The organism is Rugamonas sp. GW822-FHT03B10, from assembly GCF_058801745.1.
This window is the reverse complement of sequence record NZ_JBXANP010000022.1, coordinates 1-57418: the sequence shown is the minus strand read 5'-3', so window position 1 is coordinate 57418 and position 57418 is coordinate 1. Positions and strand designations below refer to the sequence as shown.

The 57418-nt window shown below is 66.4% G+C and carries 48 protein-coding genes (1 of these 48 cut by a window edge); 15 read left to right on the top strand and 33 right to left on the bottom strand.

Annotated elements, in window-relative coordinates; translation table 11 throughout:
• From ureC to AC1RQG_RS24515, 5 genes are all read right to left on the bottom strand, one after another.
• A protein-coding gene (ureC, locus tag AC1RQG_RS24535) for an urease subunit alpha (protein WP_493135482.1) crosses the window boundary here: on the bottom strand, positions 1-562 show its 5' portion. Its footprint begins 1139 nt before the window's first position; only the first 562 of its 1701 coding nucleotides appear in the window; the start codon lies at positions 560-562; the stop codon falls past the left edge of the window.
• 1 nt (position 563) lies between these two features.
• Positions 564-890, bottom strand: a complete 327-nt coding sequence (locus tag AC1RQG_RS24530; RefSeq protein WP_493135480.1) for an urease subunit beta — start codon at positions 888-890, stop codon at positions 564-566.
• Between the two features lie 90 nt (positions 891-980).
• Complete coding sequence (locus tag AC1RQG_RS24525; protein WP_493135478.1) at positions 981-1283, bottom strand: urease subunit gamma; 303 nt, start codon at positions 1281-1283, stop codon at positions 981-983.
• A gap of 12 nt (positions 1284-1295) precedes the next feature.
• Entirely contained in the window at positions 1296-2147 is an 852-nt protein-coding gene (locus AC1RQG_RS24520; protein ID WP_493135476.1) for an urease accessory protein UreD, read from the bottom strand.
• Between the two features lie 150 nt (positions 2148-2297).
• Positions 2298-3944: a methyl-accepting chemotaxis protein gene (locus AC1RQG_RS24515; protein WP_493135474.1), complete on the bottom strand. Its 1647-nt coding sequence runs from the start codon at positions 3942-3944 to the stop codon at positions 2298-2300.
• A 237-nt stretch (positions 3945-4181) separates the two neighbouring features.
• Between AC1RQG_RS24515 and hpaR the strand changes: the two genes are divergently transcribed.
• Positions 4182-4661, top strand: coding sequence for a homoprotocatechuate degradation operon regulator HpaR (gene hpaR, locus AC1RQG_RS24510; RefSeq protein WP_493135472.1), 480 nt, complete (start codon positions 4182-4184; stop codon positions 4659-4661).
• 130 nt (positions 4662-4791) lie between these two features.
• Here the strand turns inward: hpaR and AC1RQG_RS24505 are convergent, their stop codons facing one another.
• The 7 genes from AC1RQG_RS24505 to cyoA are packed head-to-tail and all read right to left on the bottom strand — an operon-like array spanning position 4792 to position 11486.
• Entirely contained in the window at positions 4792-5328 is a 537-nt protein-coding gene (locus AC1RQG_RS24505; RefSeq protein ID WP_493135470.1) for a response regulator transcription factor, read from the bottom strand.
• The gene (locus tag AC1RQG_RS24500) at positions 5318-6667 is read right to left on the bottom strand and encodes an ATP-binding protein (RefSeq protein WP_493135468.1); all 1350 of its coding nucleotides are present in this window, start codon (positions 6665-6667) and stop codon (positions 5318-5320) included. Before AC1RQG_RS24500 ends, AC1RQG_RS24505 begins: the two co-directional genes overlap by 11 nt.
• Positions 6651-7448 (bottom strand): SURF1 family protein, encoded by a 798-nt coding sequence (locus AC1RQG_RS24495; protein WP_493135466.1) that lies wholly within the window; start codon positions 7446-7448, stop codon positions 6651-6653. The genes AC1RQG_RS24500 and AC1RQG_RS24495 overlap by 17 nt, the downstream gene beginning before the upstream one ends.
• Complete coding sequence (cyoD, locus tag AC1RQG_RS24490; protein WP_493135464.1) at positions 7445-7864, bottom strand: cytochrome o ubiquinol oxidase subunit IV; 420 nt, start codon at positions 7862-7864, stop codon at positions 7445-7447. Before cyoD ends, AC1RQG_RS24495 begins: the two co-directional genes overlap by 4 nt.
• Complete coding sequence (gene cyoC / locus AC1RQG_RS24485; RefSeq protein ID WP_493135462.1) at positions 7861-8490, bottom strand: cytochrome o ubiquinol oxidase subunit III; 630 nt, start codon at positions 8488-8490, stop codon at positions 7861-7863. The genes cyoD and cyoC overlap by 4 nt, the downstream gene beginning before the upstream one ends.
• Position 8491: 1 nt before the next feature.
• Entirely contained in the window at positions 8492-10495 is a 2004-nt protein-coding gene (gene cyoB, locus AC1RQG_RS24480; RefSeq protein WP_493135460.1) for a cytochrome o ubiquinol oxidase subunit I, read from the bottom strand.
• Entirely contained in the window at positions 10479-11486 is a 1008-nt protein-coding gene (cyoA, locus tag AC1RQG_RS24475; RefSeq protein ID WP_493135458.1) for a ubiquinol oxidase subunit II, read from the bottom strand. Before cyoA ends, cyoB begins: the two co-directional genes overlap by 17 nt.
• A gap of 129 nt (positions 11487-11615) precedes the next feature.
• On the opposite strand from cyoA, the gene AC1RQG_RS24470 reads away from it, so the two are divergent.
• Positions 11616-12965: an MFS transporter gene (locus AC1RQG_RS24470; protein WP_493135456.1), complete on the top strand. Its 1350-nt coding sequence runs from the start codon at positions 11616-11618 to the stop codon at positions 12963-12965.
• Between the two features lie 298 nt (positions 12966-13263).
• Complete coding sequence (locus AC1RQG_RS24465) at positions 13264-14871, top strand: diguanylate cyclase (RefSeq protein ID WP_493135454.1); 1608 nt, start codon at positions 13264-13266, stop codon at positions 14869-14871.
• 30 nt (positions 14872-14901) lie between these two features.
• On the opposite strand, the gene AC1RQG_RS24460 is transcribed toward AC1RQG_RS24465, so the two are convergent.
• Positions 14902-16545 (bottom strand): diguanylate cyclase domain-containing protein, encoded by a 1644-nt coding sequence (locus AC1RQG_RS24460; protein ID WP_493135452.1) that lies wholly within the window; start codon positions 16543-16545, stop codon positions 14902-14904.
• A gap of 422 nt (positions 16546-16967) precedes the next feature.
• Here AC1RQG_RS24460 and AC1RQG_RS24455 point away from each other — a divergent pair, with 422 nt between their 5' ends.
• The gene (locus tag AC1RQG_RS24455; protein ID WP_493135450.1) at positions 16968-18497 is read left to right on the top strand and encodes a S10 family peptidase; all 1530 of its coding nucleotides are present in this window, start codon (positions 16968-16970) and stop codon (positions 18495-18497) included.
• Between the two features lie 8 nt (positions 18498-18505).
• Here the strand turns inward: AC1RQG_RS24455 and AC1RQG_RS24450 are convergent, their stop codons facing one another.
• The 3 genes from AC1RQG_RS24450 to AC1RQG_RS24440 all read right to left on the bottom strand — a co-directional run bounded on the left by AC1RQG_RS24450 (position 18506) and on the right by AC1RQG_RS24440 (position 21827).
• Positions 18506-19471 (bottom strand): cation diffusion facilitator family transporter, encoded by a 966-nt coding sequence (locus tag AC1RQG_RS24450; protein WP_493135448.1) that lies wholly within the window; start codon positions 19469-19471, stop codon positions 18506-18508.
• A 75-nt stretch (positions 19472-19546) separates the two neighbouring features.
• On the bottom strand, positions 19547-20536 hold the full coding sequence (locus AC1RQG_RS24445; protein WP_493135446.1) for a L,D-transpeptidase family protein: 990 nt from the start codon (positions 20534-20536) through the stop codon (positions 19547-19549).
• A 313-nt stretch (positions 20537-20849) separates the two neighbouring features.
• Positions 20850-21827: a CE1 family esterase gene (locus AC1RQG_RS24440; RefSeq protein ID WP_493135444.1), complete on the bottom strand. Its 978-nt coding sequence runs from the start codon at positions 21825-21827 to the stop codon at positions 20850-20852.
• 217 nt (positions 21828-22044) lie between these two features.
• On the opposite strand from AC1RQG_RS24440, the gene AC1RQG_RS24435 reads away from it, so the two are divergent.
• From AC1RQG_RS24435 to AC1RQG_RS24415, 5 genes are all read left to right on the top strand, one after another.
• Positions 22045-22434 (top strand): DUF2946 domain-containing protein, encoded by a 390-nt coding sequence (locus tag AC1RQG_RS24435; RefSeq protein WP_493135442.1) that lies wholly within the window; start codon positions 22045-22047, stop codon positions 22432-22434.
• Positions 22435-22598: 164 nt separating this feature from the next.
• Positions 22599-24953, top strand: coding sequence for a TonB-dependent receptor (locus AC1RQG_RS24430; protein WP_493135440.1), 2355 nt, complete (start codon positions 22599-22601; stop codon positions 24951-24953).
• A 100-nt stretch (positions 24954-25053) separates the two neighbouring features.
• Positions 25054-26301 (top strand): sialidase family protein, encoded by a 1248-nt coding sequence (locus AC1RQG_RS24425; protein ID WP_493135438.1) that lies wholly within the window; start codon positions 25054-25056, stop codon positions 26299-26301.
• A gap of 8 nt (positions 26302-26309) precedes the next feature.
• Entirely contained in the window at positions 26310-26807 is a 498-nt protein-coding gene (locus AC1RQG_RS24420) for a TlpA family protein disulfide reductase (RefSeq protein WP_493135436.1), read from the top strand.
• A 146-nt stretch (positions 26808-26953) separates the two neighbouring features.
• Positions 26954-27568, top strand: a complete 615-nt coding sequence (locus tag AC1RQG_RS24415) for a hypothetical protein (RefSeq protein WP_493135434.1) — start codon at positions 26954-26956, stop codon at positions 27566-27568.
• A gap of 99 nt (positions 27569-27667) precedes the next feature.
• Here AC1RQG_RS24415 and AC1RQG_RS24410 read toward each other — a convergent pair whose 3' ends face one another.
• From AC1RQG_RS24410 to AC1RQG_RS24390, 5 genes are all read right to left on the bottom strand, one after another.
• Positions 27668-29479, bottom strand: coding sequence for a DUF885 domain-containing protein (locus AC1RQG_RS24410; protein ID WP_493135432.1), 1812 nt, complete (start codon positions 29477-29479; stop codon positions 27668-27670).
• A gap of 80 nt (positions 29480-29559) precedes the next feature.
• Entirely contained in the window at positions 29560-31752 is a 2193-nt protein-coding gene (locus tag AC1RQG_RS24405) for a GGDEF/EAL domain-containing response regulator (protein WP_493135430.1), read from the bottom strand.
• 102 nt (positions 31753-31854) lie between these two features.
• Entirely contained in the window at positions 31855-34398 is a 2544-nt protein-coding gene (locus AC1RQG_RS24400) for an ATP-binding response regulator (RefSeq protein ID WP_493135428.1), read from the bottom strand.
• A gap of 137 nt (positions 34399-34535) precedes the next feature.
• Positions 34536-36014: a GGDEF domain-containing protein gene (locus AC1RQG_RS24395; protein WP_493135426.1), complete on the bottom strand. Its 1479-nt coding sequence runs from the start codon at positions 36012-36014 to the stop codon at positions 34536-34538.
• 123 nt (positions 36015-36137) lie between these two features.
• Positions 36138-37244, bottom strand: coding sequence for a diguanylate cyclase domain-containing protein (locus AC1RQG_RS24390; protein ID WP_493135424.1), 1107 nt, complete (start codon positions 37242-37244; stop codon positions 36138-36140).
• A 185-nt stretch (positions 37245-37429) separates the two neighbouring features.
• Between AC1RQG_RS24390 and ku the strand changes: the two genes are divergently transcribed.
• Complete coding sequence (gene ku / locus AC1RQG_RS24385; RefSeq protein ID WP_493135422.1) at positions 37430-38398, top strand: non-homologous end joining protein Ku; 969 nt, start codon at positions 37430-37432, stop codon at positions 38396-38398.
• Here ku and ligD read toward each other — a convergent pair.
• Entirely contained in the window at positions 38395-41001 is a 2607-nt protein-coding gene (gene ligD, locus AC1RQG_RS24380) for a DNA ligase D (RefSeq protein WP_493135420.1), read from the bottom strand. The two genes, ku and ligD, sit on opposite strands and share 4 nt — an antisense overlap.
• A gap of 187 nt (positions 41002-41188) precedes the next feature.
• On the opposite strand from ligD, the gene AC1RQG_RS24375 reads away from it, so the two are divergent.
• Entirely contained in the window at positions 41189-41467 is a 279-nt protein-coding gene (locus tag AC1RQG_RS24375; protein ID WP_493135418.1) for a hypothetical protein, read from the top strand.
• An 85-nt stretch (positions 41468-41552) separates the two neighbouring features.
• Here the strand turns inward: AC1RQG_RS24375 and AC1RQG_RS24370 are convergent, their stop codons facing one another.
• The 5 genes from AC1RQG_RS24370 to AC1RQG_RS24350 all read right to left on the bottom strand — a co-directional run bounded on the left by AC1RQG_RS24370 (position 41553) and on the right by AC1RQG_RS24350 (position 48667).
• Positions 41553-43049: an efflux transporter outer membrane subunit gene (locus AC1RQG_RS24370; RefSeq protein WP_493135416.1), complete on the bottom strand. Its 1497-nt coding sequence runs from the start codon at positions 43047-43049 to the stop codon at positions 41553-41555.
• A gap of 1 nt (position 43050) precedes the next feature.
• Positions 43051-46233: an efflux RND transporter permease subunit gene (locus AC1RQG_RS24365; RefSeq protein ID WP_493135414.1), complete on the bottom strand. Its 3183-nt coding sequence runs from the start codon at positions 46231-46233 to the stop codon at positions 43051-43053.
• Between the two features lie 6 nt (positions 46234-46239).
• On the bottom strand, positions 46240-47496 hold the full coding sequence (locus AC1RQG_RS24360) for an efflux RND transporter periplasmic adaptor subunit (protein WP_493135412.1): 1257 nt from the start codon (positions 47494-47496) through the stop codon (positions 46240-46242).
• Between the two features lie 146 nt (positions 47497-47642).
• Entirely contained in the window at positions 47643-48491 is an 849-nt protein-coding gene (locus AC1RQG_RS24355) for an alpha/beta hydrolase (protein WP_493135410.1), read from the bottom strand.
• A complete protein-coding gene (locus AC1RQG_RS24350; RefSeq protein WP_493135408.1) occupies positions 48488-48667 on the bottom strand; it encodes a hypothetical protein in 180 nt (59 codons plus the stop codon). The genes AC1RQG_RS24355 and AC1RQG_RS24350 overlap by 4 nt, the downstream gene beginning before the upstream one ends.
• 168 nt (positions 48668-48835) lie before the next feature.
• Between AC1RQG_RS24350 and AC1RQG_RS24345 the strand changes: the two genes are divergently transcribed.
• From AC1RQG_RS24345 to AC1RQG_RS24330, 4 genes are all read left to right on the top strand, one after another.
• Positions 48836-49789, top strand: a complete 954-nt coding sequence (locus AC1RQG_RS24345; protein ID WP_493135406.1) for a LysR family transcriptional regulator — start codon at positions 48836-48838, stop codon at positions 49787-49789.
• Complete coding sequence (locus tag AC1RQG_RS24340; RefSeq protein WP_493135404.1) at positions 49786-50745, top strand: D-2-hydroxyacid dehydrogenase; 960 nt, start codon at positions 49786-49788, stop codon at positions 50743-50745. Before AC1RQG_RS24345 ends, AC1RQG_RS24340 begins: the two co-directional genes overlap by 4 nt.
• A 95-nt stretch (positions 50746-50840) precedes the next feature.
• Positions 50841-51473 (top strand): DUF1326 domain-containing protein, encoded by a 633-nt coding sequence (locus tag AC1RQG_RS24335; protein WP_493135402.1) that lies wholly within the window; start codon positions 50841-50843, stop codon positions 51471-51473.
• A gap of 13 nt (positions 51474-51486) precedes the next feature.
• A complete protein-coding gene (locus tag AC1RQG_RS24330) occupies positions 51487-52290 on the top strand; it encodes a DUF2182 domain-containing protein (protein WP_493135400.1) in 804 nt (267 codons plus the stop codon).
• On the opposite strand, the gene AC1RQG_RS24325 is transcribed toward AC1RQG_RS24330, so the two are convergent.
• The 6 genes from AC1RQG_RS24325 to AC1RQG_RS24300 form a co-directional block, all read right to left on the bottom strand.
• The gene (locus AC1RQG_RS24325; RefSeq protein ID WP_493135399.1) at positions 52266-52889 is read right to left on the bottom strand and encodes a glutathione S-transferase family protein; all 624 of its coding nucleotides are present in this window, start codon (positions 52887-52889) and stop codon (positions 52266-52268) included. The genes AC1RQG_RS24330 and AC1RQG_RS24325 overlap by 25 nt on opposite strands.
• Before the next feature lie 223 nt (positions 52890-53112).
• A complete protein-coding gene (locus AC1RQG_RS24320) occupies positions 53113-53679 on the bottom strand; it encodes a dihydrofolate reductase family protein (RefSeq protein ID WP_493135396.1) in 567 nt (188 codons plus the stop codon).
• Positions 53680-53782: 103 nt separating this feature from the next.
• Positions 53783-54271 (bottom strand): hypothetical protein, encoded by a 489-nt coding sequence (locus tag AC1RQG_RS24315; RefSeq protein ID WP_493135394.1) that lies wholly within the window; start codon positions 54269-54271, stop codon positions 53783-53785.
• A gap of 371 nt (positions 54272-54642) precedes the next feature.
• Complete coding sequence (locus tag AC1RQG_RS24310; RefSeq protein WP_493135392.1) at positions 54643-54894, bottom strand: hypothetical protein; 252 nt, start codon at positions 54892-54894, stop codon at positions 54643-54645.
• 83 nt (positions 54895-54977) lie between these two features.
• Positions 54978-56555 carry a phage tail sheath family protein gene (locus AC1RQG_RS24305; RefSeq protein WP_493135390.1) on the bottom strand — a complete coding sequence of 526 codons (1578 nt, stop codon included), beginning with the start codon at positions 56553-56555 and terminating at the stop codon, positions 54978-54980.
• Positions 56556-57080: 525 nt separating this feature from the next.
• Positions 57081-57418, bottom strand: a 338-nt coding sequence (locus tag AC1RQG_RS24300; protein WP_493135388.1) for a hypothetical protein, incomplete at its 5' end; no start/stop codon positions are given.

Genomic DNA, 57418 nt, shown 5'->3' with positions numbered 1-57418 from the left:
GGAATGCGTCGGCCGCGCCCAGCATCGCGTGCAGATGCCACGGGCCCGGCGTGCAGGTGGTGGCCGAGGTGCCGGCCGCCGGGCCGGTGCCGCCGCCGATCATGGTCGTCACGCCGCTCATCAACGCCTCCTCGATCTGCTGCGGGCAGATGAAGTGGATGTGGGTGTCGACCCCGCCGGCCGTGACGATCATGCCCTCGCCCGCGATGATCTCGGTGGCGCCGCCGATGGCCATCGTCACGTCGGGCTGGATGTCGGGATTGCCGGCCTTGCCGATGGCGGCGATCATGCCGTCCTTCAGGCCGATGTCGGCCTTCACGATGCCCCAGTGGTCGACGATGACGGCGTTGGTGATGACGGTGTCCATCACGTGCGCGTGCACGCGCTGCGACTGGCCCATGCCGTCGCGGATCACTTTGCCGCCGCCGAACTTCACTTCCTCGCCATAGGTGGCGTAATCGTGCTCGATCTCGATGAACAACTCGGTGTCGGCCAGCCGGATGCGGTCCCCCTTGGTGGGACCGAACATCTCCGCGTAGGCCTGGCGCGAAATGGTCGCCATGTCAGCTCCTGGGTGGAGAGGATTTCAGTTTGCCCTGCACCGCGCCGTTGAAGCCATAGACCTCCTGGTCGCCGGCCAGTCTGACCAGTTCAACGGTGCGCTGCTGGCCCGGTTCAAAACGGACGGCGGTGCCGGCCGCGATATTGAGGCGCATGCCATACGCCTTCCAGCGCTCGAACGCCAGCGCGGAATTGGCCTCGAAAAAATGGAAATGCGAACCGACCTGTATCGGCCGGTCGCCACGATTCTGGACCACCACCGTGGCCGTCTCGCGTCCCGTGTTCAATCCGATTGCGCCCTCTTCGAGCAGATATTCGCCTGGGATCATGAAGGGCTCCTTAAAAATGACAAAAAAAGTGCACGTCGGCGGCCGGGTGGGCCGCCGCGCGCGGAGAGCGGGCCGAGATCGTCGGCCCGCTCACGGGATCGGGTGATGCACGGTCACCAGCTTGCTCCCGTCCGGGAACGTGGCCTCGACCTGGATATCGGGGATCATCTCGGGCACGCCCTCCATCACGTCGGCGCGGGTCAGGATCCTGGCGCCGTCCGACATCAGCTGGGCCACCGTCCTGCCATCGCGCGCGCCTTCCATGATGGCGCAGGTGATGAGGGCGATCGCCTCCGGATAATTGAGCTTCAGGCCGCGCGCGAGGCGGCGCTCGGCCAGCAGGCCGGCCGTGAAGATCAACAGCTTGTCTTTTTCGCGTGGGGTCAGGTCCATGACGGTTCCAGTTCAGGTTTGCCAGATGCGCGGCGTGACGGCCTCGCGCCCGAGCAGATGGGGGCGCACGGCGCGCCACACGGTGAGCATGATGCGGCGGGCCGCCTCGCTGTCGTCGCCTAGATGGCGCGCCACCAGCACGCCCTTGGTTTGCGTGATGCCGAACCAGGCCTCGTCCGCCAGCGCGGCGCGCAAGTCCGCCAGCACGGAAGCGGGCAGCGGCGGGCCGATGGCGATCAGCGTGGCGCAGACGGTGTGGCCATTGAGCGTAAGCGGGCTATCGAGCCGGCCGCCATTGAGCGCGCCCTGCTCCCACCAGATCAATTTGTCGTCGCGGTGGATGCGGGTGCGCTGCGCCACGCGGCCGGTGGCGAAGGTCTCGCCCGACGCGCGCCGGCCCATGCACACGATGTCGCAGCCGATGTAGCGGGCGTCGGCCGCCAGGGTGATGGTCTGTTCCAGCGCCACGTCGGCCTGGTCGAAGAAGATGGCTTCCTGCGGCAGCCATTCGAGCGACGCGCCCTGTTCCACGTCCAGCCGCAGTTGCTGGCGCGAGCGCCTGCCGTTGGCCTTGTACCACTTGGCCGCGCCGGGCGTGCTCAGCAAGGCGTGCGCATGCGCGCCCACGGTGGCGGTGATGGAAAGCTGGTCGCCCCCGACCACGCCGCCCGGTGGATGGATGATGATGGCGTGGCACACGGCGCCGCCTTCCGGGTACAGCGGCTTTTGCACCCGCAGCGGGCCGCAGTGCGTATTGTCGGTCAGGCGGGTGGTGCCGGCATCGTCGGCAAATCCGAGCGCGAGACTGGCCTGCCAGGCGCTGTGGCTGGCGGACAATCCTGTCGGGGCGATGCAATCAGGCATGGTAGGGTAATCAAGTGACGACCCTTACTGATGAGCAATATGCGTGCCAGCGTTTATGTTCAGTTAACCATGCTTTGAGTCAACTTCCCGCACTGGCTTGGTTAGCTTGCACCAATTCCGTGCGGAGAAGGTCGTTCGTGCGGCGATCCGCTATTCGAACGCCTCCCACGATTCCTCCAACCGTGCCGGCCGGATCAGGGTCGGCGCCGGACGCGCACGCGCGGCCAGTTGCACCGGCGCCGGCGTCGCCTGGCCGGCCAGCTTGAACACGCTGACCATCTGCGTCAGATGGGCCGCCTGCTCCCGCAACGCCTCGGCGGCGGCGGCGGCCTCCTCGACCAGCGCGGCATTCTGCTGCGTCACCTGGTCCATCTCACTGATGGCCTGGTGCACCTGGCCTATGCCAAGGCTCTGCTCATGGCTGGCCGCGCCGATCTCGCCCATGATGCCGGCGACGCGCTTGACGCTGTCGACGACGTCGGCCATCGTGCTCCCGGCCCGCTCCACCAGCTTGCCACCGGCATCGACCTGCTGCACCGAATCGTCGATCAGGACCTTGATCTCCTTGGCCGCCGTGGCGGAGCGCTGGGCCAGGTTGCGCACTTCACCCGCCACCACGGCGAAACCGCGTCCCTGCTCGCCCGCGCGCGCCGCCTCCACGGCCGCATTCAACGCCAGGATGTTGGTCTGGAAGGCGATGCCGTCGATCACGCTGATGATGTCGACGATGTTGTTGGACGCGGTGTGGATGGCTGCCATGGTGTCGACCACCTGGCTCACCACCTCGCCGCCCTGCACGGCGACGGCCGAGGCCGAAGCGGCCAGCTCATTGGCCAGCCGCGCGTTGTCGGTGTTCTGGTGCACGGTGGCCGTCAATTCCTCCATCGACGAGGCCGTCTCCTCCAGCGAACTGGCCTGGTGCTCGGTGCGGGCCGACAGATCCTGGTTGCCTTCCGCGATGTCGGCCGTGGCGGCGGCGATCGCCTCGGTGCCGTGGCGCACCTCGCCGACCAGCCGCGTCAGGCTGGCGTTCATGTCGTGCAGCGCCTGCATCAGCTGCCCGGTTTCATCGCGCGAATGGACTTCGATGCGGCTGCTCAGGTCACCGGACGCCACCGTGCGGGCGATCTCGACGGCCCGTCGCAGCGGCCGGGTGATGCTGTTGCTGACCACATAGCTAAAGCCGGTGCCCAGCACCATCGCCAGCCCGGCCAGCGTCAGCATGATGGTCGCGCCGCTGCTGTATTCGTGCGCCACCTCGGCGCCGCTCTTTTCCATCAGCTGGCTGCCCAGCTTGATGAGGTTCTCGACCTGGGCAAAGTACACCTTCTGCTTGCGCAGCAACTCGCCGCGCAAGATCGCGGTCGCTTGTTCCTTGTTGCCGGCCGCGAGCTGTTGAAGAAACGCATCCTGGCTGACACGGTAGTCGCCGCGCGCCTGCACCAGCTGGGCAAAAATTTCCCGCCCCTTGGGCGTGGACAACAGCTTGTCCAGCAGCGCGATATCGGCGCTGACCTCGACGCGGATGGCTTCGATGGAATCGAGGTCATTCTTGATCTGCCGCGGATCGTCGGTCAGCAACAAGTCGCGCAAGGTGATCGCGCTGCCGCTGATACCCTGCAAAATCTTGTTGGCGATGGCGACCTTGGGGTAACGGTCCTTGACGATCAGTTCCGTGCTCTCGTTCAGCGCGCTCAGGCGCGTCACGCCCAGCACCGTCACGCCGGCCAGCAGCAGGATCAGCCCAAAAAAGCCGATGGTCAGGCGGGTGCCCACTTTGAGGTTATTTAGCAACATGTTTTCTACTCGATCAGTTCTTGAAGGCGCCAAAGCGGCGTGAACGGGTGTCGCGGGCGCACGGATGGCGCGCATCACACCGGGTTGGGCGCGACCATGGGGGACGGTCGCGGAGACAACGGAGGTATAGCGTCTGTAGCCTTGTGAACTACTAACATATTAGTGATTACAGCATGTAACTTGCTCTCAGTCAACTGATATACTTGAGCAAAACCCTCAACATTACATGGAGCACCGATGAATAGCCCGATCCCGTTTCCCGATTTGCCTCAGCTCATCGGACGGACCAGGGAAAGCCTGATGCAGTATTTCCGGCCGCTGCTGCACCAGTTCGGCATCTCGGAGCAACAGTGGCGCATCCTGCGCGGACTGGCCGAACACGGCGCGCTGGAACCGCGCGAACTATGCCGGCAATGCGGCATGGTCAGCGCCAGCATGACCGGCGTGCTGGCACGCATGGAAAAGGGCGGACTGGTGGTGCGCCGCCCCGTCGCCGGCGACAAACGCCGCGTCATGGTGCGGCTCGACGCCCAGGGACGCGAGGTCGTGGCGCAGTTGCTGCCGCTGATATTGGGACAGTACGAGCACATCGAGCAGGCATTTGGGGCGGAACGGTTCCAGGCGCTGATTGATGTGTGCGAGGCGTTCGTCGAGCTGGACCCGGCAAAGGTGGCGCGCACCGCGCTGCCGGAAATGCATGGAGGGAATGAAGGCTGACGGGCGCACGCGCGGTTATGCCGCGAGTGCCCGCCCCTTGAGGAAACGCAAAGCTGTGCGCTGCCTGTCCAAATGACAGACCTGACACCGAATTGGAATTGTTACAGCGAATACCGAATTTCAGGTCTGTCTACTTCACCCGCTGCTTTTCCAGCTTGCGCGCCAGCGTGCGCCGGTGCATGCCGAGGCGGCGCGCTGTCTCGGAGATGTTGAAGTCGGTCTCGGCCAGCACGGCGTGGATGCGCTCCCACTCCAGCGTCTTGATCGACGTGGAGCGGGCCGTCACTTCGATCTCCGCGCTGCCGGCCACGTGGCCGAAGGCGGCTTCGATGTCGTCCGTGTTGGACGGCTTGGCCAGGTACTGGCAGGCGCCCAGCTTGATCGCCTCGACCGCCGTGTTGATGCTGGCGAAGCCGGTCAGCACCACGATCAGCATGTCCTCGTCGTGCTGGTGCAGCATCTGCACGCAGGCCAGCCCCGAGGAGTTGCCCTTCAGCTTGAGGTCGACCACGGCGTAGCCGGGGTTGTGCTGCTCCAGCAGCGCGGCCGCCTCCTCCTGGTTGGCGGCCAGCAGCACCGTGTAGTCGCGCCGCTCGAACGAGCGGCTCAGGGTGCGCGCGAACGCGGCGTCGTCTTCGATGATCAGTAACAGTCGTTCATTCGGCATCGGCCGACTCCTCTTCCAACAGCAGCGCGGCCAGCGGCAGCCGCATTTGCACCGACGCGCCGCCTTGCGGCCGGTTGCGCGCTTCGACCGTGCCGCCCAGCGTGCGGGCCACGTTCACGGCCAGGAACAAGCCCAGCCCGCCACCGGGCCGGCCCTTGCTCGAATTGTAGGGCTTGCCGAACTGGGCCAGGATCTCGGGCGCGAAACCGGGGCCGCTGTCGGACACGGACATGACCAGCATGTCGCCTTCGCGCGTGGCGACGAAGCTCAGCCACTCGGGCGACGCTTCGAGCGCGTTGTCGAGCACGTTGCAGATCATCTGCTTGAGGGCCGAGTCGAACACCACCGGCAGATCCTCGCCGATGCGGTTGTAATAGTCGAACGCGGCGACCGGGCGGCTGGCCCGCCAATCGGCCGTCAGCTGGTCGAGGAAGGTGTGGATGGTGGTGCGCACCGACGATTCGCCGCGCGCCTCGCCGGCCGACAGCAGAATCCCGCTGACGATGGATTTGCAGCGCTGGAGCTGGGTCTGCATCTCCGTGATGTCGTCCAGCAGGTCGGGATTCTTGCTGACGGCGGGCATGCGGCGCCAGTCGCCGAGGATCACGGACAAGGTGGCCAGCGGCGTGCCCAGTTCGTGCGCGGCGCCCGAGGCGAGCAGGCCCATGCGCACGATGTGCTCCTCCTCGGCGGCCCGCTGGCGCAGCGCGGCCAGCTTGGCGTCGCCGGCGCGCAGGTTGTTGGTGATGCGGCGGATGAAGAACACCAGCAGCGCCGCGTCCAGCGCGAAGCACAGCAGCAGGCCCTGCACGTACAGGCTGAAGATGCCGCGGCTGTGGTCCAGTTGCAGCGGCAGCGGCTTGGCGAACAGGGCCAGCCCGGCCAGGCACACGCTGGTGGCCAGCACGATGATCCAGGTGGCCCAGCCGCGCAGCAGCACGGCGCTCAGGATCACCTGCAACAGGTAGAGGAAGGCGAACGGGTTGTTGGTGCCGCCGCTCAGGTAGAGCTGGGCCGTGAGGCTGATCACGTCCACCAGCAGCGACAGGAACAGTTCGCTGTTGGTGACCTCCTGCTGTTCGCTCCAGCGCAGGTGGCTGGCGACGTTGAAGCCGACCAGGCAGGCCACCACTTCCAGCATGTAGGGCAGCGGCAGCTGCACGCCGAACACGATGGCGGCGATGACGATCGTCGTCACCTGCCCCGCCACGGCGATCCAGCGCAGCTGGATCAGCAACAGCATGTTTTTATGTCCGGGCGCGCGGGGCCCGCTCATGGCGGCGTTCCAGCGCTCGGTCAAGCCGGTTTCCCGGGCCCGACCATCATGTCTTTTCTCCATCACGGCGTTTCCATTTGTCTCGCGTCAGCAACAGGCAGGCGCCCAATGCCATCAGGGCGAGCGCGAACCAGGTGAGCGCATACACCAGATGGTCGTTGCGGAAGGAAATCACGGTCAGCCCGCCCACGGGGTGCTCGCCATCGGGCGTGGCGCCGCCCGCAGCCGCCTCGGCGTCGACGAAATACGGGGCCACGCGGCGCAGGCGGTGCGCTGCGCCGATGGCGTCCACATCGCGCGAGTACCAGCGGCTGGTGGCGGCGTCATTGTAACGCAGCACGCTGCCGCGCGGCTCGGACAGCCGCAGCAGGCCGGTGACGGCCGCGTCGTCGGGCCCCGCGCCATGGGGCCGGCAGGCGTCGGGCGTGGCGCGCGCGGGCGCGGCGGGCGCGTAGTCGCCGGGACGGGCCGGCACGAAGCCACGGTTGATCAGCAGGATGGTGCCGTCGGGACGGCACAGGGGGGTGAGCAGCCAGAAGCCGCTGCCCCGCTCGGTGGAGGCTTGGACGCGGGTGGAGTAGGCGGCCAGCCAGGTGCCGGCCGCCGAGATACGCAGGTATTCGTCGCCCGTGGCCGACAGGTGCGGCCACAGGGAGGGGCCGGGCGCGGGCACCGGCGCCGCATGCACGCGCTGGTTGACCCGGTCGATGAGGTCCAGTTTCCATTGCAGGCGCCACAACTGCCAGCAGCCCAGCGCCAGGAAACCGGCGCACATCAGCGCGGCGCCGGCCAGCCATGCGAGGCGCATGGCGGGCCGGCCCCGCCGTCCGGCAGTTTCCATCATGGCATGTCGCGCATTTTCTGCACGACCGTGCCCACGTCCTGGGCCATGCCAGGCATCATGTTGTGGTTCAGGTGGTACATGACCCAGATCGAACCGCTCAGCATGACCACCAGCAGCATGGTCGTGAACAGCAGCGCCAGCATGTTCCAGCCGCCCTCCGCCTTCGCGTTCATGTGCAGGAAGTAGACCATGTGGACCACGATCTGCACCGCCGCGATGGCCAGGATGACGAAGGCGGTGGTGCTCGACTTGTCGAACACCTTGTGCATCACCATCCAGAACGGGATCGCCGTCAGGATCACGGACAGGATGAAACCGATCGCGTAGGTCTTCAGGCTGCCGTGGCTGGCGTGGTCGTCGTGACCATGGTGGCCGTGGCCGTCGTGGCCGTGGCCGTGGTGATTGTGGTCGCTCATGGCAGCACTCCCATCAGGTAGACAAAGGTAAACACGCCGATCCAGACCACGTCCAGGAAGTGCCAGAACATCGACAGGCACATCAGGCGGCGGCCGTTCTCGGGCGTCAGGCCGTGCTTGACGACCTGGAACATCAGCGTGACCAGCCAGACGATGCCGAACGTCACGTGCAGGCCGTGGGTGCCGACCAGCGCGAAGAACGAGGTCAGGAAGCCGCTGCGCTGCGGACCGGCGCCTTCGGCGATCAGGTGCGCGAACTCCTGCAGTTCCAGGGTCAGGAAGCAGGCGCCGAGCACGCCGGTGATGGCCAGCCACACCAGGGTGGCGCCCTTCTGCTTGTTGGCCATGGTCAGCATGGCGAAGCCGTAGGTGATCGACGACAGCAGCAGGAACGCCGTGTTCAGCGCCACCACGGGCAGTTCGAAGATCTCGGCGCCCGACGGGCCGCCCGCGTAGTTGCGGCCCAGCACAGCGTAGGCGGCGAACAGGCAGGCGAAGATCAGGCAGTCGCTCATCAGGTAGATCCAGAAACCGAGCAGCGTGCCGTTTTCCGGGTGGTGCTCGAGCACGTGGTAACGCGCGCTCGGGTCGGCGCTCATGGCGCCGGCAGGGATATTAGCGTTCATCTCAGGCAGCACTTTCCAGCAGACGGGTGCGATCGTTCTCAACGCGGGTCACATAGTCCGCCTTGATGTGGTAATCGCGGTTGTAATTGAACGTGTGGGTGATGATGGCGGCCATCATCGCGACGAAGCCCACGCCGGCCAGCAGCCACATGTTCCAGATCAGGGCGAAGCCCACCACGGCGCTCAGGGCGGCGATGATGAAGCCGGCGCCGGTGTTCTTCGGCATGTGGATGTCGACGAAGCCCTTCAGCGGACGCTGGTAGCCGTTCTTCTTCATGTCGGCCCAGGTGTCGTTGTCGTGCACCAGCGGCGTGAACGCGAAGTTGTAGTCCGGCGGTGGCGACGAGGTCGACCACTCCAGCGTGCGGCCGCCCCATGGGTCGCCGGTCACGTCGCGCAGCGCGGCGCGGTTCTTGTAGCTCACGTAGAACTGCATCAGCATCGAACCGATGCCGCCGGCGATCATCACGGCGCCGATGGCGGCCAGGACGAACCAGATGCGCAGCGAAGGATCCTCGAAGTGGCTCATGCGGCGGGTCACGCCCATCAGGCCCAGCACGTACAGCGGCATGAAGGCCAGGTAGAAGCCGATGCTCCACAGCCAGAACGACCACTTGCCCCAGTAGCTGTCGAGCTTGTAGCCGAAGGCTTTCGGGAACCAGTAGTTGATGCCGGCGAACAGGCCGAACACCACGCCGCCGATGATGACGTTGTGGAAGTGGGCGATCAGGAACAGCGAGTTGTGCAGCACGAAGTCGGCCGGCGGCACGGCCAGCAGCACGCCGGTCATGCCACCGATGACGAAGGTGATCATGAACGACACGGTCCACATCATCGGCAGCTCATAACGGATGCGGCCGCGGTACATGGTGAACAGCCAGTTGAAGATCTTGGCGCCGGTCGGGATCGAGATGATCATCGTGGTGATGCCGAAGAACGAGTTGACGCTGGCGCCCGACCCCATGGTGAAGAAGTGGTGCAGCCACACCAGGTAGGACAGCACGGTGATCACGACGGTCGCGTAGACCATCGAGGTGTAGCCGAACAGGCGCTTGCTGCAGAAGGTGGACACCACCTCCGAGAAGATGCCGAACACCGGCAGCACCAGGATGTAGACCTCGGGGTGGCCCCAGATCCAGATCAGGTTCACGTACATCATGGCGTTGCCGCCCAGGTCGTTGGTGAAGAAGTTGGTGCCGAACATGCGGTCCAGCGACAGCATGGCCAGCACGGCCGTCAGCACCGGGAAGGCGGCCACGATCAGCACGTTGGTGCACAGCGCGGTCCAGGTGAACACGGGCATCTTCATCATGGTCATGCCGGGCGCGCGCATCTTGACGATGGTGACGATCAGGTTCACGCCCGACAGCAGCGTGCCGACGCCGGCGATCTGCAGCGACCAGATGTAGTAGTCCACGCCCACGTCGGGGCTGGCCAGGATGCCCGACAGGGGCGGATAGGCGAGCCAGCCGGTGCGGGCGAATTCACCCACGAACAGCGAGACCATGGTCAGGCCGCCGCCGAACACCGCCATCCAGAACGAGAAGTTGTTCAGGAACGGGAAGGCCACGTCGCGCGCGCCGATCTGCAGCGGCACCACGTAGTTCATCAGGCCCGTCACCAAGGGCATGGCGACGAAGAAGATCATGATCACGCCGTGGGCGGTGAAGATCTGGTCGTAGTGGTGCGGCGGCAGGAAGCCGTTGGCGTCGCCGAACGACAGCGCCTGCTGGGCGCGCATCATCAGCGCGTCGGCGAAGCCGCGCAGCAGCATCACGAGGCCGAAGATCATGTACATGATGCCGATCTTCTTGTGGTCGATGCTGGTCACCCAGTCGCGCCACAGGGGGCCCCACAGGCGGAATTTGGTGATCAGGCCGAGGACGGCCACGCCGCCCAGCGCCACCATGATGAAGGTGCCGAGCAGGATGGGCTCATGGAACGGAATCGCATCCCAGCTCAGCCGGCCGAGTAGGAGCTTGGTCAGGTCAGTATGGTCTTGCATTGTCGGTCTTCTGCGAAGTAGGAGGGGTAACGCAAATCTCTGCGCCGTTCAGGGCCACGCGGCCATCCTTTTCAGGGGCGGCGTTCTTTTGCGCGTCGGCGGCCATCTGGGCGGCGATGCAGGTGCTGCCATTGGCCACGCAGCGGTTCACGACGCGGTCGAACAGTTCGGCTTCGACGCCGCCGTAGTGGCGCACCGGCTCGCGCTCGCTGGGCGCGGCCAGCTGCTGGTAGTTGGCGCGGGTCAGTTCGCCACCGGCGGACTTGGCCGACTTGATCCAGTCGCCGAACTCGGCCTGGCTCACGCCGCGGTACTTGAAGCGCATGTGCGAGAAACCGGCGCCGCTGTAGTTGGCCGAGAAGCCTTCCCACTCGCCGGGCTTGTTGATCACGGCGTTGAGCGTGGTCTGCATGCCGGGCATGGCGTAGATCTGGCCGGCCAGCGCGGGGATGTAGAACGCGTTCATCACGGTCGAGGCGGTGATCTGGAAGCGCACCGGCACGTCGACCGGGGTCACCAGCTCATTGACCGTGGCGATGCCCTGCTCCGGATAGATGAACAGCCACTTCCAGTCCAGCGCCACCACCTGCACCACCAGCGGCTTGACGTCGGCGGCCACGGGGCGGTTGGCGTCGATGCGGCTGAGCGGACGGAACGGGTCGAGCAGGTGGGTGCTGATCCAGGTCAGCAGGCCCAGCACGATGATGATCAGCAGGGGCGCGCCCCAGATCACCAGTTCCAGCTTGGTCGAGTGGTCCCAGTCCGGGTCATACTTGGCCTGGGTGTTGCTCTGGCGATAACGCCAAGCGAAGAGGAGGGTCAGTGCGATTACCGGAACGATAATCAGCAGCATCAACAGCGTAGCGACAACGACAAGGTGTCCCTGCTGAGCAGCAATGTCACCGGAAGGATTCAGCACCACCGTATTACAGCCGGCCATGGCCAGCAGGGGGAGCAGCATCAGTCCGCGACGAACGGTCGGAGATATCATGCGGTTTTATGCGTTACACAAAGTGGAGAACATGCTACTGTAACGGTAACGGCTCGCTCTGGCGATTGGACACTTTGCCCCACCCCCACGGGCGTGACCGTCTATCAAAACGACTAAGAGACGACAACCATGGCAAATACGACTACCTTCGGCGGCAATGGCCGCGTCGACTATCCTCCGCGTCACACCGACAGCGGCGCCCGCAACATCAATTCGCGCGACGGGCATATCGCCCCCGGCGAGATCGCCATCGGCGTCGTGATCGGCAGGGCCTCGGAGTATTTCGACTTTTTCGTCTACGCCATCGCATCCGTGCTGGTGTTCCCCTCCATCTTCTTCCCGTTCGACGGTCGTCTCGCAGGCACGCTGTACGCCTTCACCATCTTCGCCTTCGCCTTCATCGCGCGCCCGTTCGGCACGCTGGCGTTCATGTACATACAACAACGGTTCAACCGCGAGACCAAGCTCACGCTGGCGCTGGTGCTGCTGGGCGCCTCCACGGCCGGCATCGCCTTCCTGCCCACCTATGCCACGCTGGGGCCGCTGTCCATCTTGCTGCTGTCGGTGCTGCGCGTGGGCCAGGGCGTGGCGCTGGGCGGCTCGTGGGACGGCCTGCCCTCGCTCTTGGCGCTGAACGCGCCGGCCAACAAGCGCGGCTGGTACGCCATGCTGGGCCAGCTCGGCGCGCCGGTCGGCTTCATCCTGGCCGCCGGCCTGTTCTCGTTCCTGCTGTCCACGCTCGACAACACCGACTTCCTCGACTGGGGCTGGCGCTATCCGTTCTACGTGGCCTTCGCCATCAACGTGGTGGCCCTGTTCGCGCGGCTGCGGCTGGTGTCGACCACCGAATACTCGCGCCTGCTCGATGAGCGCGAGCTGGAGCCGACCAATGTGATCGAGATGTCGCACAGCCAGGGCCGCAACATCCTGATCGGCGCGCTGGCCGCGCTGGCCAGCTACGCGCTGTTCCACCTGGTGACGGTGTTCCCGCTGTCGTGGATCAACCTGTATTCGAGCCGCTCGATCGCCGACTTCCTGCAGCTGCAGATGGGCGGCGCGGCGCTGGCCGCCGTCGGCATCGTGATCTCGGGCCTGATCGCGGACCGCTTCGGGCGCCGCAGCACGCTGGGCGCGCTGGCCGTGGCGATCGGCGTGTTCAGCGGCTTCGTGCCGATGCTGATGGATGGCGGCGTGCTGGGCCAGAACGTGTTCATCCTGACCGGCTTCTGCCTGCTGGGCCTGTCCTACGGCCAGGCGGCCGGCGCCGTGACGGCCAACTTCGAGGCCAAATACCGCTACACGGGCGCGGCCCTGACCTCGGACCTGGCCTGGCTGGTCGGCGCCGGCTTCGCGCCGCTGGTGGCGCTGGGGCTGTCGGCCCACTTCGGGCTGGCCTACGTCAGCCTGTACCTGCTGTCGGGCGCCGTCGGCTCGCTGGCCGCGCTCAGCCTGAACCGGGCGCTCGAGATTCGCGACTGAGCCGCGACCGCGCCGCGGCGCACCCGCGCCACGGGGAGGGACGTCCAACGGGCGCCCTCCCCGTTTTTCTTTGCAGGCCCGGCCCGCCACGCCGCCGTTGTTTATATGCAACATCTTATTTTGGATCAATTTCTTGAACCGGAAGCAATTACACCCTTCGCGCCACCGCCATTTCCCCGTGTAACTGAATAACCGCACAAACAACAGGGGCATCCCATTTTGCGGTGCGCGGGCCCGAAAATCCGCTACACTCTCGCGACTTCCAATTTGTAATCTACCTGCAGTCACCAGCCCTTTCATGAAACCGCCTTCGTCCCTGACGCAGCATCCGCTGCTGTTCGTACGCCCGTCGCAGCTGAAGCAGATGCGCGATCCGCTGCGCGCCAAGTGGAACACAGCACGGGCGTCCAGCGAGGCGGCGCGGGGCGCCGACATCAAGCTGGCCGAACTGATCGATTTCAGCCAGATGAACGACGTGTTCGCCAGCTACCTGGAGGTGATCGGGCTGCCGGTGGCCATCATCGACTTCAACGGCGTGGTGCTGGCCTCGTCGCACTGGCAACGGCTGTGCACGGAATTCCACCGCAACAACGACGGCACGCTGCGCCGCTGCCTGGAGAGCGACACCAGCCTGTCGCGCCAGCTGGAGGACGGCAAGAACTACGCGATCTACCGCTGCGGCAACGGCCTGACCGACTGCGCCTCCCCGATCGTGGTCGAGGGGCAGCACATCGCCAATCTGTTCATCGGCCAGTTCTTCCTGCAGCCGCCGGACCCGGACTACTTCGAGGACCAGTGCGCCCGGTTTGGCTTCGACCGTGGGCGCTACTTCGCGGCGCTGGCCGAAGTGCCCATCGTGGCCGAACAGCGCGTGCCGGCCATCCTGGCGATGCTGGTCGGCTTCGCCAATCTGCTGGCGAAACAAAGCCTGGCCGAGCACCGCGCCCGCACCGCGTACCAGGATGTCGAGCAGCTGGTGGTCGAGCGCACGCAGGCGCTGGCCCGCAGCGAGCAGCGGCTGCGCTCCATCATCGAGCTGTCGCCCGTCCCCAAGGCCCTGCGCACCATGGATGGCCGCATCTCCTACCTCAACGCCGCCTTCGTGCGCAGCTTCGGCTACACGCTGGACGACATCCCGAGCGTGGACGCGTTCTGGCGCCTGGCCTTTCCCGACCCGGCCTACCGGGCCGTGGTGCTCGACACCTGGCAACAGCGCCTCGACAGCGCGCGCCAGGGCCCCCTGCCGTTCCAGCCCACCGAACTGAACGTGCACTGCAAGGACGGCCAGGTGCGCACCGTGATCGCCGAGAGCGTCGCCATCGAGGACGACGCCGGGCAGAGCGACAGCCGCCTGATCGTGTTCTACGACGTCACGGCGCAAAAGAAGATCCAGCGCCAGCTCGACCAGCTGGCCTACCACGACCTGCTGACCGGCCTGCCCAACCGCCGCCTGCTCGACGACCGCCTGCGGCAGGCCATCGCCCTGGCCAAGCGCGCGCGGCGCAAGGTGGGCCTGCTGTTCATCGACCTGGACAAGTTCAAGCAGGTCAACGACCAGCACGGCCACGAGGCCGGCGACTGGCTGCTCAAGGAGGTGGCCGCGCGCACCCGCACCTGCCTGCGCGCGTCGGACACGCCGTCGCGCCTCGGCGGCGACGAGTTCGTGGTGCTGCTGCCGGACGTGCAGGACATGGGCGACGCCGTCAACGTGGCCGAGAAGATCCGCGCCGTGCTGGCGATGCCGTTCATGATGGAAGACGGCCGGCTGCTCGACATCTCGTCGAGCATCGGCGTGGTGCTCTTCCCCGACCACGCGGACGACGCGCGCCAGCTGCTGATGCTGGGCGACGCCGCCATGTACAAGGCCAAGCAGGGCGGCCGCAACGCCGTGGTGGCCTGCGCCTGATCCGCTGGCCGCGCGGCGCGGCGTTGCCGGTCAGGCGTCGGCCCTGGCCGGCTGCCGGGGCGCCCCGTACCACTGGAAATTGTTGCGCCCGCGCTCCTTGGCGCGGTACATGGCCACGTCGGCGTTCTTCATCATCGTGATCAGGTCCGTGCCATCGTGCGGATAGCAGCTGATGCCGATGCTGATGGTGACGCTGATCTCGTGCTGGTCGAAATGGAAGTTGGGCGCCATGGCCGCCATGATCCGGCGCGCCGTCTGGTTGACGGCGTCGGCGTCGGTCTTCTCCGTCACCAGCACCACGAATTCGTCGCCGCCGAGCCGGGCCACGATGTCGGTGTCGTGCACGTTGGCCGTCAGCCGCGCGGCCACCTCCTGCAGCAGCTTGTCGCCGGCGTCGTGACCGAGTTCGTCGTTGATGATCTTGAAGCGGTCCACGTCGATGAACATGAGGGCGAAGCCGCCGCCGTCGGCCTCCTTGCGCGCCAGCTGCGCGTCGAGCGCCTGCATGAACATGGCGCGGTTGGGCAAGGCCGTCAGCTCGTCGTAGAAGGCGCGCCGCTGCAATTCCTGCTGGTCGCGCTTGCGCAGCTCGATGTTGTTCAGGGCCGTCAGCACGCACTCCTGGCCGTCGTAGCTGATGCACTGCGACGACATCGAGGCCCAGAACGGGATGCCGTGCGCGTCCTGCATGCGCACTTCCCAGTCGGCCACGCTGCGGTGCTGGCGCAGATGCTCGAACAGCGCGTCGCGGTCCTCGCCGCGCAGGTAGAAGTCGCCCGGCCGCGCCTGCGGCAGCCCGGCCGCCGTCAGCTTGAATTGCCTGAGCGCGTGCTCGTTGGCGAACAGGATGGTGTTGTCCGACAGGCGGACGATGATGATGGGCAGCGGCGCGAACCGCAGCAGTCCGCGCAACTGCTGCTCGCCATGGCGCAGCGCGCTTTCCACGCGCTCGCTTTGCCGCACCATGCGCCGCGAGAACAGCAGCGCCGCGCCCAGCAGCAACGCCACGCCGGCGAACAGCACGGCCAGCAGGATGATCTCCGTGGCGCGCGCGGCCTGGCCCAGCGTGGAGGAGAACTCGTCCTCCAGCGGCCGCAGGCGCTGGTTGATGGCGTGCAGCGCGTGCAACTGGGCCAGCACCACCTGCTCGTTGGTCTCGCCCTGCTGCACCGAGTGCCGTATCTGCCCGGCCAGCAGCATCAGCTCGTCGATCATGGCGTCGCCGCGGGTCCAGATGCCGATCACTTTGTCGATGTCGGGAATGTGGCGGAAATGGCGGAACAGCGCGATCATGCCGTCGATATCGGCCGGATGGTTGCGCCCCTGGAGGAAGCCGGCCCGCGCGCGCGCCAGGTCCGGCTCGGGCTTCTCCAGCTCCAGCCGCGCCTGGCGGTCGCCGAGGATCACGTCCAGCGCGGCGCGGTAGGTGTCATAGTCGGCCGGCTCGTGGTAGCGCCGGTAGCGGCCCAGCGCGAACACGGCGTCCTTCTGGGCCTTGGACCACAAGCCTTCGCCGCCCACGTAGGCGCGCCCGGCCGACAACAGGCCGATGCCGTAGTAGGTGAAGATGAGGACCAGCACGATGATGGCCGAGAACAGCCACGCGATCAGGATCAGCCGCCGGCTGCGTATGCCGGTGGTGTGCGCCGGTTCGATGTGCAGTGGTTGCGCCATGTGGTCACCTTGTCGGTTTCGCAGCGTGGGGGCCAGGCGCGCCCAGAATCGCCCAGCCCGGCCCTGTCCGGCTCCCTCGCCTTGGCAAGTCCATATCGTACTCCCATCCGGCCCGGCGCGCCGTGAACTGCAAGTATCCGCGATCGAGCGACTAGCAATTTGAGCATACCAGCTCCCCTTCCGGCGAATATACGCACATTCTCACGGTTGCCTATTGGCAACAACCAGCTGCCGGCGCCACGCCGCCAGCGTGGCCGGGCCGCATGGATGCTCGTTTGATAATATATGCCCCCTGACAATCTATCAGAAGTCGTACATCATGGAACGACCGGGCTTGCGCGGCCCGGAAAAAACCTTGCCCGATAGTCATTTTTAGGCAAAACTGGCTGCGCTTCATTTTCCACCCACTGAAAAGGACGCCCATGCGCAATCCACCCGCACGCCCCCAGACGCTCGCCAGCCTGATCCTGATTGGCCTGTTCAGCCTGGGGTTGCACGCCCCCGCCCACGCGGCGGACACCAAACCGGCCGCCAAGCCGGAAGCGAAAGCCGACGCCAAAAGCGACATCGAGCTGCCGCCCCTGTCCGAGGACAAGAAGGTCCACCAATCCATCACGCTGAACGGCAAGGTGCTCAATTACGACGCCACCGTGGGCGCCATCAAGGTGCGCGACGCCAAGGGCAAGGTCACGGCCGAGGTGGTGTACACGTCGTACGTGGTGCCGGGCGCGGACGCCAAACGTCCCGTCACGTTCGCCTTCAACGGCGGGCCGGGCGCCGCCTCCGTGTACCTGAACCTGGGCGCCATCGGCCCCAAACGCGTGCAGTTCGGCGACGCCGGCAACGTGCCGTCCGATTCGTCGGAGCTGAAGGACAACGCGGCCACCTGGCTCGACATGAGCGACCTGGTGTTCATCGACCCGGTGGGCACGGGCTTCAGCCGCTCGCTGGAGGACGCCGACAAGACCAAGGCCGATTTCTATACCACCGAGCCGGACATCAAATACCTGTCGCGCGTGGTGTACGACTGGCTGGTCAAGAACGGCCGCCTGCGCTCGCCCAAGTTCGTGATGGGCGAATCGTACGGCGGCTACCGCGCGCCGCGCATCGCCTACCACCTGCAGACGCAGCTGGGCGTGGGCGTGAAGGGCCTGATCATGGTGTCGCCGTACCTGGACCCGGCCGCCATCGGCGACGACACGGCCCTGTCGCCGCTGCCGTGGATGATCAATCTGCCGTCGATGGCCGCCGTGCAGCTGGAGAACCAGCACCGCCTGACCCCGGCCGCCATGCAGGAAGTGGAGTCGTATGTGCGCCAGCAGTACGCGCTGGACCTGTTCGCGGGCCGCTCCGATCCGGCCGCCATCGCGCGCCTGGTGGGCAAGGTGTCGGGCCTGACGGGCGTGGACGCGCAGGTGGTGGGCCGGCTCGACGGCCGCCTCGACATCGGCACCTTCCTGCGCGAAGTGCACCGCGCCGACAAGAAGATCGGCTCGATCTACGACGCCAACGTGACGGCCTGGGATCCGTTCCCCGAGTCGGCCGAGCGCAAGTCGGGCGATCCGATTCTGGAGGCGCTGATCGCGCCCACCACCAGCGCCATGGTGGACTTCATCACGCGCGAGGTGGGCTGGAAGACCGAGGCGCGCTACAACGCCTTGTCGTATGACGTGAACAAGGCGTGGGACCGGGACGGCACCCGCAAGGACAAGCCGGTGAGCGACCTGCGCATGGCGATCGCCAACGATCCCCACATGGGCGTGCTGATCGTGCACGGCTATAACGACCTGGCCTGCCCCTACTTCGCTTCGCGCCTGATCATCGACCAGATGCCGAAGATGGGCAACGCGGCGGTGCGGCTGTCGGTCTACCCGGGCGGCCACATGTTCTACAGCCGCGACGCCTCGGCCCAGGCGTTCAAGCGCGACGCCAAGGCGCTGTACGGCCTGTAGTCAGCACATCAACCTGCGCGGCCGGCCGCTCCGGCGGCCGGCGCGTGGTCGAGGTCGGGCCGGCGCCACGGGTCCACGTGGGTCATCAGATTGAGCACGCGGTGGCGTTGCAGCACGCGCTGGCGCGCCACCACGGCGATGTCGTGGCCCTGCTCCACGGTCAGCGTGGCGTCCACTTCCAGGTGGGCGTCCACCACGATCAGGTCGCCCATCTTGCGGGTGCGCACGTCGTGCACGCCGCTCACGCCCGGCGTTTCCAGCAGCGTGCTGCGGATCGCCTCCACTTCCAGTTCGTCGGCGGCGCGGTCCATCAGGTCGTGCAGCGCGTCCCAGCCGAATTCCCAGCCCATTTTCGCGATCATGAAGCCGACGATCAGCGCGGCGATCGGGTCCAGGATGGGATAGCCCATCAGGTTGCCGGCGATGCCGATGCCCACCACCAGCGACGACGCCGCGTCCGAGCGCGCATGCCAGGCGTTCGCCACCAGCATGCTGGACTTGACGCGCTTGGCCACGGCCAGCATGTAGCGGAACAGCGTCTCCTTGGCCACCAGCGCCACGGCCGCCACCCACAGCGCCGACACGTGGACCTGGGCGATGGTTTCCGGCTTCTGCAGCTTGCCGATGGCCGACCACAGCATGCCCACGCCCACGGCCAGCAGCAACAGGCCCAGCACCAGCGAGGCGGCCGTCTCGAAACGCTGGTGGCCGTAGGGGTGGTCCTCGTCAGCGTCCTTCTTGCTGTGGTGGCTGGCGAACAGCACCACGAAATCGGCCACCAGGTCCGACAGCGAGTGGATACCGTCGGCGATCAAACCCTGCGAACGCGAGAACAGGCCCACGCCCACCTGGGTGCAACTCAACACCAGATTGATGGCGACGCTGACCCAGGTGCTGCGGCTGGCGGCCGCCGCCCGCTCCTGCATGCCGTGCTGGGATTCTTCCTGGTCGTCTTCAATCTGGTCAAATTTCATGGGGGGTCTTTCTTGTTGTTGGGCTGATGCAGCCGCCATTTTACGACGGGATGGCGCCCGCCGTGACGGCGGCCGTCATTCCTGCAGCAGCACCGATGCGCCGCGCGCCAGCGCGCCGGCCACGGCCAGCGCGTCCCAGTTGGTCAGGCGGATGCAGCCATGCGACTGGGTCTTGCCGATGTTGCCCGGCTCCGGCGTGCCGTGGATGCCGTAATGCTTCTTGCTCAGTTCTATCCACACCATGCCGACCGGGTTGTTGGGACCGGCGGCGATCATGGCCTTGGCGTCGCTATGTTTGGCGTCCCAGAACAGCTTGGGGTCGTAGCGGTAGACGGGATTGCGGACCACGGCCGTCACCTTCCACTGGCCGTAGGGCAGCGGATCGTGCTCGCTGCCGGTGCTGGCCGGGAACTGGGCGAACGGCGTGCCGCCGGCGTCCAGCAGCGTGAGGGTGCCATCGGCCCGCCCCACCATCAGTGCCGCCGCCTTGGGCAGGGGACTGCCCGCCAGCACATTGGGCACCACCACCTGCTCGCCCGCGCGGTTGAAGCGCTTGCCGGGGTTGAGCCGCTTGAGCAGCGCCGGGCTGCAATGGAAACGCTCGCCCAGCGCCTCGGCCGCGCTGGCGTAACCGAGCGCGGGCAAGCGTGCCTTGTCGGCCATGCTGGCCGGCGCCGCCGCGTACGGCCCGGCCGCGTCCTGCGCGGTGATGACGTAGCTGCCCAGCACCGGCTCCTTGTCCTGCGCCAGCAGCGCCCAGGTGGCCGCGTCGATGGCGCCCGTCACCTTCAGCTGGTGTAGCTTCTGGTAGCCGCTGATGGCCAGCCGCAGATTGCGGCTGTAGCTGCCGTCGATCTCGCCGGACGAGAAATGGGCGCGGTCCAGCAGCACCTGGGCGCGCAGCACGTTGGCGCCGCGCGTGCGGGGGCCGACGGTGGCGGTGGCGGGCAACTGGTTGATGGCGGCCGGGTTGGGCGCGGCGGCCTGCTTATCGGGCGCGGCCAGCACGGCGCAGGGCAGCGCGAGGCAGGCCGCCAGCGGCAACAAAAGACGAGGTGTTCTCAAGCGGTGTTCTTCTTGGTGGCAGGGCGCGGGCCGGCGCCCGCCTATTTTCGTGAGGCAAGATTATGACATCGGACACCCGGCCGGTGCCAGCGCGCGCGGCAATCGTGCGCACCCCATGGAACGAAATCGTACTAAACGACGCTATTGAGGTAGCGCTGTTTAGTGCGCTTTAGTGGGCTTTAGTGTTTCCCGCATGGTCATTTTAGTAAGCGATAGCGCGTTCCCGCGTGTTTTCGCCGGCAATCGCTGTGTTTAGAAAACAGCCGCTCGGGCGCGAACCACCCCGCCCCCGCTGCGCGGCATGGCCATGCCATCAGGGCTGCAAACCGGCCTGCTTGTCGCGGAAGAACGACCACGCCTCCTCGGCGATCTCCACGTCGCCATTCTGCGGCCCCAGCATCATGCGGTACATCCATTTCAGCCGTTTGACCTTGCTCGGCTCCGTGTGGCCGCCCTTGTCCACGCGGATCAGCGCCACCTGCAGCTTGCGGGGATCGGCGCCCCACGTGGTGCGGGTGGCGCGCGTGACGTCGGCCACGTCGCGGTGCGGGAACTCAACCGACACGCCGGCCTCGGGCAGCCGGGCCAGCTGGCGCCAGCCGGCCACCGCCTCCTCCACCGGCACCACGGAGCCACGCTGGCGCAGCATGGCGAAGCGGATGTCGCCGCCTGCGTAGGGCACGATGGGATCGGCCGTGCCGGCCACGATCAGGGCCGACACGGGCGCCTTGGGCGCGGCGCACGCGCTTTTGGCCGCCATCGACGCGCCCACCGTGGCGAAGGCCGCCAGCCGGCCGGGGCTCTCGGTGGCCAGCCGGAACGCCATGATGCCGCCGTTGGACATGCCCATCACGTACACCCGCGCCGGATCGGCGTGGTACTCGGCGACGGCCTTGTCGATCAGGGCGTTGAGGAAGCCCACGTCGTCGCCGTGGGGATTGGAGACGGCGTCGGCGCGGCAATCGTTCCAGCCCGTTTTGCCGTCGCTGCCCAGCATGCCGTCCGGCGCCAGCACCAGCAACTGTTCGCGGTCGGCGATGTGCAGCCACATGGACATTGGCGCGGCGATCCGCTCGCGCCCCAGCACCTGGGCCGCCGAACCGACGTGGCCATGCAGCACGATGACCAGCGGATGGCGCCCCTGGGTGGGCTGGTCCGGGGTGGCCAGCAGATAGTGGCGCGCGCCTTCGGGCCTGGCCAGTTCGTAGGAGGTGATCTGGGCGGCGGCTGCCGCGTGGGCCGCGCCAGCGAGCAGCAAGCCGGCGGCGGCTCGGGACAGAATGGATTTCACGGGATGACGCGCCTTTCCTGGGTCCATATGCTCCGGCGATACTGCCACAGAACGTGGCGACGGGCAATCAGCCACCGCGCCGCGAACGGCCCGCCCCGCACGGGGCGTTCACACCAAATGGCGTCCGGGCGCAACACCAAACGGCTGCCCACTTGATCCGGCGATGGTTGCGGCGCCCGGTTGCGCGACAGCGCGCTGATATAATTGCCGAATGGGAATGACACGTACGACTCGCCTTTTCGCCGCCTGGATCGCCTGCATGGCCATCCTGTTCGCCGCGTTCGCGCCGTCGATCTCCCACGCGCGCGCGGCCGCGCGCGGCGCCGGCTGGATGGAGATCTGCAGCACGGCGGGCGCCAAACTGGTGGACATGGACACGGGCCAGAGCCTGGAACAGCCAGCCACCGGCGTCGACACCTCCCACCTCGACCACTGTCCGTTCTGTTTCACCCACGGCGGCGCCCCGCTGGCCCTGCCCGGCGCCGACCTGACCCTGCCCGCGTTCACCGCGCAGGACAGCCATCCCTTCCTGTTCTACCACGCACCGCGCCCGCTGCCCATCTGGACGGCGGCGCATCCGCGCGCCCCGCCTTCCGCCACCATCTGATCCCCACGGACGCAGGCTGAGCGCGCGCATCGCGCCACCGCCCGCCCGTTCGCGCCCGCACGCCATGGCCCCATCAAGCCCGGCGGCGGCGCGCGATCCCTGCCCGCGCGCCCGCGCCCGCGTCCCGTACAAGAACAAACCCGGATAGTCCAAGGAAGGTTTCCATGAAGTCGCACCACACCCCCATCGCCGCGGCCCTGCTCGCGGCCTTCGCCTGCACCTACGCCCTGGCCGACGACGCCATCTTCGACAGCGCCCTGCAGGAAATCGTGATCAAAGGCGAAAAGCGCGCCACCGTGGCGCCCGTCATCACGACGGAGTCCGTGACGGCCAGCCAGATCGAGGCGAGCATCAACGCCGTCACCACCGCCGAAGTGCTCAATTACCTGCCCAGCATGCACGTGCGCGAACGCTACGCGGGCGACCGCAACGGCATCCTGGTCATGCGCGTCAACAGCTCCGTTTCCAGCGCGCAGACCACCGTGTACGCGGACGATCTGCTGCTGTCCAACTTCCTCAACAACAGCTTCAGCACGGCGCCGCGCTGGGGCATGGTGGCGCCGGTGGAGATCGAACGGGTGGACGTGCTGTACGGCCCGTTCTCGGCGCTCTACCCCGGCAACTCTGCCGGCGGCGTGGTGATGATGACGACCCACATGCCGGAACGCTTCGAGGCCCACGCCGGCGTCGACCTGTTCAGCCAGGACTTCAAACTGTACGGCACCAGCCGGCACTTCAACGGTTCCCACGCCAGCGCCGCCATCGGCAACAAGAGCGGCCCCTGGTCGTTCTGGATCACGGCCGACCACCTCGACAACCACGGCCAGCCGCAAACCTTCGGCGCCGCCGCCAAGGCCAGCCCCAAGGCCGGCACCGCCTACACGGCCGTCAGCGGCGAACTGCGCGACACCGACACCAGCGGCAACGCGCGCGTCATCACCAGCGCCATCGGCGCCGACCGCACGGTGCAGGACACCGACAAGATCAAGCTCGCTTACGACCTCACGCCCACCGTGCGCGCCATGTACACGCTGGGCATCTGGCAGAACAAGTCGAACACCGACGTCGCCGCCTACCTGCGCGACGGCGCCGGCAATCCCGTCTACAACACGGCCGCCAGTGGCGCGGGCAAGTACGTCAAGTTCGCCGGCGACGGCAACTACTACACGCTGGCCGGCACCTCGCCCGGCTACAGCGAAAGCCGGCACCTGATGCACGGCCTGTCGCTCAAGTCCGACACGGGCGGCACCTGGGACTGGGAAGCCATCGCCAGCCTGTATTCGCAGGACATGGACCGCAGCCGCAGCGCCGCCAACACGGCCAGCCTGACCGATTCGGGCACGGGCGCGCTGCGCCCGGCCGGCACGCTCACCGCGGCCGACGGCACCGGCTGGCGCAATCTCGACCTGCGCGGCACCTGGCGCGCCGACGGCACGGCCGGCAGCGCGCACATCGTCAGCTTCGGCTACCACGTCGACCGCTACACGCTCAAGTCGGTCACGTCGGCCGTGCCGTCGGACTGGCTGTATGGCGCGGCGGCGGCCCAGCCCTCCAGCGATTCCTACGGCAAGACCGAGACGCAGGCGCTGTACCTGCAGGACGCGTGGCGCGTGGCGCCGGCCTGGCGGCTGGTGGCCGGCGCGCGCGCCGAGCACTGGCGCGCCTTCGACGGCAGCAACTACAACGCGGCCAACGTGCCGGCCTACCGGCAGCTGAACTACGCGGCCCGCAGCAGCACCGACGTCTCGCCCAAGCTGGGCCTGTCCTGGCTGGCCAGCGCCGACTGGACGCTGCGCGCCGCGCTGGGCAAGGCCGTGCGCTACCCGACCGTGGCCGAGATCTTCCAGGTCATCAGCCTGCCCAACAACGTCAAGCAGAACGATCCCAACCTCAAGCCCGAGCGCGTGGTGTCGGGCGAACTGGTGGCCGAACGCCACTTCCAGCGCGCCAGCCTGCGCTCGTCGCTGTTCTGGGAGGCCAAGCGCGACGCGCTGATCTCGCAGTCCGACGTCACCGTCACGCCCAACATCTCGAGCATCCAGAACGTGGACAAGGTGCGCACCTACGGCGTGGAGGAGGCGTTCGACGCGCGCGACTGGCTGGTGCGCGGCCTGGACGTGAACGGTAGCGCCACCTGGACCCGCTCCACCATCACGGCCGACAGCCGCAACCCCGGCCTGGTGGACACCGACCAGCCGCGCATCCCCGACTGGCGCGCCACCCTAGTGGCCACCTACCACGCCACCGAGCGCCTGGCGCTCAGCCTCAGCTACCGCTACAGCGGCCGCCAGCACAATGGGCTTTACAATACGGCCACCCACCAGTACAACGACGTCAATCCCGACGTGTATGGCGCCGTCAGCCATTACAGCGTGTTCGACGCCAAGGTGCTGTACAACGTGAACGAACGCTGGTCGGCGGCGCTGGGCGTGAACAACCTTGGCAACTTCAAGTACTACGTCAACCCGAACCCGTACCCGCAACGCACCGTGTTCGCCAGCCTGAAATATGACTATTGAACGGAAGCCCCAAATAACCGCCGTCGTTCCCGCGCAGGCGGGAATCCAGGCATTGCCCGAATTCCCTCCAACCACCGCCGGAAGAATCGAGACCTACGCCATGCAGCACATCTTACCCCCCCTCCCCGCGCGCGGCCGGACCGCGCTGGCGGCGCTGGCGCTGGGCGCCCTTGGCGCCTGTGTCGGCAGCGCCGCCCACGCCCAGGCCATGCCCCAGGGCCACATGATGAAGGCCGCCCGATCGGCCGAACTGGGCACGGCCGCCGCCATCGACGCGCGCGGCGCCATCTGGACCGTCAGCAAGGAGGTCGATGGCACGGCCCAGTATCTGGTGCTGCGCAAGTCGGACGACGACGGCGCCCACTGGTCGGCGCCGGCCCGCATCCTGAGCGAACCGGAGGCCATCGCGGCCGATGGCGAAAGCCGCCCCAAACTGCTGTTCGGCCCCAAGGGCGAGTTCTACATCAGCTACAGCAAGCCGCTGGCCAAGCCCTACACAGGCGACGTGCGCTTCATCCGCTCGCTCGACGGCGGCCTTACCTTCTCGGCCCCCGTCACCGTGCACGCCGACCGCGCCATCATCACCCACCGCTTCGACGCCATGACCATCGACCCGCAGGGCCGCATCTACGTGGCCTGGATCGACAAGCGCGACCTCGAACAGGCCCGCGCGCGCCAGCAGGACTACCGCGGCGCGGCCATCTACTACGCCGTCTCGGACGACCGTGGCGCCAGCTTCCACGGCGACTACAAGGTGGCCGACCATAGCTGCGAATGCTGCCGCATCGCGCTCGCCACCGGCCCGGACGGCAAGGTCATGGCCCTGTGGCGCCACGTGTTCGCCCCCAACGTGCGCGACCACGCGCTGGCCGAACTGACGCCGTCGGGCGCCGTGGCCGCGCCCATCCGCGCCACCTTCGACGACTGGCGCGTGGACGCCTGCCCGCACCAGGGCCCGGCCCTGGCCTACGCGGCCGACGGCACGCGCCACCAGGCCTGGTTCACCGTCAAGGGCGAGGATGGCGGCGTCTATTACGCCAGCGCGGCGCCGGGCAAGCCGCTGGGCAGCCCCGTCAAACTCGGCTCCGACCAGGCCGACCATGCCGCCATCGCCATCGACGGCCGCACCATCGTGCTGGCATGGCGCCAGTTCGACGGCAAGGCCACCGCCATCATGGGCCGCATCTCGCGCGATGCCGGCCAGACCTGGCGCGAGACGCCACTGGCCAGCACGGCGCAGGCGTCGGACCATCCGCAACTGCTGCGGGGCCGCAACGGCATCGTGCTCGTCTGGCGCACCGTGGCCGAAGGCGTGCGGGTGGTGCCGGTCAAACTGGAGGAACAATGATGAAACGCATGATCACAACCGCCGTGCTGTCCACGGCCATGTGGCTGGGGGCCGTGGCCGGCGCCCAGGCCGCCGAAACGAAACTGGCCGTGGCCCCGTTTGAAGCGGACAGCCTGCCGCAGATCGTGCGCGCGCACGCGGGCAAGCCGTTCGTGCTGATCCTGTGGTCGCTCGACTGCGTGTACTGCCAGGCCAGCCTGAACGTGCTGGCCGAACAGAAGCGCAGCCACCCGGCGCTCGACATCGTCACCCTGTCGACCGACGGTGTGGGCGATCCGCAGACGGACGCGCTGGTCGAGCAACGGCTGCGCAAGCTGGCCCTGACCGGCAACGCCTGGGGCTACGGCGCGGCGCCGGCCGAACAGCTGCGCTACGCGATCGACCCCAAGTGGCATGGCGAGATGCCGCGCAGCTACTGGTTCGACGCCCAGGGCCGCCGCACGCCCTATTCCGGCGTGCTGACGCCGGCCACCATCGAACGGCTGGCGGGACGCAAACCGGACTGAGGCAACACTGCCGCGACGCCAACATTATCTGGAAAATCATTCAACATAGGCGTCGCCGCCGCCTTTGCCGTGTCTTTATGCCGATTCTGGACTAAGATAAAGCAAAGAGCGGGCGACGAGCGCGTGCCGCCCCACCGGAGGTTGAAATGAAGACAAATCGGATCAAACTGGCGCTGGGCATCCTGCTGGCCGCCCTCGCCGCCGCCGTACTCACGTCCACCATGCGTCTGCCGCTGGAGCAAGGCTTGCAGCAGGCGTCGATGCTGCTGCTGGGTCTGGCGGCCATGGCGGCCCTGGCCAGCTTCGCCGGCAACGTCGAAAGCAGCGCCAACGCGCCGCTGGTGCAGTTTCCGTCCAACGACCGCCGCCTGAACCCGCCGGGCCAGATGCGTGCCACCGACGGCATGCCGGAGCGGCGCGAACGGCGCCAGAGTCCCACGCTGTGGGGTCCGTCCACCGACGAGTTGCTGGAGGAAGACCCGGCGCTGGCGCTGGCCAAGCTGCGCATCGACCTCGAAGGCGAGTTGCGGCGCATCGCGCAGGTGCGCAAACTGCCGCTGGAAGCCCGTCATGCGCCCATCCATCAACTGGTGGACGCGCTGCTATTGGCCCGCCTGCTGGACCCGGATCAGGACAAAATCCTGAACGGCGTGCTGCGCGACTGCAATGCGGCCATCCATGGCGCCGACATGACGGCCGACGCGGCGAGCGCCGTGATCGAAGCGGGCGCCCGCCTGCTGGGCACGCTGCGCCATATTTAATGGCGCCCAAAAATTACTGTCGTTCCCGCGTAGGCGGGAACCCATAGGTCGCGTGACTAATAGCGCAGCATGGATTCCCGCCTGCGCGGGAACGCCGCTTCACGGCTGCGGCGGATACGGGCTCTTGCCGCCGTCCGCGATGAAGGCGTCGATGCGCGCCTCCAGCACCGGCAGCGGCACCGAGCCCAGTTGCAGCACCGTGTCGTGGAAATGGCGGATATCGAAGCGCGCGCCCAACGCCGCCTCGGCCTTTTTGCGCGCGTTGACGATGGCCATCTCGCCCAGATAGTAGGACAGCGCCTGGCCCGGCCAGGAAATGTAGCGGTCCACTTCCGTCTCGATCTCGTGTTCCGACAAGGCCGTGTTGTCGTGCAGGTAGGCCTGGGCCTGGGCGCGGGTCCAGCCCTTGGCGTGGATGCCCGTGTCCACCACCAGCCGCGCCGCCCGCCACGCCTGGTAGCTGAGCATGCCGAAGGTTTCATACGGCGTGTCGTAGATGCCCATCTCGGTGCCCAGCCGTTCCGAATACAGGGCCCAGCCCTCGCCGTAGGCCGAGATGTAGGCGCGGCGGAACGGCGGCAAGCCCTGCTGCTCGAGCGCCACCGGCATCTGGAACGCGTGGCCGGGCGCCGATTCGTGCAGCGTGAGCGCGGGCAGGCTGTAGAGCGCGCGCGACGGCAGATCGTAGGTGTTGACCAGATACACGCCCGGCCCGCCCCGGCCCGAGGTGTAGAACGGCGCCTGGTCGGCCGGCACCGGCGTGATGGCGAAGCGGCGCCGTGGCAGGTAGCCGAAATACTGGCTGGCCTTGCCGTCGAATTTCTTGGCGATCCAGGCCGCCCGCATCAGCAGCTCCTCCGGCGTCCTGGCGTAGAAGCGCGGGTCGGTGCGCAGGAAATGCAGGAAGGCCGGCAGCTCGCCCTTGAAGCCCGTCTGCGCGATGGTGGCCACCATCTCGGCCCGGATCTTGGCCATTTCATCGAGGCCGATCTGGTGGATCCGCTCCGCGCTCAGCGAGGTGGTGGTGAATTCCACGATCTTGGACTGGTAGTACGCCTTGCCGTCCGGCAGGCTCTCGGCCGCCAGCGCCTCGCGCGCGTTGGGCACGTACTCGGTGCGCATGAAGTCGAGCAGCGCGCGGTAGGCTGGCTGCACGGCGGTGCCGATGGCCTGCACGGCGGCGGCCCGCAGCAGCTCCTGGGTGGCGGCCGGGATGGTGGCCGGCATGGCCTTGAACGGCGTGTAGAACACGGTGTCCTGCGGCGTGGCCGCCTGCGTCACGGAGGTCAGCGAACTGTCGCGCCCCACCAGCGTGACCCTGGGCGGCGTGAAGCCGCGCGCCAGGCCGGTTCGCATGTTCGCCGTTTCCTCGGTGAAGTAGCGCGGCACGTCGGCCAGCTGCTTGAGGTAGTCGCGGTATTCCTGCTCCGTGGTGAAGTGCTTGCGTGCGTCGTCGGCCATGTTGGACCAGAACGCGGTGTCGGCGTTGAGCGGCTTTTCGTATTCGCGGAAGCGCTGGCCGGCCACCAGGGCCGCGATCTGCGCCCGGTACACGGCGTAGTTGATGCGCTCGGGCGCCGACAGCCGGGCCGGCGCGACGCCGTCCAGTTGTTTCAGCACGTTCTGCCAGTACGCCAGGCGCGCCTGCTGGGTGGCCGGGTCCACATGCGGCAGGTCGGGCCGTACGCCGTTGTCGTCGTCCTCGTCGTCCTCCAGGCGCTGGGTCAGCCGCCATTTCCACTCCTGCGTGTAGATGGCCTTGAAGCGGGCGTCGGCGGGGCCGGCGGCCCGGTGCGCGGCGGCCACCCCGGCCGCCGCCACGGGCTGGGTCAGGCCGGCGCCGGCCAGCAGGCAGGCCAGCAGGCAGGCGGGCAAACGGCGGGCGCCGGCGGCGCGGATCTTGTTTTCCATGACACTCCAGGACGATGAATTAATTGCGGACACAACAATCGCGGGACCGGTGACACAAGACCGGTGACACAGGTCCGGCGTCACAGGTCCGGCACGCAGCGCTTCTCGCGCAGCAGCGTGGTGAACGCCTCGGCGCCGACCGGGCGGCTGAAGTAATAGCCCTGCATCTCGTCGCAGCCGCGCTGGGCCAGGAACTCGACCTGCTCGCGCGTCTCCACGCCTTCCGCGATCACGCGCAGGTTCAGGTTGTGGGCCAGCGAGATCACCGACAGGGCGATGGCCGCGTCGTTGGGATTGGTGGTGACGTCGTCGACGAACGATTTGTCGATCTTGAGCACGTCGATCGGGAAGCGCTTCAGGTAGCCGAGACTCGAATAGCCGGTGCCGAAGTCGTCGAGCGAGATGGAGACGCCGATGTCCTTGAGCCGCTTGAGCGCGGCCACCGCCTTGTCCGGGTCGCCCATCACCGTGCCCTCCGTGATCTCCAGCCCCAGGCAGGCCGGCGGGATGCCGAAGCGGCGCAGCGTGCCCTCCACGAACGGCACCGTGCTGTCGTGGCCGAACTGGCCGGCCGACAGGTTGACGGCCACCTTGATCTGGCCCAGGCCCTGGTCGCGCCACACCTTGATCTGGGCGCACACGCTCTCGAGCACCCATTCGCCGATCGGGTTGACCAGGCCGTACTCCTCGGCCAGCGGGATGAAACGGTTGGGCGGCACCTTGCCCAGCACCGGGTTGTCCCAGCGCAGCAGCGCCTCGGCGCCCACCATCTGGCCCGTGCGCAGGCAGATCTGCGGCTGGTAGTGCACCTCGAACTCGTCGCGCGCGATGGCGCCGCGCAGCTGGCCCTGGATCGCCAGCTTGTCGCGGATCTCGGCGTCCATGCGCTCGGTGAAGAAGGCGTAGTTGTCGCGGCCGGTCTCCTTGGCGCGGTACAGGGCCGTGTCGGCGTTGCGCACCAGCTCGTCGAGGCTGTCGCCGTCGGTGGGGCTGACGGCCACGCCGATGCTGGATGTGAGCGAGATCGGATGGCCGTCGATCACCAGCTCCGTGCGCAGCCCGGCCAGGATGCGCTGGGCCAGCAGCAGGGTGCCGCCGCACTTGGTGTCGTCCTGCAGGATGATCTGGAATTCGTCGCCGCCCTGGCGCGTCACCGTGTCGCCCTCGCGCACCGTGTCGTTGAGGAAGCGGGCCACGGCCTGCAGCGCCTTGTCGCCCATCTGCGGGCCGTAGGTGTCGTTGACGCTCTTGAAGCGGTCCAGGTCGAGGCACATCACCGTCACGCACTGGCCCTCGCGCCTGGCCGCGCCCTGCAGGTGCTCGAAGCGCTGGCGCGCCAGCAGGCGGTTGGGCAGCCCGGTCAGGGCGTCGTGGTTGGACAGGAAGTCGATCAGGTGCTGCTCGGCCTTGCGCTCGGTGAGGTCCATGAACACGGCCACCACGTTGAGCAGCTTGCCCTCCTCGTCCTTGACCACGGAAATGCTGAGCAGGCCCGGATAGGTGTTGCCGTTCTTGCGGCGCGCCATGATCTCGCCCGACCAGTGGCCGGCCGCCGTCAGCGACCGGGTCAGGGCCTGGAAGCCGGGCGAGTCCGGGCCGCCCGCGTGCAGCATGGCCACGCCGCGCCCCACCACCTCCTTGGCGCCGTAGCCGGAGATGCGGGTGAAGGCGGGATTGGTGGCCAGGATGTCGCCCTGGTCGTCGGTGATCACGATGGCGTCCTGGGTGGCCTCGAACACCTGGCTGGCCAGCCGCAGGAATTCCTCGTTGGCGCGGCGCTGGCGCACCTCCTGCTCCAGCGACTCGGCCAGCTTGGCCAGTTCCGCCGTGCGCTCGCCGACCCGCTGTTCGAGCAGCGCCCGCTCGTCGGCCAGCGCCTTCTGGGTGCGCGCCAGGCGCACGTGGGCGTCGGTGCGGGCCAGGATCTCCTCGGCCTGGAACGGCTTGGCGATGAAGTCCACGGCGCCCAGCGCGAAGCCGCGCACCTTGTCGTCGGTGTCGTGCTGGGCCGACAGGAAGATCACGGGCACGTGGCGCAGCTCGGGCGACGCCTTCAGGCGGCGGCACACCTCGAAGCCGTCGATGCCGGGCATGCGGATGTCGAGCAGGATCAGCTCGGGCGGGCGCGACTGGGCCGTCCACAGGGCCAGCTCGCCGTTGGGCGCCTGGCGCACGTAATAGCCGGCCTCGGTCAACAGGTCGCTGAGCAGTTTGAGCGAGGCCGGCGTGTCTTCCACGATCAGCACTTCGCCCTTGGTGTGTTGTTCCGCCATTTCCCCGTGCATGCAAAAACTCTTTCTACGCGATTCAGTGCCCGGCCCCCGCGGGATCGCCCGGCAGCCCCCTATCATATACCACCACCCCGCCCCGCGGGTTCACGCCGGCGCCGCCGGCCCCTCCCCGTCCAGCAGTTCGCACAACTGCGGATACTGGTGCTGGCTCACCATGCGCTCGATGCGCTCCACCACGGCGCCCAGTTCCGGCGCCAGTGGCCGCAGCAGCTGGGCCACCCGCACCATGTTCAGTTCCTGCACGGCGGCCCGCAGCGTGGCCCGCAACTGCGGCGACAGGCAGGCCACGTCCGCGCGCGACAGCGGCGCGCTGGTCGGATGGCGCACGAAGCGCAGCCCCAGTTGCCGCTCCAGCACCAGGTACAGCTGCTCCTGGTCCAGCGGCTTGCGGATGAACTCATCGGCGCCGGCCGTCAGCGCCGCATCATACTCGTCCACATAGACGGACGCCGACAGCATCACGACGCGCGGCTGGCCGGGCGTCGCCGCGGCCCGGATCGCGCGCGTGGCCGCCAGTCCGTCCATGCCCGGCATGCGCCAGTCCATGAACACCAGCTCCGGCCGCCAGGCGGCGGCGACGGCCACGGCCTCCTCGCCGCCGGCCGCCGTGCGCACCTCGAAGTCCAGCGGCTCGAGCAGGCGCAGCAACAAGGCGCGGCCGTCCCCGTCGTCGTCCACCACCAGGATGCGGCGGCCCTGCTGGCCCTCGGCCAGGCCGGCCACCTCGGCCGGCGCCGCCAGCGCCGGGGCGCAGGCGGCCAGCTGGGTCGCCACCGTGAACTGGAACGTGGCGCCGGCGCCGGGCGCCGACTGCACCGTCAGGGCGCCGCCCATCAGCTGCACGAATTCGCGCGAGATGGTCAGGCCCAGGCCCGTGCCTTCCTTGGCGCCGGGGCCGTCGGCCTGGATGAACGGCTCGAAGATGCGGGCCTGGTCGGCCTCGGCGATGCCCGGCCCCGTGTCGATCACGGCGAAGCTCAGTTCGCAGCGCTCGCCGCGCGCCACCCCGCGCGCGCGCAGCGTGACCTTGCCCTCGGTGGTGAACTTGACCGCGTTCGACATCAGGTTCAGCAGCACCTGGCGCAGCTTGGTGCCGTCCACCCGGGCCGCCGCCGGCAGGCCGGCGCTGTCGAGCACCAGCGCCACGCCGCTCTGGCCGGCCCGCATGCTGACCATGTCCATCACCTCCTGCAGCATGTCCTGCGGGTTGAGCACCTCCGTCTGCAGCACGGCGCGCCCGGCCTCGATCTTGGACAGCTCGAGGATGTCGTTGATCAGCGTGAGCAGGTGCTGGCCCGAGCGGTGGATGATGGCTAGGTTGCGCTTCTCCTCGGGCAGCATGTGGGTGGAGTCGGCCATCAGGCGCGAGAAGCCGATCACCGAGTGCAGCGGCGTGCGCAGCTCGTGGCTCATGTTGGCCAGGAAGGTGCTCTTGGCCTGGTTGGCCGCCTGCGCCTGCAGCACGGCCACCGACAGCGCCTCGGTGCGCTCGGCCACCAGCTCCTCGAGGTGGATGCGGTGGCGCCGCAGCTCCTGCTGGGCCACCTTGTGGGCCGTGATGTCGTAGTTGACGCCCACCATGCGCGCCGGCCGCCCCTCGCCGTCGCGGAAGATCATGGCGTCGCCCTTGATGTGGTGCACGCTGCCGTCGGGCCACACGATGCGGAATTCGGCGTCGAACTCGCCGTTGCCCTGCAAGGCCTGGTCCAGCAGCGCCTGCACCGGCAGCGCGTCGTCCGGGTGCAGCATGGCCACCCACTGCGCCATGTCGCGCCCGCCCCTGCCGTCCTCCATGCCGTGCAGGCGGAACATCTGCTCGTCCCACACCACGTCGCCGCTCAGGATGTTCCAGTCCCAGATGCCGATGGCGGCCGCGCTGCTGGCGATCTGCAGCCGCTCCTCGGACGCGTGCATGGCCACGTAGCGGCGCTCGAGCAGCGTCACCATGTCGCGGATGGCGGCGTTCAGGGTGTCGAGCTCACCGAAGAACCAGTCGCTGGGCGGCGCGGCGCCCGGATTCATGCCGGCCTTGACGTTGACGGCGTAGCGCCCGATCGCGCTCAGGGGCTTGAGGATCAGGTTCCACAGCAGCAGGTACAGGCTGAACACGAGCGTCGCGTCCAGCACCACGATCATGCCGACGATGGTGACCAGGCGCTGGCGCAGCTGCTCGAGCATCAGCGCCGGCGTGGCGTACACGCTGATGGTGCCGATGTTCTGGCCGTTGGCCGTGATGGGCCGCGTCTCGACCAGCTGGTCGGGCTGGGCCGGCAGGCTGTCGGCCGCCCGCAACTGGCCGTCCGGGCCGCGCAGCAGGATGTAGGGATGGCTGCTGGCCACCGGCACCACGGCGCTCGCGTACAGGTCGCGGTTGCTCAAGCCGCTCTTCATGATGGTGAGGATCTGGTTCTCGTCGAAGTTCCAGGCCGGCAGCGCCACGGCGGCCGACAGCTCATCGGCGCTGGTGGCCACCGTCTGGTGCAACTGGCCGCGGCGCTGGGCCTTCTCGGCCTGGTAGAAATACCACGCGAACGCCACCAGCACCACCGTGACCACGGCCGTCATCGCCACGCTGACGAACCACGCGATCGACGCGCGTCCTGTACGGCTGACCCACTTGCGCACCATCGTAAGAACCCCGGATTATAAAAAGTGCAAGAAGATCATCTCGCGCACCGCCCCATCATAGGGGCGATCGGGCGTCGAGCGCAACAATTTGTTGCCTTGCGGCATGATTACGGGGCGCCGCCGGCAAGCCCCGGCCCTCACTGCATCGCCAGTTCCACGCAGTTGCGCCCGGCGCGCTTGGCGCGGTGCAGGGCCGCGTCGAGCCGGTCGAGCACGGAGATGGCGCCCTCGTCCAGCCCCACCTGGGCCACGGCCAGGCTGATGGTGACCATCTGGCAGCCGGGCAGGCTGGTCTCGGCGATGGTCTCGCGCAGCTTCTCGGCCAGCTTGAGCGCGTCGATGGCGCAGGTGTGGGTGGCCACCACCATGAACTCCTCGCCGCGCATGCGCGCCAGCGTGTCCGAGCCGCGCAGGCGCGCCAGCACCGTCTCGGCCACGATGCGCAGCGCCTGGTCGCCGATCGGATAACCGTATAAATCGTTCACGGAGCGGAAGTTGTCGATGTCGAAGGTGATCAAGGCCAGCGGCAGGGCGTAGCGGCGGGCGCGCCGGATCTCGGTCTCCAGGATGTCCTCGCCGCGGCGGCGGTTGACGGCGCCCGTCAGCGCGTCGATGGTGCTGATCTGCAGCAGCTGGCCGGCCAGCGCGTCGTTCTGGTGTTTGAGCTCGCTCATGCCGAGGCCGAAGCTGATGAACTGGGCCAGGCTGGTGAAGCAGGCGAACTGCTCGCGCGAGAACTGGATGTGGCGGTCGAACATCAGGCACACCGCGCCCTGCACCGGGCCGCCGGCCTCGCTGCGCAGCGGCAGCGCCAGCACCATGCGCACCTCGCGGTCGTGCAGGCTGAGCGCCAGCTCCGGGTCGCCCGCCTTCTCCGGCGCGTCCAGCAGCACCAGTTCGCCGCCGCTGACGGCCAGCAGCGGCGGGAAGATGTCGCTCAGCGGCGCCTGCAGCAGGCGGTCGCGCCGCTCCAGCAGCCGGCTCAGGTCCAGGTGGTTGCGCGACTCCTGGGCCACCAGCTGCAGATCGCCGCGCTCCTTCATGTGCAGCAGCGACGTGTGGCGCACGCCGGGGAAGCTGCACAGCGCCAGGCACACCTGGGCCGCCATGGTGGCGATGTCGTCCACGCTGCTCAGCGCCCGCTGCAGGCTGCGCTGGATGGTCAGCAGGTCGCGCAACTCCTTCTCCTTGTCGAGCAGGGTCTGCTGGGCGGCGGCGGCCGGATTGAGCGAGGTGCTCAGGCACTGCTCCACCGCCATCCGCATCTCGTCGTCGAGCATCGGGCAGATCCGGTACTGCAGCGGGCCGCAGGCCATCAGCTCCGGTATCCACGCGCTGCTCACGTACGGGCACAGCACCAGGGTGGGCGCGCCGGCGCGGCTGCGGATCAGGGCGCCGATGCCCCCCATCTCGCCCATGGTGGAATAGCCGCTCAGGTCCAGCACCAGCAAGTCGACTTTCTGTCGCCCCACCGCAACAGTGGCGGCGTCGATATTATCAACGAGCAATAAGCGCGAGAATTGCTCGCCGCAGCAAGCCTGGAATTCGGCGCGCCGCTCGCCGGTTGCGGTCAGAAACACCCCAACGATGTCCTTGCGGCTGTCAATATCGGCCATCACACTCGCTCCCCACTGTCATTGTATTTATAAGAATCGCCATCCTAACAGTGTGCCATAAAGTTCATAATTAGCAATATTATTTGTGGCACAGACTCTTTATATTTCGACACGCCGGACGGCTCAGCCGTCGTGGAACACGGCGTAGTCGTTCTTGCCGGTGCGCTTGACGCGGTACATGGCCTGGTCGGCATGGTCGAGCAGCGTGTCGCTGGTCTCGCCATGGTCGGGGAAGAACGAGATGCCGACGCTGGCGCCGATGTGCAGGCGGCGCTCCTGGTAGACGATGGGCTCGGCGATGGCGGCGATGATCTTCTGCGCCGCGCGGATGGCGACGGCCTCCGCCTCCACCCCGTTCAGGATGACGAGGAACTCGTCGCCGCCGATGCGGGCCGCCGTGTCCGTCGTGCGCACGGCGTCGAGCAGGCGCCGGGCCACCACGCGCAGCGCGAGGTCGCCCGCCAGGTGGCCGCAGCTGTCGTTGGCGGCCTTGAAGCCATCGAGGTCGATGAACAGCACGGCGGCCCGGGTGTGGGTGCGCAAGGCCTGGCTGCACGCCATGTCGAGCCGGTCGCGCGCCAGCCGCAGCGACGGCAGGCCCGTCAGTTCGTCGTGGTTGGCCAGGGCCGCGATCTGGTCGCGCTGGCGCTCGACCTTGCGCAGCAGCAAGCCGGTCGAGCGCTGGTAGTCGGCGATGGCGCCCGACAGGTAGACGGTCAGCAGCACCGTGGTGGTGACGGTGCCGACCCAGTTCACGGCGCTGCCGGCGAACTCGGCCCCGAATGGCGCCTGCAGCGCGCCGCGCAGGTAGCCGGCCGCGATCACGATCACGGCCAGCCAGATCAGGGACACGGCGGCCACGCCCACGCGCAGCGGCGCGACCGTGATCGCGCACACGCTGCCGAAGATCACGGCGATCATGCCGCTGCCCTGCAACCCGTAGGAATACAACCCGGCCAGCCCGCCCAGCGCCAGCAGCGCGGGCGGCATGCCCTGCCGCACCACCTGGGGCAGCCGATGGCGGAACGGGGTGACGACGATGGCCAGCACCGACAGCACGGTGACGGGCACCATGCGCGCCAGGCCGCCGCCGAGCGTCATTTCGCGCCATAGTACCAACGGTATCACCACCACGCAGTAGCTGCACACGCAGATCCACATCCGGTCGACGAACTTGTCGCGGAGCAGGCGCTGCGGCAACGCCGCATTATCGGGGCCGATCGGTTCCATACCACATTTTTGTCGCACCGGACGCAACGGATGGATAACTGACTGTAACTTTCAAATTGTGAGCCAGCGCGGGCGCCATAATTCTATCCAATTGTCACACAACGCCAAAAACAGGCGATAGTGTGAACCAGCGCACGGTTCGCCGCCCGCGCCGCCGCCATCATGGTCGCCAGGAGGGACGCGGCATGGCACGTGCTCTATGGAAAGGCGCTATCAGTTTCGGGCTGGTGCACATCCCGGTCGAACTGCACACGGCCGTGCGCCCGGACGAACTGAACCTCACCATGCTGGACCGGCGCGATTTCGCCCCCGTCGGCTACCGCCGCTACAACAAGCGCAGCGGCGAGGAAGTGACGTGGGACGACATCGTCAAGGGTTACGAGTACGAGGACGACGCATACGTCGTGCTGACGGACGAGGATCTGCGCCGCGCCAACGTGGCGGCCACCCAGACCATCGAGATCCTGTCGTTCGCCGCCGCCGCGGACATCCCCCTCACCTATTACGAGCAAGCCTATTACCTGGCCCCCGCGCGCGGCGGCGCGCGCGTGTACGCGCTGCTGCGCGAGACGCTGCGCAAGTCGGGCAAGGTGGGCGTGGCCACGGTGGTGATCCGCACCCGCCAGCACCTGTGCGCGCTGGCCTGCCTGGACGACGTCATCGTGCTCGACACCCTGCGCTATCCGGCCGAGATACTCGATACGGACGGCCTCGACCTGCCGTCCACCCGCGCCGGCGAGCTCAAACCGAAAGAGCTGGCCATGGCGCTGGAACTGGTGGAGGGCATGGCCGAGCCATGGCGTCCGCAGCAATACCACGACAGCTACCGCGACGACCTGATGGCGCTGATCGAGAAGAAGGTCAAGGCGGGCAAGACCCACGCCATCACCAAACCGGCGCGCGCGGCCCGCGAGCGCGACACCGGCAACGTGGTGGACCTGGTGGAACTGCTCCAGCGCAGCCTGCGCGGCAACGAGGGTGGCGGCAAGCGCGCCAGGGCGCACGACGACGAGGACGCGGGCGGCACGCACAAGGCCACCACCGTGCGCAAGGGCGCCAACGCGCGCCCCGCCGGCACGCCGCGCAAAGGCAGTGGCAGGGCCAAACGCGCGACAGGGCATGCAAGCACGACAAGCAGCGCCCGGCGCGCCTAATCCTCCTCGCTCTCCTTGCCCTCGGGGACATAACCGAGTCGGCGCATCGGCCCCGCCAGGCCGCGCGCGCTATGCGCGTACGCCTTCCACGGCGCATTGCCCACATCGAGCCTGCGCTCGACGGTTTGCACGGTCCAGTGGTCGCCGCCGTCGAGCTGGTCCAGCTCCTCCCACGTCACCGGGACGGAAATACCGAGCCCCGGCCGCGCCCGCGCCGACCATGCGCACACCGTGGTGGCGCCGCGCCCGTTGCGCAGATAGTCGATGTAGATGCGGCCGACCCGGTTCCGTCCGCCGCTCTTGGCTGTGAAACGTTCCGGGATCAGGCGCGCCATGTGGGCCACCACGGCCTGCGAGAATCCTTTCACATCGTCCCAGCCGTAGTGGGCGCGCAGCGGCACCACCACGTGCAGGCCTTTGCCGCCGCTGGTCTTGAGGAAGGCCGCCAACCCCAGCTCATCGAGCATGCCGCGCACCAGCAGCGCAGCCTCCCGCACCTGCGGCCAGGCCACGCCCTCGCCGGGATCAAGGTCGAACACCAGCCGGTTGGGCCGCTCGTAGGCCCGGGCCAGCGCGTTCTGGGTATGGATCTCCACCACGTTCCACTGCGCCACCGACAGCAGGCCGGCCGTGCCGGCGATGGTGAGCATGGGCGGATGGTCCGGGTCCAGCGCCCGGTCCAGCTCATGCACGCCGGGCAGGCGGCCGCCGGCGTGCTTCTGGAAGAACACCTCGCCGCCCACGCCATCGGGTGCCCGCAGCAGCGCCACCGGCCGCTCGCGCAGGTGCGGCTGCATCAGCGCCCCCACCTGGGCGTAGTAGCGCACCAGCGCCAGCTTGGTGACGCCGCTCAGCCGGTCGACCACGCGCTCGGGATGGGTCACGTGCAGCCGCCCCGGCAGCTTGCTGGCGACGGCGGGCGGATCGGGCGCGGCCATGCGCGCAGCGGCGCTGGTGCTGGTGCTGGTGCTGGCGCTGGTGCTGGCGCCGGCACTGCCACGGCCGGGCGCCAGCCGCCGCACATCCTCGCGACGGATGGCGCGCGCCGGCTTGTCCGCGCGCAGGCCGTGGAACACGGCATGCCGCAGCGAACCGTCGCGCGTCCACTCGCCGAAGCTCACCTCGGCCACCAGTTCCGGACGCAGCCAGTGGGGCCTGCCCTCGATGCGCCCGGCCGACACGAACGGACTATCGTCCGAGACCAGCTTGCGCATGCGTGCGGACAGGTTCTTCAGCTCGGCCGCATCGAAACCCGTGCCCACGTTGCCCGCATAGTGCAGCTTGCCCTGCTCGTCGTACACGCCCAGCAGCAATGAGCCGAAGCCGCTGCGCGAGCCCTGCGGATCGGTATAGCCGCCCACCACGAACTCCTGGCGCTGGCCGCATTTGAGCTTGATCCAGTCGCGCGTGCGGCGCGAGACATAAGGCGCGTCACGCCGCTTGCCGACGATGCCCTCCAAGCCCAGCCGGCAGGCCGCGTCCACCACCTGCCCGGGCGCCCCATCCAGCGCGGGGCTGAACCGCACTTGCGACGATGGCCCGCCCGCCTCCAGCACGGCTTCGAGTAACGCGCGCCGGCGCTCCAGCGACGCGTGCCGCAGGTCATACCCGCCGCAGAACGGCAAATCGAACAGGTAGTAGATGATGTCGGCCGTGTGCTTGCCGTCGAACGCCTGCTGCAGCAGGCCGAAATCGGGCCGGCCTTGCGCATCGCGCACGACGATCTCACCGTCATACCAGCCGGACGGCAAGTGCATGTCGCGCAAGGCCGCGCGCAGCGGGCCGAGTTTGGCCGTCCAGTCCGCGCCGCTGCGCGTGACGAGGCGTACCGCGTCCCCCTCCACCCTGGCCAGCAGCCGATAGCCGTCGAACTTCGTCTCGAAGAGCCAGTCGCCGGCCGTGGCGGGCGGCTGCTCCACCAGCGTGGCCAGTTGCGGCGCCAGCTTATCGGGCAAGGCCGCCTTGCGGGCGCCATCGGGCAGCCCGTCCGGCAGCGCGGCGGCGGCATGGGCGGCCGAAGACGTCGCCGATCGCCCGCCCTTTCGGCGCTTGTGGCCAGCCGGCGATGCGAGCACGCTGTCGGGCAGTTGCGCCACCACGTCGCAATCGTCCTCGGACCGCGCGTAGTCATCGTGTTCCTTGATCAGCAGCCACGCGGTCTGGCGCTGCTCGCCGCGCCGCATCCGCACCAGCGCCCATTTGCCGCGCAGTTTATGCCCGTGCAGCGCGAAGCTCAGGTGCCCCTTCGCGTAGCCCGCATGGGGATCGCCGAGCGGCGTCCAGCTGCCCCGGTCCCAGACGATCACCTCGCCCGCGCCGTATTCGCCCTCCGGTATGGTGCCCTCGAAGCCGCCGTAGGCCAGCGGATGGTCCTCCACCTCGATCGCCATGCGCTTGACGTGCGGATCGTAGCAGGGCCCCTTGGGGACGGCCCAGCTCTTCAGCACGCCGTCGAGCTCCAGCCGGAAATCGTAGTGCAGATGGCTGGCCCAGTGCTTCTGCACCACGAACGACAACGCGTCGCCGCCCTCCCCGCCCTGCGCCGGTTCCGGCGTCCGCGAGAAGTCGCGTTTCGACTTGTAGGTATGCAAGGAATCAGCCATGCGTGACAGGATAGCGCGCCCGTCGCCCGCCGATGGTACGCCAGCGCACACGGCGCGCGATTTGTAAGCAATCGCACGTGCTTGTAAGCGAATGTAAAAGCCGTCAACTGCATCAGGGGGCACGCCGTTTCTTGCTCACTGACACGGGAATTGTCCCGGCTGTATAAACCACCTGAAGGATGACATCATGACCAAGATTATCGCTACCCTGATCGCCGGCCTGTTCGCCACCGCCGCATTCGCACAAGCTCCCGCCGCCAGCGCCACCACGGCCAGCACGCCTGCCGCCGTGAAATCGGAAGCCAAGCCTGCGACGCCCGCCACGCCTGCCGCCAGCGCCAGCGCCAAGACGGAAGAAAAAGCCGCCCCGGTGAAGACCCACAAGAAAGCCAAGAAGGCCAAAGCCCACAAGGCAGCCTCGAAGACCGAAGCACCAGCCGCATCCACGCCAGCCGCCTCCAAGTAAGTAATCAAAAGCAAAACCGGGGTCAGGTCATGCGATCGCGCAAGTTGCGCAATCGCATGACCTGACCCCGGTTTTATTTTAGGGCTTAGTTGGATGCCTGCATGGCCACGGCCGGCTCGGCGCCGTCCCAGCCGCCGCCCAGCGAGCGGATCAGCGCCACCGTCGTCACGGCCTGATTGCCACGCAATTGCACGGCGTTACGTTCGACCGTGGCCAGGTTGCGCTGCGCGTCCAGCAGGTCCAGGTAGCTGGAACGGCCGGCCGTGTACAGCTTCTGCGCCAGATCGGCCGAGCGCCGCGCCGATACCACGGCGTCGTCGATCTGCGCCGTCTGCCCCGACAGGATGCGCAGCCCGGCCAGGTTGTCCTCCACCTCGGCGAACGCGGTCAGCACGCTCTGGCGGTAGCTGCCCACCGATTCCTGCAAGGCCGCCTCGCTGCGCGTGATGTTGGCGCTGTTGCGGCCACCGTCGATCAACGGCATCGACATCAGCGCGCCCAGCATCCACGAACGGCTGCTCCACTTAAACACGTCGGCGAAGGTGCCGGCCGCGCCGCCGCCATTGGCGCTGATGGTCAGCGCCGGGAACATGGCGGAACGGGCCACGCCGATGCGGGCGTTGGCTGCCTCCATGTTGCGCTGGGCGGCGGCGATGTCGGGCCGGCGCTCCAGCAGCGTCGATGGCAGGCCGGCCGGGATCACCGGCAGCAGCGTCGAATCGAGCAGCGGGCTGGCGGCGGCCGTGAAACTGGCCGCCGGTTTGCCCAGCAGGACGGCCAGCGCATGCTCGGTCGTCACCCGCTGGCGCTGCAGGCCGATGGCCTCGGCACGGGCCGTCGACAGTTCCGTCTTGGCGCGCGACAGGTCGAATTCGCCGATGTCGCCCAGGTCGAAGCGGCGCTGGTTGACCTTCACGCTCTCCTCGCGCAGGCTGACGGTGCGGTTCAGCGTCTCCAGCTCGGCGTCCGTGGCGCGCAGCCGGAAGTAGGTCTGCGCCACGTCGGCCTGCACGGCCAGCAGCACCGAGCGGTACATGGCTTCCACGGAGGCGGCGTCGTTGCGGGCCGCGCTCACGTTGGCCGACACGCGGCCGAACAGGTCCACCTCGTAGCTGGCCGTCAGGTTGGCCGAGTAGGCCGTGCCCGGCGCCACCGGGGTGCCGGTCGGCAGGCCCAGCGACAGGGCCGAGGCCCGGTTGCGCTGGGCGCCCACGTTCACGCCCACTTGCGGGATGCGGTCCGCCTCGGCGATGCCGGCGATGGCGCGCGCCTGCTTGACGCGGGCCGCCGCCACTTCCAGGTTGGCGTTGGCCTTGGTCGCTTCCGCGATCAGCTCATTCAGGGCCGGGTCGTGGAAGGCCAGCCACCATTCGCCGCGCGGCTGGCGCTCGGCCGGCTGGCCCAGCTTCCAGGTGCTGCCGTCGGCCGCCGTGCGTACTTCAGTCGCAGCCGGGGTTTGGCTTTCCTTGAACGCAGCCGGCACGTCCATGTGCGGCTGCTTGAACTCGGGCGCGGCGCAGGCGGTCAGCAACAGCGCCGCCACCAGCGGGGCCACGCCCCTGGCGATCAGATTCGGTTTCATATCAATGGCTTCCTTCCATATTCGCGACGGCGACTGCGGCCGTGGCGGGTTTTTTCTCCAGGCGCACGGCCAGCATGCGCAGCAGGACGTAGAACACGGGCGTCAGGAACAGGCCGAAGAAGGTCACGCCCAGCATGCCGGCGAACACCGCCACGCCCATCGCGTGCCGCATCTCGGCGCCGGCGCCGTGCGAGAACACCAGCGGCACCACACCCATGATGAAGGCGATCGACGTCATCAAAATCGGACGCAGACGCAGACGGCATGCTTCCAGCGCGGCCTGCACGATGGTGCGGCCATGGTGTTCGAGCTCGCGGGCGAATTCCACGATCAGGATCGCGTTCTTCGACGCCAGTCCCACCAGCACGAACAGCGCGATCTGGGTGAACACGTTGTTGTCGCCGTGGGTCAGCTTCACCCCCAGCAGCGCGCACAGGATGGACATGGGCACGATCAGGATCACGGCCAGCGGCAGGGTCCAGCTTTCGTACTGGGCGGCCAGCACCAGGAACACCAGCAGCACGCACAGCGGGAACACATAGATCATCGTGTTACCGGACAGGATGTCCTGGTACACCAGCTCGGTCCACTCGTAGTGAATCCCTTTCGGCAGCACTTCGTTGACGATCTTCGTCATCTCGGCCTGCGCTTCGCCGGACGACACGCCAGGCGCGGGACCGCCGTTGATCTCGGCCGACACGTAGCCGTTGTAGCGCTGCACGCGGTCCGGGCCATAGCTGTCCTTGACGCGCATCAGCGACGACAGCGGGATCATCTCGCCCTTGTCGTTGCGGACCTTGAGCTGGGCGATGTCCTCCGCGTGCGAACGGAACTTGGCGTCCGCCTGCACCCGCACCTGGTAGGTACGGCCGAACTGGTTGAAGTCGTTCACGTACAGCGAGCCGAGGTTGATCTGCAAGGTCTGGTAGATGGTCTGCAGCGGCACGCCCATCTGCTTGGCCTTGACCCGGTCCACGTCCGCGAACAGTTGCGGCACGTTGATCTGGTAGCTCGAGAACACGCCGGCCAGCTTGGGATTCTGCCAGGCCTTCATCTGCACCGCCTGCACGGCCTTGTTCAGCTCATCGTAACCGAGGTTGTCGCGGTCTTCCAGCATCAGCTTGAAGCCACCCGTGGTGCCCAGGCCGTTGACGGGCGGCGGCGGCAGCACCATCACGAACGCGCCTTCGATCGCGCCCATGCGCTTGTTGATCTCGGCGGCGATGGCTTGCGCCGATTCGCTTGGCTTGGTGCGCTCCTCGAACGGTTTCAACGGCGTGAACACGATGCCGGCGTTCGGCGCGTTGGTGAAGCCGTTGATCGACAGGCCAGGGAAAGCGACCGATGCTTCCACGCCCGGCACGTCCTTGGCGATGTCCGACATCTTGCGGATCACGGCGTCGGTGCGGTCGAGCGAGGCGGCGTCCGGCAGTTGCGCGAAGCCGATCAGGTACTGCTTGTCCTGGGCCGGCACGAAGCCCGGCGGCACCAGCTTGAACATGAAGCCGGCGGCCACGGCCAGCACGGCGTACACGATCAACGAACCGCCTTTGCGCTTGAGGATGGCCGTCACGCCGGTCTGGTAGCTATCCGAAGTGCGGTGGAAGAAGCCGTTGAACCAGGCGAAGAAGCGGCCGAACACGGCGTCCATCACACGGGTCAGCTTGTCCTTGGGCGCGTCGTGCGGTTTCAGCAACGAGGCGGCCAGGGCCGGCGCCAGCGTCAGCGAGCTGAATGCCGAGATCACGGTCGAGATGGCGATGGTCAGCGCGAACTGCTTGTAGAACTGGCCCGACAGGCCGGACACGAAGGCGATCGGCACGAACACGGCGCACAGCACCAGCGCGATGGCGATGATGGGGCCACTGACCTCCTTCATGGCCTGGATGGTGGCGTCGTGCGGCGACAGGCCGTTGGCAATGTTGCGCTCCACGTTCTCCACCACCACGATGGCGTCATCGACCACGATACCGATGGCCAGCACCAGCCCGAACAGCGACAGCGTATTGATCGAGAAGCCGAAGGCCAGCATCACGGCGAAGGTGCCGATGATGGACACGGGCACGGCCAGCAGCGGGATCACCGAGGCGCGCCAGGTTTGCAGGAACACGATCACCACCAGCGCCACCAGGATCACGGCTTCGACCAGGGTGTGGATGACGGCACGGATCGATTCGCGCACGAATTGGGTCGGGTCATATACAACGCTGTACGTGACGCCTTCCGGGAAATCTTTCGACAGACGGGCCATGGTTTCGCGCACGTCGTGCGACAGCTGCAGCGCGTTCGCGTTCGGTGCCTCGAAAATGGGGATGGCCACCGCCGAATTATTGTTCAGCAGCGAGCGCAGCGCGTAGGAATTGGAGCCGAGCTCCATGCGGGCCACGTCCTTCAACTGGGTGACGGCGCCGTCGGCATTGGTCTTGATGATGATGTTGCCGAATTCCTCCTCGCTTTGCAGCCGGCCCTGGGTATTGACGGTCAGCTGGAAGTCCGCGTTCTTGGTGGGGCCGGCGCCGATCACACCGGCGGCCACCTGCACGTTCTGTTCGCGGATGGCGGCCACCACGTCGCCCGCCGTCAGGCCGCGCGCGGCCACTTTCTGCGGGTCGAGCCAGATGCGCATGGCGTAGTCGCCCGAACCGAACAGCGACACCTCGCCCATGCCGGGCAGGCGCGCCAGCTGGTCCTTGATGTTCAGCACCGCGTAGTTGCGCAGGTACAGGTCGTCGTAGCGGCCGTTGGGCGACTGCAGGTGGACCACCATGGTCAGGTTGGGCGACGACTTGACGGTCGTCACGCCGATCTGGCGCACCTCCTCGGGCAGGCGCGGCAAGGCGCGCTGCACGCGGTTCTGCACGGCCGTCTCGGCCTGCTCCACGTTGGTGCCGATCTTGAACGTGACGGTCAGCGCCAGCGCGCCGTCAGAGGTGTTCTGCGACGACATGTAGAGCATGTTCTCGACGCCGTTGATCTGCTCCTCCAGCGGCGCGGCCACCGTCTCAGCGATGATCTTCGGGTTGGCGCCCGGGTACTGGGCCCGCACCACCACCGAAGGCGGCACCACGTCCGGGTATTCCGAGATCGGCAGCTTGAAGATGGCGATCACACCCGCGACGAAGATGATGATCGACAGCACACCGGCGAAGATGGGCTTGTCGACGAAAAAACGCGATATGTTCATGGTCTCTTATTCCTTCTTGGTGGCAGCGTCGCCGGTGCTGACGGCGGCTACCTTGTCTGCTTTTTTCGCTTCCGTCTTGGCCACGTTGGCGGCCAGCGGGTCGAAGTCCATCGCCACCACCTGGGCCGTGACGGGCGCGCCCGGATGCACGCGCTGCAGCCCGTTGACGATGATCTTCTCGCCCGGCTTCAGCCCTTCGCGCACCACGCGCATGCCGTCCACGGCCTGGCCCAGCTTGACGGGACGGTATTCGGCCTTGCTGTCGGCGCCCACCACGAACACGAACTTGCGGTTCTGGTCCGTGCCCACAGCGCGCTCGTTGATCAGGATGGCCTGCGACGGGCCGCCGTTGCCGCCGGCGCCACCGTCCAGCTGGACGCGGGCGAACAGGCCCGGCACCAGCGTGCGGTCGGCGTTGGCGAAGGTGGCGCGCATACGCACGCTGCCCGTTTGCGGATCGAGCTGGTTGTCGACGAATTCCAGCTTGCCCTCGTGCGGGAAGCCGCTCTCGTTGGCCAGGCCGACTTTCACCGTCACCGTCTGGCCCTTGTGCGACATGGCGCCCACGCGCAGGAAGGTGTCCTCGTCGCCGTCGAAGCTGGCGTAGATGCGGTCGGTCGAGACCACGGAGGTCAGCACGGCGGAGGCGTCCACCAGATTACCGAGCGTGATTTCCGCCTTGCTCACGCGGCCGTTGATGGGCGCGTGCACCTGGGTGTAGCTCAGATTGAGCTTGGCCGCCTCGTACTGGGCTTGCGCGGCGCGCGCGTTGGCGTCCAGTTCCTTGAAGCCGGAAGCCTTCTCGTCGTACTCGCGCTGGGCGATGGCCTTATCGGCCAGCAGCTTCTCGGCGCGCACCAGTTCCAGCTTGGCCAGGTCGGCCTTGGCGCGGGCCGAACTGGCGGCCGCCTCGGCGCGGTCCTTCTCGGCCTGGTACGGACGCGGGTCGATCACGAACAGCACGTCGCCCTTTTTGACTTCGCTGCCCGGCTTGAAATTGACGTCGGTGATGAAGCCGCTCACGCGCGAGCGGATCTCGACCCGCTCCACCGCCTCCAGCCGACCCGAAAACTCCTGGGTCTCCGTGACGGCTTTCTGCACCACCACGGCGGCGGAAATGGGCGGGCCGCCGGCAGCCGGCGCCTCGGCCGGCTTGCCGGTTGCTTCATCGCACCCTGTCAGACCGATCGCGGCCAGCCCCGCCAGTGCCATAGCGGCGACCAGGGGCCGGGCTACAGCGGTCAATTGTTTCGCGTTTTTCATGTTATTTCCTTTTTCTATGAAAATCTTTAATAGATATGGCGGAACCGGGCGACTCGGACAAAATTCGAGAAAACACGGTACTACCGCTCCGGTGGCGGGCCAGCGCGGAGCGTCAAGCTAGTCTTGCTAAGATGGTGGGGAATCCCTTATGCGGCTGGCGGCGTCTCGGTCCGGTCCAGGCCAGCGATGAAGCTGGCGATTTCTCCCAGCGCGTGGACTTTGCACGCGCATTCGTTACGCGCCCCCGATTCGTGCAGGGGCGCCGGCGGCAGCCGGCTGACGGTGGTCTTCACGCCACAGGCGATCAGCTTGGCGCCATACAATTCCGCTTCGTCACGCAGCGGATCGTCCTCGGCCGACAGGATCAGTGCCGGCGGCAAATTCTTCAAACGACTCGATTGCAGCGGCGACGCGTACGGGTGCGTGCGGTCGGCCGCGTTGGGCAGATAGCCGCGGTAGCCGGCCGCGCAGGCGTCGGCCACGTCCACCATGTCGGCCGCCGCGCTGTTGCAGCGCATCGAGCCGGTGCTCAGGCCGGGGTCCAGCATGGGCATGATCAGCAACTGGCCGGCCAGCGGCGGGCCGCCCCGGTCGCGCGCCATCAGCGCGCTCACGGCGGCCAGGTTGGCGCCCGCCTCGATGCCGCCCACGATCAGCTGCTTGCCGGTCCAACCCAGCTTGGTCTTGTTCTTGCGCGCCCAGTTCAGGATGGCGTGCGCGTCCTCCACGGCGGCCGGGAACGGGCGCACCGGCGCCAGCGTGTAACTGGCCGCCAGCACCAGCTGCTCGGGATTGTCGTTCACCAGGTGCCGCAGGAACATGTCGCTGTCCTCCAGCCCGCCCGTCACGAAACCGCCGCCGTGGAAGAACACGATCAGCGCGTCGCGCTTGGTGCCGGCGGGGCCGTAGCTGTACAGGCGCGCGGGCAGCATGCCGTCCACGCCGCGCACGTCCAGGTTGCGGCTCTTGAGCTGGTCGGACAGCACCGCGTTCATTGGTGGACCATCCGCAGCGCGTCGTCGGCGCAGGCCAACTGGTCGTCGCTGGCCTGCCATTGTTCGGTCAGGGCATGGACGCCGCTCGCCTCGGTCTGGGCCGCCAGCGCGTACGTATCGGTGGAGACGATGGCCGCCAGCGCGGCCGCGCTGAGCGCGATTCCTATCGTTGCCATGATTTCAGTCCGATATGCCATGATGTGTTCCCTCCCTAACTGCCCGCGTCCGGCCCGCCCGGGCTGGTTTTCATGCTGCAGTACGGCAATCTTAAACTTCAACTACAATTAGATAAATACCGCAAAGTCGAATTGATTGTTCATTAATCCGAACAATGAGATGAGAAGATGAATAAACTACAAGCGATGGAAGTGTTTGTGCAGGTGGTGGACGCCGGCGGCTTCACGCGCGCGGCCGACAACATGCAACTGCCCAAGGCCACCGTCTCGACCCTGATCCAGTCGCTGGAAGCGGCCCTGAAGGTCAAGCTGCTGCACCGGACCACGCGCCAGGTGACGGTGACGGCCGACGGCGCGGCCTATTATGAACGTTGTCTGCGCATCCTGTCGGACGTGCGCGAAGCGGAGGAATCGCTGTCGCGCACGCGCCTGAGCCCCAGCGGCCGGCTGCGCGTGGACGCGCCCACCGGCCTGGCCAGCGAAGTGCTGGTGCCCGCCCTGCCCGACTTCTTCGCGCGCTATCCCGACATCCAGCTGGAACTGGGCAGCAGCGACCGCACCGTGGACCTGATCGAGGAAGGCGTGGACTGCTGCGTGCGCGGCGGCGCGCTGACCGACTCCAACCTGATCGCGCGGCGGGTCGGCTTCCTGCACTTTCTCACCTGCGCGGCGCCATCCTATCTCGAGCGCTACGGGCGGCCGCAACACCCGAACGAGCTGACGCGCCACCTTTGCGTCAACTACTTCTCCTCACGCACCGGCAAGATCTTCGAATGGGACTTCGCGCGCGGCGACGAGCTGGTGCAAACCATGCTGCCCGGCTCGATCGCCGTCAACGACGCCAACGCCTACCTGAGCGCGGGGCTGGCCGGGCTGGGCATCATCCAGACCGTGCGCTTCGTGCTGGAACCGCTGATCGCCGAGGGCAAGCTGGAACTGCTGCTGCCCGACTGGACCTCGGCGCCTATCCCCATCCACGTGGTCTACCCGCAGAACCGCCACCTGTCGGCCAAGGTGCGCGTGTTCGTCGAATGGGTGGCCGAACTGTTCGCCCAACATCCCGGCATGCGCCTGCCCAAAACCTTGCGCCCCGCCACCCCCACCCTGGAGTCCGCACTATGAACAGTGCCCCGCACCGCATCGTCTTCCTCGACCGCGAAAGCCTGATCGCCAGCGTGCGCCTGCCGGCGTTCCCCCACCACTGGAACCAGTATCCGGCCACGTCGCACGCCGACGTGGTGGAACGGCTGCGCGACGCCACCATCGCCATCACCAATAAGGTGCCGCTGCGGGCGGCCGACCTGGCCCGCCTGCCGGACCTGAAGCTGATCGCCGTGGCGGCCACCGGCACCGACATCCTGGACCTGACGGCCTGCCGCGAACGGGGCATCGTCGTCTCCAACATCCGCAACTACGCCGTGCACACGCTGCCCGAACACACGTTCGCGCTGATCCTGGCGCTGCGCCGCAACCTGATCGCCTACCGCGCCGACGTGGAGGCGGGCCGCTGGCAGCAGGCAGGCCGCTTCTGCCTGCTCGATCATCCGATCGCCGACCTGGCCGGCAGCCGCCTCGGGCTGGTCGGTTATGGCGCGCTGGGCAAATCGGTGGCCGCGCTGGCGCGCGCGTTCGGCATGGAGGTGTGCGTGCACACGCGCTCGCCCGTGGACGATCCCGCCGTGCGCCAGGTTGGCTGGGACGAGCTGCTGGAAACGTCGGACGTGATCAGCCTGCACCTGCCGCTGACCGAGCAGACGCGCCACATGATAGGCGCGCCGGAACTGGCCCGCATGAAGCGCAGCGCGCTGCTGATCAACACCGCGCGCGGCGGCCTGGTGCACGAGCAGGCGTTGGCCGACGCGCTGCACAACCACGTGATCGCCGGCGCCGGCTTCGACGTGCTGACGCAGGAGCCGCCGCCGGACGACAACGTGCTGCTGCAGCTACGCCTGCCCAACTTCATCCTCACCCCGCACACGGCCTGGGCCAGCGGCCAGGCCATGCAGGTGCTGGCCGATCAACTGATCGACAACATCGAAGCATGGGCGGCGGGCGCGCCGCGCAACGTGGTGGCGTGAGCGGGCCCGCCCCAGAATCCGCTTGTCTTTGCGGCGCCGCGGCCTAGAGTGAAGGATGCAGCGCTATCGCGTGCACGACATTCGGGGAGGCGATCATGGCAACCGCAGACTGGCGCCTGGAGGGCGACTGGGTAAAGAACTGCAACTGCGCGTATGGATGCCCATGCGACTTTAACGCAAGACCCACTGAAGGATATTGCAAGGGCCTGGTCGCCATGCATATCACTTCCGGCTATTTTGAACAGACACGGCTCGACGGCCTGTCGTTCTGCGTGACGGTGCACTTCCCCGGCGCGCTCCATGAAGGCAACGGCGAGGCCCAGCCGATCATCGACGAACGCGCCACGGCCGAACAGCGCGAAGCCCTGTTCGCCATCCTGTCGGGCCAGAACTCGCAGGAAGGCACACTGTTCCACATCTTCAGCCTGATCGTGACCAGGATGCACGCCCCCGTGTTCGCCCCGTTCCGCTTCGAATTCGACCTGCGCGAACGCCAGGCGCGCGTGGTCATCCCCGGCGTGCTGACGACGGACGTGGAGCCGATCAAAAACCCGGTGACGGGCGCGCCGTTCCGTGGCGCCGTGGTGCTGCCCGACGGCTTCGAGCACCGCGAAGGACAGATCGCCTCGGCCAACATCGACAGCATGGGCGCCGTGCCTTTCGTCACCAAAGGCAGCCACAGCACGCTGGCCCATGTGATCCAGAGCCCGGCGGGCGTGCTGGGCTGAGGTAGCGCCAGCCATGGGCGCGGCGATCCTGGCGCGCGTGCTGCACCACGAACGGGCGCTGCCGGTGCTGGCCGTCGCGCTCGTGAGCGCGCTCGCGTGGGCGTATCTGCTCGCGGGCGCGGGCACGATGGAGGACATGGACGGCATGCTCATGCCCATGAGTTCCGGCCCGTGGACGCTGGCGCACGCGCTGGTCATGCTGGTCATGTGGATCGTGATGATGGTGGCCATGATGCTGCCCAGCGCGCTGCCGATGCTGCTGCTCTATGCGACCATCGCGCGCAAGCAAGGCGGCGCCGCGCGCGCAGCCGGTCCGGCGTGGCTGGTGTCGCTGTTCGGATTGGGCTACGTGGCCATGTGGAGCGCGTTCAGCGTGGCGGCCGTCGCGTTGCAGTATGTGCTGGAGCGGGCCGCCTTGCTGTCGCCCATGATGGAAAGCACAAGCATCGTGCTGGCCGGCGCCACGCTCATCGCTGCCGGCGTCTATCAATGGACGCCCGTCAAATCGGCCTGTCTCGCCCACTGCCAGTCGCCGCTCGATTTTGTGCTGGCCCACTGGCGCGGCGGCGGCGCGGGCGCGTTCCGCATGGGCGTGCGGCACGGCGCCTACTGCGTCGGCTGTTGCTGGGCGCTGATGCTGCTGCTGTTCGTGGGCGGCGTGATGAACCTGGCCTGGATCGCCGGACTGGCCGTCTACGTGCTGGTGGAAAAACTGACACCGCCGGGCCACTGGATCAGTCGCGCCACCGGTGTCGTCTTCATCGCCTGGGGACTGGCGACGCTGCTGTCGCCTTATTTGGCGTCGAACTTCGCGTAGTACGCCTGGATGGCCGGCGTGTTGGCGATGCGCTGCATGTGAGCGTTCAGCGCAGGGGCCACGCTTTGCACCAGGTCCGCCGGCACGTGATCGAGTCGACCCGAATTGAGGTTGCGAATATCGACGAACACCTTCAGGTCGGCCACGGTGAGGCGGTTGTCGGCGAAGTACTCGCCGCCGTGCGCCAGCAATTGCGCTTCCAGCCAGCGCAGGTAGACGGGCATGGGGCCGTTGACCAGCGCCAGGCGCGCCGCCTTCTGCTCCTCACCCGTCATGCGGAAGGTCGGGCTCAGTTTGACGTTGGCGTCTTCCACCACATAGGCCACCTCGTCGCACAGCAAGGCCTGGTATGGGTCGGTCGGATACAGGCCGGCCAGCTTGCCGGCGTAGCGCAGGATGGCGTCGCATTGCGTCACCAGCGTGCCATCCACGTGCAGCGTGGGCACCTGGCCGAACGGCGTCGCCTTGCGCAACTCGGCGAATTCGGGGAAGGCGAAGCGGTGGTCTTCGAATGGAATGCCGCCGATGTGCAGCGCCAGACGCGCCGGCTCGCCGCGGCCGCCGTGGAAATCGAAATAAGTCAGTTTGAGCTGGGGCATCGTATTGTCCTGTGATTATTGGCGCGGAAGGGCCGCGCCCTGGGTGGCGGAAAATCAGAAATTTGAAATCGCCAACAATGATAATCGAATGCCGACGGACGTGTAGCCCCCCGTCCTTTGGGCGAGGCAGCGCAGCCTACCTTGACGACACGGACCAATTGACTAACCGTTGATCCGCGTCCATTGCTTTGAGCACGACGTCGCGCAATTAGCCGCTGCCAGGTTAGCGAACAGAACGCTCGCGACACACTTCATACCGTAACTCGGCCATGCCGGGTCCAATAAACCGGGCCGCTTGCAAACGCAATTGTGGGCTCAGCAACTGGCGCGGCAAAAGGGGCTTTCCCTCCCCCAACGTGACGGAACCTATCTGAACAATGAGCTCATCCAGCAACCCGGCATCATAAAATTGCGCTGCGAGTTGACCTCCGCCGACGATCCATAAGTTTTTATTTGCTGCGGTCTGCCGCATCTCAGGAAAGATATCCTGCACGTTTCCACTCGCGAACTGGATAACTGCCCCCTGCACTGTTGGCAACAGTCGCGACGAGAATACCCATGTTGGCTGAGTGTACGGCCACGACGAGCCAGTTTCGGCTTGCACCTTATCAGCGTGTCGTAACATCCATTCGTAGGTCGCTGAGCCCATCGCCAGAGCGCCGACTTCACTGATAAAGCTTGAGAATCCCGCATCCTCGAGACTCCCCAAGGAAAACAACCAGTCCAGGGAGTCATCCAAAGTGGCGATAAATCCGTCGAGACTAGTCGCCGCGTAATATTGGGCTTTCATGATTTTGCCCCCCCCTAGGCGCAGGCACTGAATGGAAAGCATCCGCCGCGCTCCCCGGCCACGGAAAGCGCGGAACAGTAGTGATGGCGAACGATAGGCAGCTTCAGACGCCAGGGAAAGCGGTCTGAATATGCAGCGGCGCCCAGGACGGCGCAGGCAGCACCTTGTCGATCAATACAAAGACAGAGGTGACCGCCACCATTTGCAGGTATTGCTGTGGCCCCTGCGCTATCACGTTGTTATGTCCGATCCTGACCACAGGGCTACGCACGACATTGGCCTTGATTTTTCCTTGCTGGGCAGTCAGTTGAATATTGATCTTGCAACTGTCCACGCCATGATTGTTCAGCTTGGCCAGTTCGGCCTGGCCGTCGGGATGGTGCAATGCTTCCTGGATGGCCAGGATCTGGTCTTTGCGGCCAGCGAAGGTGGAGTCCTGCTTGATGTTGCGCCGGTCAAATGGATCATCGCGCTGTTCGGTGTGCCGGCTAATTGGATGTCCGTGGTAAATGCCGGTAGGACGCTGGCGACGCTCACTGAGGCACAAGATCTGGTGAATTTCTTCTCGCGTGTAATTCCGGTCGTAGCCCATCGATGAATCTCCATACGGTTGGGGAAATGGGAAATCGTGTCCAAGCTGATGACGGTGTCATGCGTTTCAGATACTACGCTGCGGAAGAAAACAGGGGCGCCACATTCTTTCGGTTGCGAAAAAGGTGCCGCCTTCCGGTTGCTATCATGGAGCAAGGAGTCTCGGTGTCAGGGGTACCGGGTTAGTTCCGGATCCTCGGTTCAGTTTCAGCAATCTGCAAATTGGCACATTACCGGAGCTGCCCCCGCTGCGCTGACCCGATGCCTTAGTCGTCACGCAACCGTGGGCGAATGAGCGGTTCGATTGCTGTGTGAGGCGACAGTCGGCTTGCGCCTGCGGAATAGCCCTATCGGCGCGACCATGCATTTTTCCTATTTCGCAGGAGCCGATTGAGGAGTCTGTTGCGCTTTCTTTGCCTGCGCTGCTTCTTTCTCCTGTTTTGCCTTCTCCTTGGCTAAATGGCGTCCAACTAAGCAACCAGCTACTGCCCCTGCAACAGCATGGTGGCCAGCAACGTGGCCTACAACGGCACCAGCTGCGGCACCTTTAATGCAGCCGGCGGCAGACGCACCACCATTGATCAACATCGTCCCAGCCACCAATAACGTGAAATGTTTTTTCATGATCATTTTCCCATGTACGGTTCAGAGAGAAGTAGAGGGTATTGGCCGAATGCAGGCACCACCGCGCCAATTCCGCCTTGAACTTAGCCGGATTTGGCTTGTTCCTGCTCGAAAGAAATCTCTATGAATTCAGCCGGCCTGACGACAGCCACCTGCACTGTAACCCTCATGTACCCGTCGAGCAAATCGTCAGCCGTCATGGTGGTGCCGAGCCCGACGCTGACCTGGAACGCGTCCGCCGGCGAGGCGCCCTGCAGGCCGCCCTGCTTCCAAACGTCCGTCAAGAAGCTGCAGATCATGCTCTTCACAGCGGACCATGTGTTGGCCGTGTTCGGCTCAAACACATACGCGCGCGCCGCCAGTTTGATCGACTGCTCGAGGAAGGTCACGGTGCGGCGCACCGACACATAGCGCCAGTCCTGGCTGTTGCCGTCGAGTGTACGCGCGCCCCAGATCAATATCCCTTGCCCATTAAAGAAACGGATCGCATTGACCGACTTACCCGACACCGCGTCAATGTTCAGGTTACCCTGCTGCGCATCAGATAATCGGATGGGCAGACTGCTGGCGCCAACGATGCCGACATTCGCTGGAGCGTTCCACACACCATTCAACTGGTCGTTGACGACATAGACGCCGGCGATACCGCCGCTGGGTGGCAGGACATTGACCGTACTCAGCACATGCTGCACGATCTGGGCATAAGTCGGGCTGGCATTCAGCAAGGCCGCCTGGAGCTGGCTGTTCGACAAGGGCTTGGCCGGCGGCGTCTGAATCGCGCTCAGGATCGTGGCCGCATCGGGATTGGACGCCGATGGCGGGTTCAGCAGTGAACCCAGTTGTTTGGTGTCGCCCCCAAACAGATTGGTAAAGTCGATGTCGGCAGGCTGCATGATAGAGGTGCCGATGAAGGGGTAGTAACTGACGCCGTACTTCAGGCCGCTGTTTCCGGTGCTATCGCGGAAGGTCTGGATATCCTTGACGTACAGGGTGGGGTCGGGATTGGCACCGCCGATGATGTCGAACAGGCAAACCACGGTTTGCAATTCTTCCGCCTGCAATAACATACCTTGCATCAAAGTGCGATTGTCGGCGACCGACAGCAAAGTCGCTTCCGGGCAGATATACATGGTCGGCTCCTGCTCGACTTTGAGCGCGGTCAGGCCGCGCTGCAGGTCGGCCAGCTTGACATTCGGATTAACCACAGTTGCGCTGGGGTCGGTCATGGGCTTCTTGCTGGCCGCACCCATCGGACCTACTGCGACGATATAGGCGTCGCCGCCGCCGTTCTGATAAAACAGACGGACGCTGTTATATAAATAATAAATCGTATTTGGATCGGGCAGGATCGAGTAATACTGTCCATCAATAATAAGATAATCGCCGGAGGCCGGCATTTCATTCTGTGGAACTAAATAATATTCGGGGCTATATTGCCTGGCAGGGTCGGCCGGTGGCGGCGGATTGTCAAGCAAGAAGAGCATCTGAAATTCCTCGAACGAACGGATCTTCTGCGGTCTGTCATAGCACGAAAGTCCTTTGTACTCCGCCTTGGGCGTGTATCCTATAAAGGCCGGCACCGCTGTCGCAATGGGAACTACGGAGTTAGGAAACGCATTGATTTCATTGATATAAACCCCAGGTGTCGCGAAGGATGCCATCGTTCGTCCTATCGAATGGATTTCAATTTCAAAATTGAGAGGCTGCTGCTGGCCGAACCCGGCGAGCTGACGTAAGGGCGGCTAATTACGGGTTTTCAGACTTTGAATTCAAGAGACGAGCCAAATCGTCAATCTTTTTCTCAAGCTTCAGATTCGATGCGCCAATGAAGAACCAGATACAGGCGAAATTTACTATCGGAATCAACGCCAAAATTGTCCACTTTGTCACATTACGCCCCTTTTCCTTCGCCAAAAGGTGCGCAGGTATCGCCATAAGTAGCGACATCAATATTAGAGGAAGGAATGAAATTAAAATGCTTGGGCTATTATTTTCCATCGATTAAATTATATTTTTTGCAATATTTTTATTGAATTATCTTTCCAACGGCAGGCCGGCTTGGCCCGTTACGGTTGGCGGAATGGGAAATCGTCTCCAAGTTGATGACGATGCGATGCGTATCAGATACTACCTTTGAAGGAATCCCAGCTGCACCAAATTCTCGTGAAATTGTTTTATGCCATCGGTCAGGTATGCCCTGCCGCCCACATCAGTTCAATACCGGCGAGGGATAAGATGGCGGATGTGGCGATACCATCCATCAGAAATAGAATCAGCACAGCAGGAAAAACTTTTCCCTGTGGCAACTTGCGTAAAAAGATGCTGGCCACGAATGCGAGGACGACCCACTGGATGATGGTGAGCGGGATACTGACAGCATTGTCCAGGTAAAACACCGGCGCATTCCAGTTTCCCGAACTCGCATACACGAATGGGTAGAGATTCAAGGGCTCTATGCCGTTTCCAGTGGAAATTGACATCGGGTACCATGTCGGGTAACGCCATTTCATAGGTTCCAGAATCC

Excerpts from the sequence above, each read along its gene's own strand:
- AC1RQG_RS24530 (WP_493135480.1), bottom strand. The coding sequence starts at position 890 with ATGATCCCAGGCGAATATCTGCTCGAAGAGGGCGCAATCGGATTGAAC.
- AC1RQG_RS24525 (WP_493135478.1), bottom strand. The coding sequence starts at position 1,283 with ATGGACCTGACCCCACGCGAAAAAGACAAGCTGTTGATCTTCACGGCC.
- AC1RQG_RS24520 (WP_493135476.1), bottom strand. The coding sequence starts at position 2,147 with ATGCCTGATTGCATCGCCCCGACAGGATTGTCCGCCAGCCACAGCGCC.
- AC1RQG_RS24515 (WP_493135474.1), bottom strand. The coding sequence starts at position 3,944 with ATGTTGCTAAATAACCTCAAAGTGGGCACCCGCCTGACCATCGGCTTT.
- hpaR (WP_493135472.1), top strand. The coding sequence starts at position 4,182 with ATGAATAGCCCGATCCCGTTTCCCGATTTGCCTCAGCTCATCGGACGG.
- AC1RQG_RS24505 (WP_493135470.1), bottom strand. The coding sequence starts at position 5,328 with ATGCCGAATGAACGACTGTTACTGATCATCGAAGACGACGCCGCGTTC.
- AC1RQG_RS24500 (WP_493135468.1), bottom strand. The coding sequence starts at position 6,667 with ATGGAGAAAAGACATGATGGTCGGGCCCGGGAAACCGGCTTGACCGAG.
- AC1RQG_RS24495 (WP_493135466.1), bottom strand. The coding sequence starts at position 7,448 with ATGATGGAAACTGCCGGACGGCGGGGCCGGCCCGCCATGCGCCTCGCA.
- cyoD (WP_493135464.1), bottom strand. The coding sequence starts at position 7,864 with ATGAGCGACCACAATCACCACGGCCACGGCCACGACGGCCACGGCCAC.
- cyoC (WP_493135462.1), bottom strand. The coding sequence starts at position 8,490 with ATGAACGCTAATATCCCTGCCGGCGCCATGAGCGCCGACCCGAGCGCG.
- cyoB (WP_493135460.1), bottom strand. The coding sequence starts at position 10,495 with ATGCAAGACCATACTGACCTGACCAAGCTCCTACTCGGCCGGCTGAGC.
- cyoA (WP_493135458.1), bottom strand. The coding sequence starts at position 11,486 with ATGATATCTCCGACCGTTCGTCGCGGACTGATGCTGCTCCCCCTGCTG.
- AC1RQG_RS24470 (WP_493135456.1), top strand. The coding sequence starts at position 11,616 with ATGGCAAATACGACTACCTTCGGCGGCAATGGCCGCGTCGACTATCCT.
- AC1RQG_RS24465 (WP_493135454.1), top strand. The coding sequence starts at position 13,264 with ATGAAACCGCCTTCGTCCCTGACGCAGCATCCGCTGCTGTTCGTACGC.
- AC1RQG_RS24460 (WP_493135452.1), bottom strand. The coding sequence starts at position 16,545 with ATGGCGCAACCACTGCACATCGAACCGGCGCACACCACCGGCATACGC.
- AC1RQG_RS24455 (WP_493135450.1), top strand. The coding sequence starts at position 16,968 with ATGCGCAATCCACCCGCACGCCCCCAGACGCTCGCCAGCCTGATCCTG.
- AC1RQG_RS24450 (WP_493135448.1), bottom strand. The coding sequence starts at position 19,471 with ATGAAATTTGACCAGATTGAAGACGACCAGGAAGAATCCCAGCACGGC.
- AC1RQG_RS24435 (WP_493135442.1), top strand. The coding sequence starts at position 22,045 with ATGACACGTACGACTCGCCTTTTCGCCGCCTGGATCGCCTGCATGGCC.
- AC1RQG_RS24430 (WP_493135440.1), top strand. The coding sequence starts at position 22,599 with ATGAAGTCGCACCACACCCCCATCGCCGCGGCCCTGCTCGCGGCCTTC.
- AC1RQG_RS24425 (WP_493135438.1), top strand. The coding sequence starts at position 25,054 with ATGCAGCACATCTTACCCCCCCTCCCCGCGCGCGGCCGGACCGCGCTG.
- AC1RQG_RS24420 (WP_493135436.1), top strand. The coding sequence starts at position 26,310 with ATGATCACAACCGCCGTGCTGTCCACGGCCATGTGGCTGGGGGCCGTG.
- AC1RQG_RS24415 (WP_493135434.1), top strand. The coding sequence starts at position 26,954 with ATGAAGACAAATCGGATCAAACTGGCGCTGGGCATCCTGCTGGCCGCC.
- AC1RQG_RS24410 (WP_493135432.1), bottom strand. The coding sequence starts at position 29,479 with ATGGAAAACAAGATCCGCGCCGCCGGCGCCCGCCGTTTGCCCGCCTGC.
- AC1RQG_RS24405 (WP_493135430.1), bottom strand. The coding sequence starts at position 31,752 with ATGGCGGAACAACACACCAAGGGCGAAGTGCTGATCGTGGAAGACACG.
- AC1RQG_RS24400 (WP_493135428.1), bottom strand. The coding sequence starts at position 34,398 with ATGGTGCGCAAGTGGGTCAGCCGTACAGGACGCGCGTCGATCGCGTGG.
- AC1RQG_RS24395 (WP_493135426.1), bottom strand. The coding sequence starts at position 36,014 with ATGGCCGATATTGACAGCCGCAAGGACATCGTTGGGGTGTTTCTGACC.
- AC1RQG_RS24390 (WP_493135424.1), bottom strand. The coding sequence starts at position 37,244 with ATGGAACCGATCGGCCCCGATAATGCGGCGTTGCCGCAGCGCCTGCTC.
- ku (WP_493135422.1), top strand. The coding sequence starts at position 37,430 with ATGGCACGTGCTCTATGGAAAGGCGCTATCAGTTTCGGGCTGGTGCAC.
- ligD (WP_493135420.1), bottom strand. The coding sequence starts at position 41,001 with ATGGCTGATTCCTTGCATACCTACAAGTCGAAACGCGACTTCTCGCGG.
- AC1RQG_RS24375 (WP_493135418.1), top strand. The coding sequence starts at position 41,189 with ATGACCAAGATTATCGCTACCCTGATCGCCGGCCTGTTCGCCACCGCC.
- AC1RQG_RS24370 (WP_493135416.1), bottom strand. The coding sequence starts at position 43,049 with ATGAAACCGAATCTGATCGCCAGGGGCGTGGCCCCGCTGGTGGCGGCG.
- AC1RQG_RS24365 (WP_493135414.1), bottom strand. The coding sequence starts at position 46,233 with ATGAACATATCGCGTTTTTTCGTCGACAAGCCCATCTTCGCCGGTGTG.
- AC1RQG_RS24360 (WP_493135412.1), bottom strand. The coding sequence starts at position 47,496 with ATGAAAAACGCGAAACAATTGACCGCTGTAGCCCGGCCCCTGGTCGCC.
- AC1RQG_RS24355 (WP_493135410.1), bottom strand. The coding sequence starts at position 48,491 with ATGAACGCGGTGCTGTCCGACCAGCTCAAGAGCCGCAACCTGGACGTG.
- AC1RQG_RS24350 (WP_493135408.1), bottom strand. The coding sequence starts at position 48,667 with ATGGCAACGATAGGAATCGCGCTCAGCGCGGCCGCGCTGGCGGCCATC.
- AC1RQG_RS24345 (WP_493135406.1), top strand. The coding sequence starts at position 48,836 with ATGAATAAACTACAAGCGATGGAAGTGTTTGTGCAGGTGGTGGACGCC.
- AC1RQG_RS24340 (WP_493135404.1), top strand. The coding sequence starts at position 49,786 with ATGAACAGTGCCCCGCACCGCATCGTCTTCCTCGACCGCGAAAGCCTG.
- AC1RQG_RS24335 (WP_493135402.1), top strand. The coding sequence starts at position 50,841 with ATGGCAACCGCAGACTGGCGCCTGGAGGGCGACTGGGTAAAGAACTGC.
- AC1RQG_RS24330 (WP_493135400.1), top strand. The coding sequence starts at position 51,487 with ATGGGCGCGGCGATCCTGGCGCGCGTGCTGCACCACGAACGGGCGCTG.
- AC1RQG_RS24325 (WP_493135399.1), bottom strand. The coding sequence starts at position 52,889 with ATGCCCCAGCTCAAACTGACTTATTTCGATTTCCACGGCGGCCGCGGC.
- AC1RQG_RS24320 (WP_493135396.1), bottom strand. The coding sequence starts at position 53,679 with ATGAAAGCCCAATATTACGCGGCGACTAGTCTCGACGGATTTATCGCC.
- AC1RQG_RS24315 (WP_493135394.1), bottom strand. The coding sequence starts at position 54,271 with ATGGGCTACGACCGGAATTACACGCGAGAAGAAATTCACCAGATCTTG.
- AC1RQG_RS24310 (WP_493135392.1), bottom strand. The coding sequence starts at position 54,894 with ATGAAAAAACATTTCACGTTATTGGTGGCTGGGACGATGTTGATCAAT.
- AC1RQG_RS24305 (WP_493135390.1), bottom strand. The coding sequence starts at position 56,555 with ATGGCATCCTTCGCGACACCTGGGGTTTATATCAATGAAATCAATGCG.